General features: G+C 70.3%; 43 protein-coding genes, 4 pseudogenes and 1 riboswitch. Of the genes and pseudogenes, 24 read left to right on the forward strand and 23 right to left on the reverse strand.

The features are described 5' to 3' along the window. Nucleotides 1–252 (reverse strand): annotated as a pseudogene (locus tag IEZ13_RS47305) (glycoside hydrolase family 26 protein); the annotation flags it as partial. Between the two features lie 350 nt (nt 253–602). Between IEZ13_RS47305 and IEZ13_RS44075 the strand changes: the two are divergent. Next, nucleotides 603–1,550, forward strand: a complete 948-nt coding sequence (locus IEZ13_RS44075; RefSeq protein WP_183227874.1) for a hypothetical protein — start codon at nt 603–605, stop codon at nt 1,548–1,550. Nucleotides 1,551–1,800: 250 nt separating this feature from the next. Here IEZ13_RS44075 and IEZ13_RS44080 read toward each other — a convergent pair. Then, a pseudogene (locus tag IEZ13_RS44080) lies at nt 1,801–2,819 on the reverse strand (non-reducing end alpha-L-arabinofuranosidase family hydrolase); the annotation flags it as partial. 506 nt (nt 2,820–3,325) lie between these two features. Here IEZ13_RS44080 and IEZ13_RS44090 point away from each other — a divergent pair. After that, nucleotides 3,326–4,594: a CE1 family esterase gene (locus IEZ13_RS44090; RefSeq protein ID WP_183227873.1), complete on the forward strand. Its 1,269-nt coding sequence runs from the start codon at nt 3,326–3,328 to the stop codon at nt 4,592–4,594. 90 nt (nt 4,595–4,684) lie between these two features. Here IEZ13_RS44090 and IEZ13_RS44095 read toward each other — a convergent pair whose 3' ends face one another. Then, entirely contained in the window at nt 4,685–5,149 is a 465-nt protein-coding gene (locus tag IEZ13_RS44095; RefSeq protein WP_183227872.1) for an anthrone oxygenase family protein, read from the reverse strand. Nucleotides 5,150–5,228: 79 nt separating this feature from the next. Here IEZ13_RS44095 and IEZ13_RS44100 point away from each other — a divergent pair, with 79 nt between their 5' ends. Then, the gene (locus IEZ13_RS44100; protein ID WP_183227871.1) at nt 5,229–6,179 is read left to right on the forward strand and encodes an AraC family transcriptional regulator; all 951 of its coding nucleotides are present in this window, start codon (nt 5,229–5,231) and stop codon (nt 6,177–6,179) included. Nucleotides 6,180–6,244: 65 nt separating this feature from the next. Here IEZ13_RS44100 and IEZ13_RS44105 read toward each other — a convergent pair whose 3' ends face one another. Together IEZ13_RS44105 and IEZ13_RS44110 are read right to left on the reverse strand one after the other, a co-directional pair. Further along, nucleotides 6,245–6,967, reverse strand: coding sequence for a PAS domain-containing protein (locus tag IEZ13_RS44105; RefSeq protein ID WP_183227870.1), 723 nt, complete (start codon nt 6,965–6,967; stop codon nt 6,245–6,247). Nucleotides 6,968–7,190: 223 nt separating this feature from the next. Further along, complete coding sequence (locus IEZ13_RS44110) at nt 7,191–8,078, reverse strand: LysR family transcriptional regulator (RefSeq protein WP_183227869.1); 888 nt, start codon at nt 8,076–8,078, stop codon at nt 7,191–7,193. Nucleotides 8,079–8,147: 69 nt separating this feature from the next. On the opposite strand from IEZ13_RS44110, the gene IEZ13_RS44115 reads away from it, so the two are divergent. After that, complete coding sequence (locus IEZ13_RS44115; protein ID WP_183227868.1) at nt 8,148–9,035, forward strand: NAD(P)H-binding protein; 888 nt, start codon at nt 8,148–8,150, stop codon at nt 9,033–9,035. Between the two features lie 24 nt (nt 9,036–9,059). Here the strand turns inward: IEZ13_RS44115 and IEZ13_RS44120 are convergent, their stop codons facing one another. Continuing rightward, on the reverse strand, nt 9,060–10,106 hold the full coding sequence (locus IEZ13_RS44120; RefSeq protein ID WP_183227867.1) for a Gfo/Idh/MocA family protein: 1,047 nt from the start codon (nt 10,104–10,106) through the stop codon (nt 9,060–9,062). A gap of 221 nt (nt 10,107–10,327) precedes the next feature. On the opposite strand from IEZ13_RS44120, the gene IEZ13_RS44125 reads away from it, so the two are divergent. From IEZ13_RS44125 to IEZ13_RS44140, 4 genes are all read left to right on the forward strand, one after another. After that, complete coding sequence (locus tag IEZ13_RS44125; RefSeq protein WP_183227866.1) at nt 10,328–10,543, forward strand: hypothetical protein; 216 nt, start codon at nt 10,328–10,330, stop codon at nt 10,541–10,543. 71 nt (nt 10,544–10,614) lie between these two features. Then, nucleotides 10,615–12,927: an ATP-binding protein gene (locus IEZ13_RS44130; protein WP_183227865.1), complete on the forward strand. Its 2,313-nt coding sequence runs from the start codon at nt 10,615–10,617 to the stop codon at nt 12,925–12,927. A gap of 96 nt (nt 12,928–13,023) precedes the next feature. Continuing rightward, on the forward strand, nt 13,024–13,500 hold the full coding sequence (locus IEZ13_RS44135) for a hypothetical protein (protein ID WP_183227864.1): 477 nt from the start codon (nt 13,024–13,026) through the stop codon (nt 13,498–13,500). Nucleotides 13,501–13,536: 36 nt separating this feature from the next. Further along, nucleotides 13,537–14,754, forward strand: a complete 1,218-nt coding sequence (locus IEZ13_RS44140) for a serine hydrolase domain-containing protein (protein ID WP_183227863.1) — start codon at nt 13,537–13,539, stop codon at nt 14,752–14,754. Nucleotides 14,755–14,809: 55 nt separating this feature from the next. Here the strand turns inward: IEZ13_RS44140 and IEZ13_RS44145 are convergent. Then, nucleotides 14,810–16,162 (reverse strand): annotated as a pseudogene (locus IEZ13_RS44145) (non-reducing end alpha-L-arabinofuranosidase family hydrolase); the annotation flags it as partial. A gap of 192 nt (nt 16,163–16,354) precedes the next feature. Between IEZ13_RS44145 and IEZ13_RS44150 the strand changes: the two are divergent. Next, a complete protein-coding gene (locus tag IEZ13_RS44150; RefSeq protein WP_229795766.1) occupies nt 16,355–17,368 on the forward strand; it encodes an SGNH/GDSL hydrolase family protein in 1,014 nt (337 codons plus the stop codon). On the opposite strand, the gene IEZ13_RS44155 is transcribed toward IEZ13_RS44150, so the two are convergent. Then, nucleotides 17,346–17,585, reverse strand: coding sequence for a hypothetical protein (locus IEZ13_RS44155; RefSeq protein ID WP_189285784.1), 240 nt, complete (start codon nt 17,583–17,585; stop codon nt 17,346–17,348). The genes IEZ13_RS44150 and IEZ13_RS44155 overlap by 23 nt on opposite strands. A 236-nt stretch (nt 17,586–17,821) precedes the next feature. Further along, the gene (locus tag IEZ13_RS44165; RefSeq protein ID WP_183227861.1) at nt 17,822–18,013 is read right to left on the reverse strand and encodes a hypothetical protein; all 192 of its coding nucleotides are present in this window, start codon (nt 18,011–18,013) and stop codon (nt 17,822–17,824) included. Nucleotides 18,014–18,150: 137 nt separating this feature from the next. Between IEZ13_RS44165 and IEZ13_RS47310 the strand changes: the two genes are divergently transcribed. The 3 genes from IEZ13_RS47310 to IEZ13_RS44175 all read left to right on the forward strand — a co-directional run bounded on the left by IEZ13_RS47310 (nt 18,151) and on the right by IEZ13_RS44175 (nt 19,562). After that, complete coding sequence (locus tag IEZ13_RS47310) at nt 18,151–18,519, forward strand: hypothetical protein (RefSeq protein WP_203834185.1); 369 nt, start codon at nt 18,151–18,153, stop codon at nt 18,517–18,519. Beyond that, the gene (locus IEZ13_RS47315; protein ID WP_203834186.1) at nt 18,516–18,689 is read left to right on the forward strand and encodes a hypothetical protein; all 174 of its coding nucleotides are present in this window, start codon (nt 18,516–18,518) and stop codon (nt 18,687–18,689) included. The genes IEZ13_RS47310 and IEZ13_RS47315 overlap by 4 nt, the downstream gene beginning before the upstream one ends. 126 nt (nt 18,690–18,815) lie before the next feature. Beyond that, nucleotides 18,816–19,562 carry a hypothetical protein gene (locus IEZ13_RS44175; RefSeq protein ID WP_183227860.1) on the forward strand — a complete coding sequence of 249 codons (747 nt, stop codon included), beginning with the start codon at nt 18,816–18,818 and terminating at the stop codon, nt 19,560–19,562. A gap of 254 nt (nt 19,563–19,816) precedes the next feature. On the opposite strand, the gene IEZ13_RS44180 is transcribed toward IEZ13_RS44175, so the two are convergent. After that, the gene (locus IEZ13_RS44180; protein WP_203834187.1) at nt 19,817–20,185 is read right to left on the reverse strand and encodes a hypothetical protein; all 369 of its coding nucleotides are present in this window, start codon (nt 20,183–20,185) and stop codon (nt 19,817–19,819) included. Nucleotides 20,186–20,472: 287 nt separating this feature from the next. On the opposite strand from IEZ13_RS44180, the pseudogene IEZ13_RS44185 reads away from it, so the two are divergent. Then, nucleotides 20,473–20,862 (forward strand): annotated as a pseudogene (locus tag IEZ13_RS44185) (transposase family protein); the annotation flags it as partial. 7 nt (nt 20,863–20,869) lie between these two features. Here the strand turns inward: IEZ13_RS44185 and IEZ13_RS44190 are convergent. Continuing rightward, a complete protein-coding gene (locus IEZ13_RS44190) occupies nt 20,870–21,205 on the reverse strand; it encodes a hypothetical protein (RefSeq protein WP_183227859.1) in 336 nt (111 codons plus the stop codon). A gap of 384 nt (nt 21,206–21,589) precedes the next feature. Here IEZ13_RS44190 and IEZ13_RS44195 point away from each other — a divergent pair, with 384 nt between their 5' ends. The 4 genes from IEZ13_RS44195 to IEZ13_RS44210 are packed head-to-tail and all read left to right on the forward strand — an operon-like array spanning nt 21,590 to nt 24,853. Then, nucleotides 21,590–22,351 (forward strand): ABC transporter ATP-binding protein, encoded by a 762-nt coding sequence (locus IEZ13_RS44195; RefSeq protein ID WP_183227858.1) that lies wholly within the window; start codon nt 21,590–21,592, stop codon nt 22,349–22,351. Beyond that, entirely contained in the window at nt 22,351–23,079 is a 729-nt protein-coding gene (locus IEZ13_RS44200) for an ABC transporter permease (RefSeq protein WP_183227857.1), read from the forward strand. The genes IEZ13_RS44195 and IEZ13_RS44200 overlap by 1 nt, the downstream gene beginning before the upstream one ends. 20 nt (nt 23,080–23,099) lie before the next feature. After that, nucleotides 23,100–24,251: a sensor histidine kinase gene (locus IEZ13_RS44205; protein ID WP_183227856.1), complete on the forward strand. Its 1,152-nt coding sequence runs from the start codon at nt 23,100–23,102 to the stop codon at nt 24,249–24,251. Beyond that, entirely contained in the window at nt 24,248–24,853 is a 606-nt protein-coding gene (locus IEZ13_RS44210) for a response regulator transcription factor (RefSeq protein WP_183227855.1), read from the forward strand. Before IEZ13_RS44205 ends, IEZ13_RS44210 begins: the two co-directional genes overlap by 4 nt. A 102-nt stretch (nt 24,854–24,955) precedes the next feature. Here the strand turns inward: IEZ13_RS44210 and IEZ13_RS44215 are convergent, their stop codons facing one another. The 8 genes from IEZ13_RS44215 to IEZ13_RS44250 form a co-directional block, all read right to left on the reverse strand. Beyond that, nucleotides 24,956–25,507, reverse strand: coding sequence for a phospholipase (locus tag IEZ13_RS44215; protein ID WP_183227854.1), 552 nt, complete (start codon nt 25,505–25,507; stop codon nt 24,956–24,958). Between the two features lie 316 nt (nt 25,508–25,823). Then, complete coding sequence (locus IEZ13_RS44220) at nt 25,824–26,486, reverse strand: hypothetical protein (protein ID WP_183227853.1); 663 nt, start codon at nt 26,484–26,486, stop codon at nt 25,824–25,826. Nucleotides 26,487–26,609: 123 nt separating this feature from the next. Beyond that, on the reverse strand, nt 26,610–28,031 hold the full coding sequence (locus IEZ13_RS44225; protein ID WP_268240211.1) for an MATE family efflux transporter: 1,422 nt from the start codon (nt 28,029–28,031) through the stop codon (nt 26,610–26,612). Beyond that, a complete protein-coding gene (locus IEZ13_RS44230) occupies nt 27,974–28,969 on the reverse strand; it encodes a phosphotransferase family protein (RefSeq protein ID WP_183227852.1) in 996 nt (331 codons plus the stop codon). Before IEZ13_RS44230 ends, IEZ13_RS44225 begins: the two co-directional genes overlap by 58 nt. An 86-nt stretch (nt 28,970–29,055) precedes the next feature. Beyond that, nucleotides 29,056–29,709 carry a class I SAM-dependent methyltransferase gene (locus tag IEZ13_RS44235; RefSeq protein ID WP_183227851.1) on the reverse strand — a complete coding sequence of 218 codons (654 nt, stop codon included), beginning with the start codon at nt 29,707–29,709 and terminating at the stop codon, nt 29,056–29,058. Then, entirely contained in the window at nt 29,706–30,194 is a 489-nt protein-coding gene (locus tag IEZ13_RS44240) for a peptide deformylase (RefSeq protein ID WP_183227850.1), read from the reverse strand. The genes IEZ13_RS44235 and IEZ13_RS44240 overlap by 4 nt, the downstream gene beginning before the upstream one ends. 21 nt (nt 30,195–30,215) lie before the next feature. Beyond that, the gene (locus IEZ13_RS44245; protein WP_183227849.1) at nt 30,216–30,740 is read right to left on the reverse strand and encodes a SigE family RNA polymerase sigma factor; all 525 of its coding nucleotides are present in this window, start codon (nt 30,738–30,740) and stop codon (nt 30,216–30,218) included. Nucleotides 30,741–30,917: 177 nt separating this feature from the next. Then, entirely contained in the window at nt 30,918–31,838 is a 921-nt protein-coding gene (locus IEZ13_RS44250; protein WP_372441962.1) for a chorismate-binding protein, read from the reverse strand. Nucleotides 31,839–32,236: 398 nt separating this feature from the next. Here IEZ13_RS44250 and IEZ13_RS44255 point away from each other — a divergent pair, with 398 nt between their 5' ends. Further along, on the forward strand, nt 32,237–32,437 hold the full coding sequence (locus IEZ13_RS44255) for a DUF5999 family protein (protein ID WP_183227848.1): 201 nt from the start codon (nt 32,237–32,239) through the stop codon (nt 32,435–32,437). A 95-nt stretch (nt 32,438–32,532) separates the two neighbouring features. Here IEZ13_RS44255 and gcvP read toward each other — a convergent pair whose 3' ends face one another. Further along, nucleotides 32,533–35,373, reverse strand: coding sequence for an aminomethyl-transferring glycine dehydrogenase (gene gcvP, locus IEZ13_RS44260; RefSeq protein WP_183227847.1), 2,841 nt, complete (start codon nt 35,371–35,373; stop codon nt 32,533–32,535). A 77-nt stretch (nt 35,374–35,450) separates the two neighbouring features. Next, a riboswitch (glycine riboswitch) is annotated at nt 35,451–35,534 on the reverse strand. 16 nt (nt 35,535–35,550) lie between these two features. On the opposite strand from gcvP, the gene mgrA reads away from it, so the two are divergent. From mgrA to IEZ13_RS44290, 6 genes are all read left to right on the forward strand, one after another. Next, complete coding sequence (gene mgrA / locus IEZ13_RS44265) at nt 35,551–36,579, forward strand: L-glyceraldehyde 3-phosphate reductase (RefSeq protein WP_183227846.1); 1,029 nt, start codon at nt 35,551–35,553, stop codon at nt 36,577–36,579. A gap of 17 nt (nt 36,580–36,596) precedes the next feature. Continuing rightward, complete coding sequence (locus IEZ13_RS44270) at nt 36,597–37,268, forward strand: nucleotidyltransferase domain-containing protein (protein ID WP_183227845.1); 672 nt, start codon at nt 36,597–36,599, stop codon at nt 37,266–37,268. A gap of 3 nt (nt 37,269–37,271) precedes the next feature. After that, a complete protein-coding gene (locus IEZ13_RS44275; protein WP_183227844.1) occupies nt 37,272–38,060 on the forward strand; it encodes a nucleotidyltransferase domain-containing protein in 789 nt (262 codons plus the stop codon). An 80-nt stretch (nt 38,061–38,140) separates the two neighbouring features. Then, nucleotides 38,141–39,148 (forward strand): aldo/keto reductase, encoded by a 1,008-nt coding sequence (locus tag IEZ13_RS44280; protein WP_183227843.1) that lies wholly within the window; start codon nt 38,141–38,143, stop codon nt 39,146–39,148. Further along, nucleotides 39,145–39,723, forward strand: a complete 579-nt coding sequence (locus IEZ13_RS44285) for a pentapeptide repeat-containing protein (protein ID WP_183227842.1) — start codon at nt 39,145–39,147, stop codon at nt 39,721–39,723. Before IEZ13_RS44280 ends, IEZ13_RS44285 begins: the two co-directional genes overlap by 4 nt. A 59-nt stretch (nt 39,724–39,782) precedes the next feature. Next, on the forward strand, nt 39,783–41,462 hold the full coding sequence (locus tag IEZ13_RS44290) for a polysaccharide deacetylase family protein (protein ID WP_183227841.1): 1,680 nt from the start codon (nt 39,783–39,785) through the stop codon (nt 41,460–41,462). On the opposite strand, the gene IEZ13_RS44295 is transcribed toward IEZ13_RS44290, so the two are convergent. From IEZ13_RS44295 to IEZ13_RS44305, 3 genes are all read right to left on the reverse strand, one after another. Continuing rightward, nucleotides 41,452–41,934 carry a DUF6193 family natural product biosynthesis protein gene (locus IEZ13_RS44295; RefSeq protein WP_189285786.1) on the reverse strand — a complete coding sequence of 161 codons (483 nt, stop codon included), beginning with the start codon at nt 41,932–41,934 and terminating at the stop codon, nt 41,452–41,454. The genes IEZ13_RS44290 and IEZ13_RS44295 overlap by 11 nt on opposite strands. A gap of 225 nt (nt 41,935–42,159) precedes the next feature. Beyond that, entirely contained in the window at nt 42,160–42,825 is a 666-nt protein-coding gene (locus IEZ13_RS44300; protein WP_183227839.1) for a hypothetical protein, read from the reverse strand. Nucleotides 42,826–43,053: 228 nt separating this feature from the next. Then, nucleotides 43,054–43,863, reverse strand: coding sequence for a metal-dependent hydrolase (locus tag IEZ13_RS44305; protein ID WP_183227838.1), 810 nt, complete (start codon nt 43,861–43,863; stop codon nt 43,054–43,056). Between the last annotated feature and the right edge of the window lie 148 nt (nt 43,864–44,011).

The raw sequence follows: 44,011 nt of genomic DNA on the forward strand, positions 1-44,011 counted from the left end.
GGTGTGGAAGATCGTCGCGGTCCGACCCGACAGCTTCTCCCAGTTCCGGTGCTCCAGATCACGGGGCTTGCTGGTGAACCCACCAGCAGCACCACCCCACAACACACCACACGACGGAACAAGGTCGGCATCGGTCACACACTGCTTCTTGGCCGGCGCCGCGCTCGCGGCGGTCGGTGCCACGACAGCGGTGCTACCCGCGAATACGGCGGTCAAGGCTGTCACAATCATCGGCAGCTTGGCGCGTCGCAAAACAATCTCCCCCGTCAGTCCGGCCTCGTTGTCGGCCGGGCATGTGAAAGAGATTCCAGGGCGGCAGGTGCACCCCAAGGACCCGAACCGGTGCCACCCGGTTGCGGCGTCCCAGGCCCCGGGGCGAGCGACTCGCCACGGAGGATCGGCCACGAGAACACCGGGTTTACGAAACCCCGAATACGCGCCTCCGGACCGCCACGACGTCGAGGCTGTCGCCACGACCGCGGACAGCCCTCCGCGCACCACGGATCGTTGCGTGCGGCTGCCCGAAAACGCCCATGACAGCCTCATCTGCGCTTGCGGACCGGTGGAACGCTGGGCGGAAACCGGCTCGCAAGGGGGATGCGATGTCCATCGGAACCGTTGCACTGCTCGCCGCGACCGCAGTGCTGGCCGCACCGGCCACCACGGTCGAGTGGAAGGTCGTCGATCTCGGCGCCGGCCCCGACAGCTATCCGGCCGCGGTCAACGATCGAGGTCAGGTGGCGGTCAACCGGTCGGCGACGGCGTACCTGTGGCACAACGGCACACTCACCGATCTCGGTGACCTGGGCGGCGGCTACGCGATCGTCAACGACGTCAACAACCGCGGCGAGGCGGTCGGCTGGAGCTACACCGCCGACAACGCCCAGCACGCCTTCCTGTGGCGCAACGGCGTCATGACCGATCTCGGCACCCTGCCCGGCGGGTTCTTCTCCTCCGCCGAGGCGATCAACGACCGGGGCGAGATCGTCGGCGAGAGCACCACCGCCGACAACAGCAGGCACGCCTTCCACTGGAAGAACGGCGTGCTGACCGACCTGGGTGGTGAGGAGTCGGCCGCCCACGACATCAACGACGCCGGGCAGGTCGCCGGTCTGCGGGGAAACCGGTTCAATGTCGCTTTCCCGGTGCGGTGGTGGCACGGTCAGCGCCGGGACCTGAGCACCGAGCAGGGCACCGCCGACGCCGTCAACGACCGGGGTCACATCCTGATCAACTTCAAGGGCGACGGATCGTACGATCGAAGCGCCCTGTGGCGCAACGGGCGCCTCACCGCGCTGGAGCCTCCGGCGGACGCCACGAACTTCCACGTCGGGGCCGTCAACGACCGGGACCAGGCGGTCGGGTTCACCGCCGACACGCCGTCGGATCTCGACGCCGTGCTGTGGCAGAACGGCCGCGCCGTCCGGCTGCCGAACGTCGGCCGGGTCGCCTCGGCGTGGGCCCTCGACAACCGCGGCCGGATCGTCGGGACGAGTTCGGTCGAGGAGGGCAGCACGGAGACCCGCGCCGTGATGTGGGTTCGCGGCTGACCACGGCTCGGACAAAACTTCCGGCAAAGGTTCGGAAGTATCGGCGGAGCCGCTTCGGCGAGCGTCACCGATACGGCGCTTCCGTACGTTCGGCCTGGTGCGCGCTCCACAGCATTTATATGGTCAGCCTATTCCTGGGTAGCCCGGAGTCGCATTCTGGTGAATGCACGCCGGTCCGGCGTGCTCGGTTATCAATCGAGCACGCCGGGCTGACATCCCCACCGATATTGGTCGTGTTTCCGGTCGCCGCCTAGCGCTGCAGGGTGAGCAGGCCCGGCCGCCACGGCAGTTGGTCGTAGGCGCCGCCGGCGCTCGGGTTCTTGCCCTGGTAGAGCAACTGGAGGTTGCAGGGGTCGACGGTCATGGTCTGGTCCGGGTTGCCGCGCACCAGGTCGCCGTGACTGATGTCGTTGGTCCAGGTGGCGCCGCTGTTGACCCGGCCCGCGAAGGGGTTGTTCTCGCTGGCCGCCTGCGGTGTCCACGAACCGCCCAGGCTGGTGGCGGTGAACGAGCGGAAGTAGCGGTACCCCTGTGCGCCGATCGCCTCGACGAGCATTACTGGTTATGGCCCTGCACCTTGTAGACCTGCACCGCTTCGAACAGGTTGTTCGTCGAGTCGCTCATGATCGTCGTGTATGAGGAGCCGAAGTTGCCCGGGAAGTTGCCGATCGGCATGCTGGCCCGGTAGATCTTGCCGTTGTCGCCGGCGAAGAACAGGTACATGTTCTGCCCGTCGCCGATCAGGGTCTGGTCGATCGGGCCGGTGCCGGAGCCGGAGATGCTGCCGGTGAAGAGCGGCTGCGGCGCGGACCACCCGTTGGGGTTGGTCGGGTCGCTGGACGTCCGGTAGATGAACGGCCACGCGCCCCACTGATAGGCCAGCACCCAGATGTTCTTCGGGGCGAAGTAGAACAGGGTGGGCGCCACGGCGGCCTGGCTCATCCCGTTCTGGCTGGCCGAGGCCATGTCGGACCAGTTGGTGAACCGGCTGAAGTTCATCGAGCCGTAGGTCGATCCGGAGACGTTCGACGCGTAGACCAGGTGCTGGCCGTTATGGACGACGTTGGTGAAGTCCTTCAGCGACACCCACCCGGACCGGGGTTCGGCCAGCACGCCCGTGGACGTCCAGCGGTAGCTCGATGGGAGGGTGCACGAGCCGCCCGGCGCCGAGGGCGAGGGCGACGACGAAGGCGGCGACGAGGGCGTGGTCGTTCCGGTGCAGGCCACACCTTTGACGGCGAAGTCGGCCGGTACGGCGCCCGAGGGCGTCGGTGAACGGCCCGGTCGGGCTGCCGGCCACGCCGACACCGATGGCCATCCGGCCGGTCGACCGGTTCTTGACCGGATGGACGCGGCCGTTGTGCACCAGCGGCGCCGGGTCGACGGTGTAGACGGTCTGCACGATCGCGTTGTCGGCGTGCGCGGTGGAGGGGACGGCGACGCCGGCGCACACCAGGGCGACAACCCACAAAATCCTTCTCAGCATCGGAAAACGACTCCGTCCGCGTTGGACGAATCGGTTTTGAGAGCGCTAACAGCTTGAGTCGGAAGGTTGCCAGGATGTTTCCAGACATTCAGGGGTTGCTTAGCCGATCCGCCGTGCACATCACATGGCGAAATTCGCAGCACGAACTCTTTCGAGAAAACTGTTATACCGATGCACGATCTGAGGTCGCCACCGATCATCGTTGAAATTTACGAATACCATCCGTAACATCCGGAACACCACAGCATTGACATGAGTGGATACCTGAGTCCGACATCCGGAGGCTTCCATGGCACAGGGAAGGGCAAGGAACCGCGGCGTGCTCGGCACGGCTGCCGCCGCGGCGGCGTTGTTGATCGCCGCGGGGACGGCGGTCCTCGCCGGCGGAACCGCCTCGGCCGGGCCGAACACCGCCCTGGCCGCCACCGCGGGATGCGGAAAGGCGCCGACGCTCCGGGACGGCACCTACACGATCCAGAGCGGCGGCCAGGCCCGGACGTACATCCTGCGACTGCCGGCCAACTACACCAGCACCCAGTCCTACCGCCTCGTCGTCGGGCTGCACTGGCTCAACGGCAGCGCCAACGATGTGATCGCCAACGGGTTCTACGGCCTGCAGCAACGGTCCGGCAACAGCGCGGTCTTCGTGGCGCCCCAGGGCCTGGACGCCGGTTGGGCCAACACCGGCGGACGTGACGTGACCCTGGTCGACGACATCCTGCGGGTGGTCGAGAACGACCTGTGCATCGACACCTCGCAGCGATTCGCGCTGGGCTTCAGTTACGGCGGCGCGATGAGCTACGCCCTCGCCTGTGCCCGGCCGGCCGTGTTCCGGGCGGTCGCGCCGATCGCCGGCGCCAACCTCAGCGGATGTTCCTCGGCCTCCCAGCCGGTCGCCTACTTCGGCATCCACGGCATCCGGGACAGTGTCCTGAACATCTCGTCGGGCCGCACGATCCGGGACTCCTTCGTCCGCGCGAACGGCTGCGCGGCGCAGAACCCGCCGGAACCGGCGCAGGGCAGCGGAACACACCTCACCACCGCCTACTCGGGTTGCCGGTCCGGATATCCGGTCCAGTGGGCCGCGTTCGACGGCGACCACGTGCCTCTTCCGGTCGACCGCAACGCCGGCACCTCCTGGGTCTCCGGCGAGGTGTGGCAGTTCTTCAGCCAGTTCGGGGGCACCACCACGCCGTCGAGTTCACCGTCGAGCCCCTCCCCCTCCTCGCCGGGCGGCACGGCGTGCCGTGCCACGGCCACCGTCAACGCCTGGAACAACGGGCTCACCGCGAACATCACCGTCACCAACACCGGCGTCTCCAGCATCAACGGCTGGGCCGTCACCTTCGGCCTCCCGGCGGGCCAGAGCATCACCGGCGGCTGGAACGCCACCTACGCGCCCACGTCCGGGCGGGTCACCGCAGGCAACGTCGGGTACAACGCGGTCCTGGCGCCCGGCGCGTCCGTCAGCTTCGGGTTCCAGGCCACGCACACCGGCGACAGCGGGACACCGACCGGGTACACGCTCAACGGCTCCGCCTGCGTCAGCGGCGGCTGACCGGGTCGGCTCGGGAAAGCAAAGGCGGTCACAGGATGCCCGGCGCGCGATCATCGATGCGCCGGGCAGCACCGTACGCCCGTAGCGCACTCAGTGCCGGCGGATCACGCCGATCAGCAGCACGGCACACCCGGCCAGGCAGAGGACGGTCCGGGCGTGGTTGGCCGGGTTCCAGCCGGCCAGGAACTCCGACCAGGCGACCGTGCCGGCATTCAGGCGGTTGTTCAGCGGCACGTTGATCGCGGCCGTGACACCGAGAGCTCCGACGAGCGTCAGCATCGCACCGGCCAGCAACCACGCACTGCCGGGCCGCGGCCACGTGGCGATCGCCCGGACGATCATCGCGACGCACAGGGCCGAGACACCTAGCAGGGCGATCATGAGAGGTGGACGCTGCGCGGTCACGTTGAGCGAGCGCATCGCGGCCGCGCCGTCCGGATCAGGCAACCGGCGCAGACCACTCATGACGAACGCGGAGAACGCGAAGAACACACCGGCGAGCAACCCGCTCCCGATGACGGTCGCGGCGGTGAGAACATCCCAGGCACGAGTCATGACTTATGTCACCGCAGCTCGATGAGCTGATCCATGCGGCGGGCACCTGATTCCATACGCGAGCGTCTACGCTTGGCCGATGGATCCCGTCGCCGGCCTTCTGGATCCGCGGGCGCGGGGAGCATTCATTCTGCGCTCGCTGCTGTCCGGGCCGTGGTCGATACGGATCGAGGACGAGGCTCCACTGACCCTGGTGGCGGTCGTCCGGGGAACGGCGTACGTCGACGTGGGTACGGCGACGACCGAGATCATGCCGGGGGATGTGGCCGTCGTGCGGGGTCCCCGCCCGTACACGGTGGCCGGTTCCGCCGGCACCGCACCGCAGGTCGCCATCGGACCGGACCAGGTCTGCCGGCCGATAGCCGGCGTGGTCGGCGCCCGGCCGATGGGACCACTCGGACTGCGGTCCTGGGGAAATGATCCGGACGGCGCCACGATGCTGCTCACCGGGACGTACCACTCGCCGGCCGAGATCAGCCGGTCGCTGCTCGCGGCGCTGCCGGATCTGCTCGTGCTGCGGCCCGGTGAGTGGGACTCCTGGCTGATCGACCACCTCATCCACGAGGTCGATCGAGACGCTTCCGGCCAGGACGTCGTCCTGGACCGGCTGCTCGACCTGGTCCTGATCACCGCCGTGCGGACCTGGCTCGCACGGCCGGATGCGCATCCGCCGCGCTGGTACACCGCCCAGGACGATCCGATCGTCGGCGCCGCCCTGACCTGTATCCACGCGCGTCCCGGCCAAGCCTGGACGGTTGCCTCCCTGGCCGCCCAGGCACGCTGCTCACGCGCGGCGCTGGCACGCCGGTTCACCGAACTCGTGGGCGTCCCGCCGATGACCTACCTGACCGAGTGGCGTCTGTCCTGTGCCGCCGACATGCTCACCCGCAGTGACGCGACCTTGGAGGCGATCGCCCGCGACGTCGGGTACGCCAGCCCGTTCGCGCTCAGCGCCGCGTTCAAGCGGGTCCGTGGAGTGTCCCCACGCACACTGCGCAGCGGCGCTGCCAGCCGAGCCGGTCGACTCTGAGGCACTACGCGCCGGCGATCGCTTCGCTCTCCTGGCCGACGATGGGCCCGCGACGGATCTCGTCGTCACCCAGGGTACGCCGCGACTCGACCTCCAGATCGATGCGAGCGTGTGCCGGGTCCTGCATGGATTCGCCGAAGACCGCGAACTGTCCCGCCGACCCATGTGGTGCCGAGCTGGGTGACGTCGGGTGCGTCGCCCCCGCCCGCCGCGGTGCTGATCATGGTCAGGGCGGCCGCCCAGTCCAGCATCCGCAGCTCGACCGTGATGTTCGGGTGCAGACGATGGAACTCGTCCGCTTCGACCTGCATCGACCTCAGCGCGTCGGTCCCGTTCGGCATGAACCAGAATTTGATCGTCACGGGATCCGCCGACGCTGGTGTGTGTGGCGCACTTCGATCTCGGCGCGCCGTGTCGCGGGACGTGGCTGCCAATGCCGGCGTACCGGCGGGCGCGGTCTCCGTGCCCGTCGCTATCCAATGGTGGCCGGGCCGGTCCGGGTCGAAGACCGGGACGAAGCTGACTTTGTGCTGGCGAAAGGACGCGCCGGTGCGGCTGATGCGGCAGTCGATCTCGTACGGCTCCGGGGCCAGCCCGGCGATCGCCGATCGCTGTTGCACCGCCGCGACGTCGTCGGGATGCACGATCGAGATCCACGGCGATCCGGCCGCCTGAGCGCCGGCTCCCGTGTAGCGCACCGCGTGCGGGTTCGCGTACATGATCGTCCCGGGTCCCGATATCACCCAGACGCTGTGCGGAATCGCCTCAGCCAACGAGCGCACGTCCACGCCGGGTGGCGGCGGACCGCTTCCGGCAGGCGTCTCGTCGCGGCATGGGAGCATGCCGAGCGTCCGATGTCCGAGCATGATTCACCTTCCCGCGTGACCGGGGCACCCGCTGCCCCTCCGGTGGGTCAATCGGTGACTTCGACCACGGGGTGAGTTCGGCACGGGTACGGGACGGTGGCATCGGGCCGAAAACGCCACCGATGATGCCCCGGTGCGGCCGGGCTCAAGGGGCGACCAGATCCTCCGCGGTGTGGGTGGCGGCGACCTCGGTGGCGGCCCGGACGAAGGCGGCCACGGCCGGTGAGCGCGAGGCCTGCGGCCAGGCGACGGCGAGGGTCGACGGTCGCAGGCCGCGGACCGGCCGGTACGCGATCCCGGGCCGCCGGTGCCGCCGGATCAGCGAAAGCGGCGGGAACCAGACCACGGTGCCGAGCTCGATCATGTTGAAGATCTGCGCCAGGTCCCGGCAGGGCGGCAGCACGCTTCCCGGAGGTGGCGCCCCGGTCTCGTCGTCGGCGGGCGCGCCGTCGGGAAGCAGCCGCCCGGCCAGGTCGGCCGGCTCCAGCCCGTCACGCGCGGCCAACGGGTCGTCCACCGCGAGCGCCACCAGCCGCGGTTCGGTGAGCAGCGGCTCGAAGTCCAGGCCACGGTCGTCGAAGGGCGTCGGCAGCATCGCCACGTCCGCGCGGCCGTCCCACAGCGCCGGCACCTGTTCGCCGCGCGCGCCCATCAGCAGCTCGACCGGCACCGCGGCCGGGTCGCGCTGGTACTCGGCGAGCATCCGGGGCAGCAGGCCGGCATCGTAGTCCGGTTTGAAGGCCAGCCGCAGCGCCGGCGCCGGACGCCCGGCGTTGCGGACCCGCCGGTCGGCCGCGGTGACCGCGTCGAGCGCGATCCGGGCGTCGCGCAGCAGCACCCGCCCGGCCTCGGTGAGCGCGACCTGGCGGGTGGTTCGCTCCAGTAGCTGCACGCCGAGCTGCCGTTCCAGCTCGCGGATCGCCCGGGACAGTGGAGGCTGCGCCATGCCGAGCCGTTCGGCCGCACGCCCGAAATGCAGTTCTTCCGCGACGGCGACGAAATACCGCAGCTGCCGGACCTCGAGGCCACTCATATCGCCACGGTATCAATGGGGATCGAATCGGTCCTTCACTGTCCGTCGCGCCGGGCGTTGACTGGCCGCATGTTCGTCGTGACAGCACCCACCGGAAACATCGGCCGACAGGTCGTCCAGAATCTCCTCGGCCAGGACGCGCCCGTACGGGTCGTCGTCCGCGACCCGTCCCGGCTGCCCGCTGACATCCGCGACCGGGTCGACGTCGTCACCGGCTCCCACAGCGACCCCGAGGTGATCGCCGGAGCCTGTGCGGGCGCCCGCGCCGTCCTCTGGCTGGTGCCCCCGCAACCCCGGGTCGCCGATGTGGAACGGTTCTACCTCGACTTCACCCGCCCGGCCGCCGGGGCGTTCGTCAAGCACGGCGTCGAACGGGTGATCGGCGTGTCCGCGCTCGGCCGCGGCACACCCTGGGAACACGACGCCGGGCACGTGACCGCTGTACTGGCCATGGACGACCTGATCGCCGCCGGCGGCGTCCCCTACCGGGCGCTGGCCAATCCGTCCTTCATCGACAACACGCTCACCCAGATCCCGTCGATCACCGGGCACGGCGTCATCTCGTCACCGGTCGCCGCCGACCGCCGCATGCCCACCTGCACGACCGGCGACATCGCCGCGGTCGCCACCCGCCTGCTGCTCGACGACGGCTGGACCGGGCACGGCGAGGTGCCGGTGCTCGGTCCGGAGGATCTGTCCGGCGACGACCAGGCCCGCATCATCTCCGAGGTGCTGGGCCGGCCGGTCCGCTACCGGCAGGTGCCCGCCGGCGAGTTCGAGGCGACGATGCTGGCGTACGGCATGTCCGAGGGGGTGGCCCGCAGCATGACGCGGATGATGCTCGCCAAGGACGCCGGCTTGGACAACGGTGTGACACGCACACCGGAGAACAGCACTCCCACCACCTTCCGTGAGTGGTGCGAGCGGGTGCTCAAGCCGATGGTGCACGCCGCCTGAGGCTACGTGGGAGCCGGTGCCGGCTCAGGTCCAGTCCTCCACGCCGGTGGTGACCGTGCGATCGGTGTCGGCGGCCTCCTCGATGGCCAGCGCGACGAGGTGGTCCTGAGCCCCGTCCGCCAGCGGGTACGGCGCCGGGCCGGTGCCGCGCACCCAGGCCGCCGTGGCATCCAGCAGCGTCGCGATGGCGATCTCCTCGTCGCTCCACCGGCGCCCCGGGTACGGGTTGCGGTAGAGCACGTCGCCGTCGAGGGTGATGGTGTCCGTGTCGAAGCCGTCGAGGTCCAGGTCATAACCGGTCTGGCGGCGCACCAGCGCGGACCGGAGCAGGGTGCGCGGCAGGCCGAGCCGGATCAGCTCGTCGTCGCGCAGCTCGCCGTGGCTGCCGCGCACCAGCAGCCGCCGGAAGCGCAGCTGGTTGTGCCACTGGTTGTCGGTGAAGTCGTACACCCCGGAGCGGCCGTCGCCGAAGTCGAGGGTCGCGATCGTGGTGGTGGCGGGCTTCGGGTCGGGGTCGTCGGTCCACCCGTTGCGGGTCAGCGGGTCGACCAGCGGCGCCGTGCTGCGGGTGGCCCGCACCCGGACCGGCCCGCGCCCGGCGCCGAGCAGGCCGCGGATCAGCGAGACCGCGTGGTATTGATGGGTCGAGGAGACCTGCACCTGGGTGGGGGTGCCGATCAGCCCGGCACGCACCGCGGCGGCCCGGGCCGCGTGCGAGGGCATCAACAGGTACTGCTCGGCGACCTGGACCAGGCCGGAGTCGCCGACGGCGGTCCACAGCGCGCGAAGCCCGGCGGCGTCCGGCGCGGGCGGTGTCTCGGCCAGCACCGGCAGGCCGCGCTCGACGGCCTCGACGATCACGGACGGGGTGGCCGGCCACGGCACGGCGGTCACCACGAAGTCCGGCGCCGCCTCGGCCACGCACGCCGACAGCGACGTGTAGGTCGGCACGGGCAGTTCCCGCGGGCTGCGCACGACCGCGCCGGCGCACCGCAGGCCGGACAGTCCGTCCGCGATCCGCCAGAACATCTCGGCCCGCCATCCGGCGCCCACCACCGCGAACGAGGTCATCGGCGTACCCTATCCCGCCAGGCATCGCGCCGGTGACGTCCCGGACCACCGGTTCGCCGGCGACGCTGGATCGTCCGGCCTTTTCACCAGCCCCTCGGAACGCGTGAAACGGTCAAACCTCTCCCCCGCCGGCCCGGCGCCGCCGCCCCGAGCCGATCACCGAACCACGACGGCGTGCTCACCGTGCAGGAAGCGATCGACGTGGGGACCGGACAGGTTCGGTGCGCGGCTACATCCTGATCACGAAGGACAAGACGACGCGCCTCTGCACCGGTCTCGCCGGCTCATTTCCTCCGCAGTGCGGCGCCCCCGCCCTGGTCGTCCAGGGACTGGCCGCCGAACTGATTCCGCACCGCGAGTCGGCCGAGGGCATCGTGTGGGGCGGCGAGATCACCCTTCAGGGCACCCTCGTGGGGGAGGTGCTGAGCGTGACCTGAGTGGTCGCGCAGCCCCGAGGCCACCGTCTGATTAGGATCAGGCGCCGAACCCGGGAGAGAGGCTGTCGAGCGTGCGCGACGAGTTGGCCGGCCGGCTCCGGCAGCTGCGGGACCTGACCGGGCGCAGCCTGCGCGAACTCGCCCGCGACAGCCACCTGAGCAGTTCCTCGCTGTCGCGCTACCTCTCCGGCCAGGCCGTGCCGCCGTGGCCGGCGGTGGTGGCGCTGTGCAGGGCCGCCGGCCGCGACCCGCGCCCACTGCGCGAGCTGTGGGAACGCGCCAGGGACAACCCGCGGCCGGCCGGCGCGGCCGTCCCCGCCGTGCGGAACGACCTGCCGCACGACGTCACCGCGTTCACCGGCCGCCGCACGGAGCTGGCGGCGCTGCTCGGCGCGGCGCGTGACGGCACACTGGTGACGATCGACGGGATGGGCGGCGTCGGCAAGTCCGCCCTCGCCGTGCACGCCGCGCACCTGCTCACCGCGGACTTCCCGGACGGCCAGCTCTACCTGGACCTGCACGGGTTCACCCCGGGCCGGGAACGGGTCGAGCCGGCCGAGGCGCTGCGGGTGCTGCTGGCCGCGCTCGGCGTGCCGCCCGGCCGGATCCCCGACGGGATCGCCGAGCGGGCCGCGCTGTGGCGCTCGGAGCTGGCGCCACGCCGCGCGCTGGTGCTGCTGGACAACGCGGCCGACGCGGAACATGTACGGGAGCTGCTGCCCGGCGCCGGCGCGAGCTTCGTCGTGATCACGAGCCGACGGCGGATGGTGGAGCTGAACGGCGTACAGCCGATCGCACTGGACGTGTTGCCGGCCGACGAGGCGGCCCAGCTGTTCGCCGAGGCGGCGGGCGGCACCCGGCCCGGGGACGTCAGCGAGGTGCTGCGCCGCTGCGGGAACCTTCCGCTGGCGATCCGGGTGGCCGCCGCCCGGCTGCGGCACCGGCCCGCGTGGACGTTCGACACGCTGGTGGAACGACTGCGCGAGGGGGACCTGGCGGTCACCGACGTCTTCGCGATGTCGCTGCGGCAGCTCGACCCGGCGCAGCGGCGCATGTTCGGCCTGCTCGGGCTGGTGCCGGGTGAGGACATCGACGCGTACGGCGCCGCCGCGATCGCCGGGATCCCGCTGGGCAACGCCCGTTCGCTGCTGGAGGACCTGGTCGACGTCCACCTGGTGCAGGAGCCCGCGCCGGGCCGGTACCGGATGCACGACCTGTTGCGGCAGGCCGCCCGTGCCGATCACGGCACAGCCGGGCAGGCCCCGGCGATCGCCCGGCTCGCCGACTACTACCTGAGCGGCATGCTCGCCGTGAAACCGCTGGTCGAGATCCTCATCCCGCTGCCGGTGATCGTGACCCAGCCACCACCGGCGCTACCCGCCCTCGACGGTCTCGACGCCGCGGTCGACTGGATGGACACCGAGTGGCTCAACCTCACCGCGACGTTCGCGCTCGCCGTCGACCTGCGCATCGACGCGCCGGCGGTCGGGCTCGGACAGCTCGCCACGATCTCGCAGGCGCGGCGTGGCGGCACCGCCCACCTGCGCCGCTGGCTGGAGGACAGCCTGGCCGCCGCGAAACGGCTCGGCGACCGGCGTCTGCTCGCCTCGCACCGGTACCTGCTCGGCGCGGTGCTGATGCGTGCCGGCCTGCTGACGCGGGCGACGCCGGAACTCGAAGCCGCCCGCGCGCTGATGGCCGCCGACGGCGAGACCCTCGGCGAGGCCCTCACGCTGATGCAGCTCGCCGAGATCCGGGTCTATCTCGACGACGCCGAGAGCGCCGTGGCGCTTCTGCGCGACGCCGCCGGGCTGCGGCCACTCGGCGATGCCATCCGGGTACGGGTCAGCGCCGGCCTCGGTCAGGCTCTCGTCCATCTCGGGCGCTGGCAGGACGCCACCGAGACGATCGCCGAGGTGATCGAGACAGCGCGCGGGCTGGACCGGCAGACCCAGCGGATGTGCGTGGACGTGCTCGGCTGGGCGGCACTGGGCCGGGGCGACGCAACGACCGCTCTGGACTTCGCCGAGCAGGCCCGGCAACTGAACCGGGCGACCCGCAACCCGATCTTCGAGGCGGCCAGCCTCACCGACGTCGCGGTCGCCCTGCGGCACCTGGGGCGCGTCGAGGAGGCGACCGCCCGGCACGACGAGGCGGTGCGGATCCTGCACCGGGCCGGCGAGCCGCATCGGCTGGTGCGCATCCTGATTCCGTACGCCCGAGCGTGTCTGGCCACCGGTGACCCGGCCGCGGCCGAGCCGCATTTCCGGGCGGCGCTGGAGATCGCCACCGCGCACGGCCTCGACCACGTGCTGCCCGTCGCCCGTGCCGGACTGTCCCGTCCCGTCCCGGGACACCTTCGCAACAGCGCCGCGGCGCCGTGACAGCGCAGCCAGAACCCCGTACCGTCGATTGATCCGCGTCCCGGCGGGCGCGGCACACGTTGTTCCACGGTGGTCGTCGCGCCGATGCTCTGATCCATGCAGAACACGCCTTCGCTGATCGCCGAGTTGGACGCGCTGCCCGCCCGGTGGGAGGTGCGGGGCGCCCTCCCCGCGCCCGCCGCCGCGGTCGCCGGCCTCCTGCTCGCCGTCCGCGAGGGACGGGTCGGCGACGACAACCTGCTGGTGCTGGCCCGGGCCGCGGCGGCACGCCGTGGAGCGATGACCGTCGTCGGCGGATCCGGTTCCTACCGGGCCGAGTTCGCCGGCCCGGTCGAGCCGGTGGAGATCCAGGTGGACCGGGAGCGGGCGCGGCTGGCGGTACGCAGCTGGTACGCCGGCGTGCACACCGTCACCGCCTGTCCCGAGGGCGCCCGGGTCACTCACCGGGTCCACCAGGTGGTCCCGGACCATCCCGGGTTCACCGCCGGGATCGCCGAGTTCGGCCTGCACACCCGCATGTCCCGCGATCTGCGGCAGATCCTCGGCGTGATCGCCGACCGGCTCGGCTGCTGACCCACCGACCGCATCCGATCGAAGGAGCACATCACCATGTCCGAGAACTTCTCCAAGTCCGGGCTGCCCCGGGTACGCGAGGTCCTGGAACGCCACGTCGAGTCCGGAAAGATCCCCGGTCTGGTCGCGCTGATCAGCCGCGGCGACGAGACGTACGTGGAGGCGATCGGGACGATGCGGCACGACGGCGGCCCGCCGATGCGCCGGGACACGATCTTCCGGATGGCGTCGACGTCGAAGCCGGTGACGATGGCCGCCGCGATGATCCTGCTCGACGAATGCCGGCTGCGCCTGGACGACGTGGTCGAGCAGTGGCTGCCGGAACTCGCCGGCCGGCGGGTGCTGACCCGGATCGACGCCCCGCTGGACGACACCGTGCCGGCGCGCCGGCCGATCACCGTACGGGACGTGCTGACCTCGACGTTCGGGCTCGGCATGGACATGACGGTAATCGGCACCCCGATCATGAACGAGGTCTTCGCCCAGGGACTGACGCCGAATCTGCCGGAGCCGATGCCGGAGCCGGACGAGTGGATGCGCCGGCTCGGCACGCTGCCGTTGATGCACCAGCCGGGCGAACGCTGGCAGTACCAGATCGCCAGCGACCTGCTCGGGGTGCTCGTCGCCCGGGTCACCGGCCGGCCCTTCGACGAGTTCCTGCACGAGCGGGTCTTCGCGCCGCTGGGCATGACCGACACCGGTTTCCACGTGCCCGCCGACAGGATCGACCGCATGCCCGTCCTGTACATCCCGGACCCGGCCGACGGCGGGTTCCAGGTCTGGGACGAGGGCCCCGGCGGGCGGTGGAGCGAGCCGCCGGCGTTCCCGGGCGGCGGCGGAGGCCTGGCCTCGACCGTCGACGACTACCACGCGTACTTCCGGATGCTCCTCAACCACGGCGTCCACCAGGGCGAACGGATCCTGTCCCGGCCCGCCGTCGAACTGATGACCACCAACCGGCTGCCCCCCGCGCAGCAGGCCGCCCGGACCACCCTCGCGCTGGACAATGTGCACGTCTCGTTCGGCCAGGGCCAGCACGGCGGATGGGGCCTGGGCATGGCGGTGCGCACCTATCGCGGCGACTACGCGCCGATCGGCCAGTTCGGCTGGGACGGCGGAAGCGGCACCTCCACCTACGCCGACCCGGACAACGATCTGATCGGCATCCTGTGCACCCAGGTCGGCGCGACCACCCCGGACGCCACCCGCGCCTTCCTCGACTTCTGGACCACCCTCTACCAGGTGATCGACTAGATGATGGAGCGGGTCCCGGCCGATGAGGCGACGATCGGCCGGGACCCGGCTACCGTCAACGCTGCCGGGTGAGCAGGCCCGGCCGGTACGGCAACAGGCCGTAGTCGCCGCCGGAGCTGGGCGAACGGCCCTGGTAGAGCAGTTGCAGGTTGCACGGGTCGACCGTCATGGTCTGGTCGGCGCCGGTCCGGAGCAGCTCACCGTGGCTGATGTCGTTGGTCCAGGTGGCGCCGCTGTTGGCCTTGCCCGCGAACGGGTTGCTCTCGGTGGCGGCCTGCGGCGTCCACGTGCCGCCCAGGCTGGTGGCCGTGAACGAGCGGAAGTAGCGGCCGTTGGCGCCGATCGCCTCGACGATCATGAGATACTGGTTCTGCCCCTGGACCTTGTAGACCTGGGGCGCCTCGAACAGGTTGTTGGTGGTGTCGCTCATGACGATCGTGGAGGTGCTGCCGAAGCTGCCGGGGAAGTTCCCGATCGGCATGCTCGCCCGGTAGATCTTGCCGTTGTCACCGGCGAAGAACAGGTACATGTTCGTGCCGTCACCGATGAGCGTCTGGTCGATCGGCCCGGTGCCCGAGCCGGAGATGCTGCCGGAGAACAGCGTCTGCGCCGACGACCAGCCGTTCGGGTTGGTGGGGTCGCTGGAGGTCCGGTAGGAGAAGGCCGGCCCGCCCCACTGATAGGCGAGCACCCAGATGTTCTTCGGCGCGAAGTAGAACAGCGACGGCGCCACGGCCGAGAAGTTCATCGTGTTCTGGCTGGCCGATCCCATGCTGGACCAGTTGCTGAACAGGCCGAAGTTCATCGAGCCCCAGGACGTTCCGGTGTCGTGCGTTGTGACGTACACGAGCTGCTGGCCGTTGTAGGGCGCGTGGGTGAAGTCCTTCAGCGACACCCATCCGGACTTCGGTGTCGCGAGCACGCCGCTCGAACTCCACCGGTAGCTCGACGGCAGTGTGCAGGTGCCGCCGGTCGGCGGGGTCGTCGGGGTGCTGCCGCCCAGTTTCACGAGCTGCCACTGCTGGTTGGCGCCGTTCCAGTCGGAGTACTGCACGATGTTGGCCCCATCGGCCGTCGACGCGCCCTGCACCTCGACGGCCTTGCCACTGTTGCGGTTGATCAACTGGATGTAGCCGTCGACATCCTCGATCCTGAACTGTTGATTCGTGGCGTTGTTGTCGGTCCACTGCACAATCGACCCACCGTCGACAGTCGACCAGTTGTAGACGTCGAGCACCTTGCCCGAGTGCTTCGACCTGAGCCGGTAGTAACCGCCGCCCGAGTCCACGAACTGCCACTGCTGCTGCGCCTGATCGTTACGCGCCCACTGGGTGATCCGGCCGCCGTCCGCGGTCGACAGGTTGTACACGTCCAGCGCCTTGCCACTGGTCCGGTTGACCAGCACATATTTTCGTGCCAGCGTGCGCGGACAGCCCCTCTTCCGCCGGCCAGCAGGTGAGTCCGGCAGCGCATCCCGACGGGTGACGGAACGCCGGGGGCGCCGAAGCCGCGATCCGTCGGGTCCAGATTGACGTCAATCAATCGATAGAGGACGATGGCGGCCACCCGGGAGCGCTCCCGAATCGGAGGAGGCCGAGTGATGCGACGTTTCCTGTTCGCTGCGGCACTGATCGTGGCCGTCCTGGCCCCAGCGGCACCGGCCCACGCCGCGGACGCCAACATCACCTTCGTCGGGCGCTGGAACACCACGAACGCCTCGGCCTTCGTGCCCTACTGGGCCGGCGCCCACCTCCGGGTCGGCTTCACCGGCACGACGGTGAAGCTGCGCCAGCGCAATACCGTCACCCTGTGGGCCAGCATCGACGGCCGCCCGTTCACCGCCTTCACCGGCGCCGGCACGATCAACCTCACCCCGACCGCCCTGGCCGCGGGCAACCACACGCTGACCGTCAGCTACCGGCAGGTGGCGGGTTCCTACACCGGCGACGCCGTCTTCCAGGGGCTCGCCCTCGACGCCGGCGCCACCACGTTCAAGGCGCCCGCCCGGCCGCGGCTCGTCGAGTTCATCGGCGACTCGATCACCGCGGGCACGACCAGCAGCCAGCTCGCGGTCACCGGCTACGGCTTCAAGACCGGGGAGCAGCTCGGCTACCACCACACGCAGATCGCGATCGGCGGCATGTGCCTGTCCGAGACGGCCGACGGCTGCTGGGCGCACGAGACCCGCTACTGGATGTCCAGCGGCGGGCAGGCCGGCACCGACCTGTGGGACTTCACCCGCTACACGGCCGACGGCGTGGTCATCAACCTGGGCACGAACGACAAGAGCCACGGCGTGACCGGCGCGAACTTCCAAGCCGAGTACATCGCCTTCCTCACGAAGGTCAGGGCGAGGTTTCCCAACGCCAAGATCTTCGCCATGCGTACGCTCATCGGCCGCTATGCGACGGAGACGCAGGCGGCCGTGCAGGCCCGCAACGCCGCCGGCGACGCCCAGGTCTTCTACGTCGACACCACGGGCTGGCTGCCAGCAGATGGCCTGAGCGACTCGGTGCACCCCAACGACAAGGGCCATCAGGCCATCGCCGACCGTCTCGTTCCCGTCATCAGCGCGAGGATCCCCCGCCTGATCAGCCCACCTGCACGGCGCTGACCTCCCCGGCATCGAACATCCGCTGGTCACCGGCCATCGGCTCGGCATCGCCACCGACCTGCTCACGATGAACGCCCGCGCCGACGGCCATGCCGCACTCCTGCCGGCCGACCCCTCCCCCGCGCCGGCGCGGCCCCACGCGGACGCCGTGGAAGGCTGGTGGGCCGCCTGCGGAATAGCTGATGATCTTGTTCAGCTGGTCGCCAGCCCGGCCCACCGCATCCCCTTGCCGTGCGAGGCGAACGGTTCGCCGGCGAATTCCCGGCTCCACCCAGCCCGTGACGGTCAGGCGGGTTCGCGGACGTACTTCGCGTTCTCCCGCGGTGTGAAGTCCCGGATGGCGCGCTGGCCGGCCGGCGCGAGCACCTCGCCGATCGGCCCGCACACCTCGCACAGCGTGACACGGATCGCCCGTGCTGACCTGCTCGCCTTCACCGGCCCCGTATTGGAATGCTATTCCGGCGCAGGAACTCCTTCGACCTCGTCAATTCGGCAATTGAGGGCGACCCAAACGTCTTGCATGGTGTCGAAGCGCCCTCCCGCCCACTCCTTCTCGAACCATTCCAGCTCCTCACGAAGGATTTGGGCCCGCTGCACCGAGGTGACAGCCGAGATGTCGGCCGTGGGATGTGACTGTTCAGACATGCCTGGCATCCCAGCACGGGGGTACGACATCTTCGGCCCTCCCCACCTGGGGTGAGAGGGCTCCGATTCGTTGCTCCAGGGAACTTGGGCTGACCAGCCGATACGCCGGCTCGTTCAGGGGCTCAGCCTGGCCGATCATGGAGTTCAGATGGCGAGCCGGGCTGGCGCTGGTCATGATGGCAGGGCTGGCTATGACCGGTGCCACGGCTGGCTGCGGGCTGCCGCTACCGGCCATCGAGTCGGGTCGGTCCGATAATTTCTCCTTTCCCTATCCGACCGAAGGGCGGCCGGAGCGCATCGCCATCGACCACAACACTTTCGAGGCCGAGAATGTCGGGCACACCGCCGATGGCGGACAGTTCTTCCTGACCACGCCCTTCGAGCCGGGCGGCCGAAGTTTCGTCGCGCTGTATCTCTTCGACCGCGACGGAGGTTCGTCAAGGCGGAAATCGATCCTTTCGACAAGGAGCTCTACCAGCGCCGGCTCAAGAACCTCGGCAAGGTGACTTTCGACCGAATCGTGGTCGAGCCCTTCGAGGTTGAGCGGTTCAGCCAGACCTTCGGGCTCATCATCGACGAGCCGACTACCCATGGCGAGCTCTGGTGGGTCACCGCCGAGCCCGGCAACTACATGGCCATCGCTCCACCTTGGAACCTCGGCGAATACGAAACCTGAGGTCACCTCACCACCGATTCGCGCGCACTTCTGCCGCCGGTCGCGGGATGTCGATGAGGGCACCCTCGAAGACCGGACCTGGCTCGAGGCAGGTGTCACGGGCCTAGGATGTGCCTGATGTTGCGCTTGAAACGGCACTGGTCGGCGGCGTGGGAGTACGATTTCGCGGCCCACGGGGTCTGCGACGATGAGACGTACAGCCGTTTGCCGCGGCTTCCGGAGCATCTGTTCACCGGTGACTTCGGCTGGCTGACCGCCGACGCTGCCGGAGCGGATGCCGCCTGCTATATGCAGCCCGGTGCAGTGCCACGGCTCGCGATGCGGGAAGTGGAACACCGGCTGGCTCGTGAGGGCCTGTACCTCCCACCCTCGTTCGTCACCTTCATGACCGATACGGCACTGCAGCAGAGAGTTCCGTCCCGCACAGATGACGTCTGGCGAATGTCGGATCCGGCGCCGAGCCCGTTCGAAGAAGACGGCCGTCTGCTGGAATTCATGCACGACTCCCAGGGAAACTGGTACACGTATCTCTACCTTGCCGCTGACGGCTCCTGCCCGGTTCTCGGCAGTTACGGCATGGCCACCCCGGAGCGGGGCGAGGAACCGGAGGAACTGCCCCGCGAGTCGCCGGTGGAGTATCTGGGAATCACGTTCTGGATGGCGCCAGACTTCGAGCAGTTCCTCTACCGCTACTGGGTCGACAGCGTCATCTGGCTCCACCTCGTCCACCAGAAGCGCCCCACCTCCGAACTGCCTCCCCGAGCGCTGGAGTACCTCACGCTGCTCCAGGACCCGGATCGCCCTCCGCTCGACACCTGGCCGGCGCCAATGACGTGGGCGAGAAACAACCCGAACCAGCTCAGACTGTGGTAAATCACCCCGCACACTGCGCCGGAATCTCATGAATCGGTTACAGCTGAATGACCGCAGCAACGCGCTGATCTGCCGCAAGTCGCACAGCTGATACAGCGATGGAATCAGCGTCGAACTCCAAGAGGAATCCGAATGGAACATCGTCCCGGATGCCGAAGTTACTCAGCGTATTCGGTTCATGGTCTCGAGACTGTAGGGAGCATCACTGTCTAGCCGCATTCCGTGTATGGCGGTTGGCTACGATGCCGACCGTGCTACCGAGGGTCGGCGGTGTCCCAGGCGTACTGGAACTGATGCGGGTTGAGCTGCCACTCATGCAGCACGGTCAACAGCTCGGACTCGTTGGCTGCGGCCGCGCTTCGCAGCAGGATCGATCCGATGTCGTAGTCGAATCCGTCGAGCAGTTCGGCGTTGTACTCTCGGTGCTCGATGCGGAAAGACCGGGCAGTGCTCTTATGGGTCCAGCCCTGACGGCGAGCCTCTGCATCCCGTTCGACCGCCCTCGGCGTGATGTCGACGAAGGCACGCCGTCCCGGAGCCGTGGCAGGCAACTCAACCGCCAGACGTCGACCGAGCCGTAGGGCAGACAGTTTCTCGGTAGGCCAGGCCAACTCGTCTGTCATGGCAATCCTCGATGCTCCGCGAACACGACATTACCGTAGATCTCCGCCTCCGGACCGATTGCCTACATCACGCTCAGCTACAGCCGGGCCGCCGAGGTGTCGCTCTACGCGGCAGGACTGGCAGCGCGGTTCGGACTCATCTGCTTCGACCCACAAACGGGACGGTTGCGGCCCGGCGACGGCGAAGAATCCGCCCGGCCATAGTCGTCGCAACGCCAGGCTCGTCGAGGCGACGAACACTGATCTGCCGCTGCCGGCGCTCGACCGGCGCGCCGCCGTCACGGTCGGTGGTCGTCGGCGCCGGAGGCCCGGCCACGATTCCGTTGTCCGGTCGCAGCCTGAACCACCTCGCACACCTGATCCGAGCCCACCGTGACCAGCGGCGATCCCGGTGGCGGCGCCTCGGCTCGGGCCGGCAAACCCTGCTCGCCCTGCCCACCTGCGTAACGGCGACACCTTGACCCGACTCGCCGCCAGGTTCGAGATCGGCGTCACGACGGCATGGCGATACGTCAGAGGCTCATCTGGGTGCCGCCCTGCCCGGCGCGGTCCATGACCTGACCGCCGCCCTCGCCCACCGCATCATCAACCTCCTGACCAGGGAAAAGGTGATGACGCTCGCCGACAAGGCCTACCAAGACGCCCTCGGCAGCATCCGGACCCCTATGCCATTTCACTATGGTTTCAGAGCGGGGAGGCGGTCAGCTGGACCACCAGGCCGGTGAGAACCAGGCCGGCCAGGACCCAATAGGTCACCGCGGTCCGGCGCAGCCCGTTCGCCCGCGCGACGCTGGCGATGCCCAGTGGCGCGAGAACGAAGAAGATCAGACCCACGACACCCAGAAGGATGGGGAGCTTCTCGACCACCTCGTAGATGCCGCCAGTGCGCTGCGAGTAGAAGTTGGCCCAGGACACCCAGGCGAAGTAGAAGCTCAGCACGGCCAGGCCGGCCGAGGCGAACAGCCATCCCACGGTGAGAGCGGCGATCGTAACGGGCGCCGCGGCCCCGGACTTCGACATAGATCAATTCTGCCGGATCGGTGCAAGGGATTCTGACCCGCGGCGATGTAGGCGCGCCGGAGGCCGAGGCCGGACGCGGCGGCCATGGATGCGGCCGTGGAGCCGTGCCGGCTCGTTCAGCAGTTCAGCCATCCGCCGGCATTCCCCGCACAGCGGCATCGCGGCGACATCGCTCCACGTGTCCTTGAGGATCTCGACACCGACCTCCCGATGCGGCCGTGGCCTGCACCGTCACGATGAAGATTTGGCGACATCACGCCCGCTGAGCCGCGGTAGGACAGAGTCCCGAGTACGACTACAAGCCCTGCGCCGGGACATTTGTCACCGCGGACCGGGTATCCATGGTTCTGCTCGCATCGCCCCGGCGTTCCTAGCGTGGACGGTATGAATGCCGTTGCGGTACACCTGTCCAGAGTCACCCGGTGCTTCGGTGCTGTCCGCGCTGTCGACGATCTCGACCTCACGATCGAGGCCGGCACTGTGGTGGCCCTGCTCGGCCCCAATGGCGCCGGCAAGACCACCACCATCTCGATCATGCTGGGTCTCGCCGCGCCCGACGCGGGCACCGTGACCCTGTTCGACAGGCCGGCCGCCGACGCCGTCCGCGCCGGCAGGGCCGGCGCGATGCTGCAGGATGCCGGGTTCGTGCCCGGCGCCACTGTTCGTGACGTGGTCGACCTGGCCCGCGCTCTGTACCCGCATCCGCTCGACACCGAGTCGATCCTCGCCACAGCCGGCCTCGAAGGCCTGGCGAGCCGGCGGGTGGACCGGCTCTCCGCCGGGGAGACGCAACGCGCCCGGTTCGCCTTCGCTCTCGCCGGTGACCCGGACCTGCTCGTGCTCGACGAGCCCACCACGGGCATGGACGTCGCCGCCCGCCAGCGGTTCTGGACCGCCATCCGTGCCTACGCCGCCGACGACCACACGGTGCTGTTCAGCACCCACCAGCTGCACGAGGCGGACGACGTCGCCGACCGCGTCGTGGTGCTCACTGCCGGCCGCATCGTCGCCGACGGCCCGCCCGCAGAGATCCGGGCCCTGGCCGGTGTCGGCACCTCAGCCAGTCTGGACGCGGCATTCCTCGCCCTGACCACCGGCCCGGTGGCCGGTGGGCCGGCGACCAGGACCGCCGAGACGGAGCACTGATGCGCGCCTACCTACGATTCGAACTGCGCCGGCTGGCCCGCGACCCCCGGCTCATGTTCTTCTCCGTCATCGGACCGGTCGCCACCTACCTGATCTTCTCGGGCTGGTCCGCGGGCGACCGCCTCGAAGGCCTGGCCGCGCCGGTCGCCGTCATGATCGGCCTGGCCGGGTACGGCGCCGTAGCCGGCGTGCTCATGGTCGGATCGGCGGTCTCCCAGGAGCGCGCCGCCGGCTGGCTGCACCAGCTGCGCGTGACCCCGCTGCCACCCGGGCAGGTCGTCGCGGTGAAGGCCCTGATCGGCTCGATCACCGCCATTCCACCGGTGATCACGGTCGGCATCGCCGCGTCGGTTCAGCACCACGTCGAGCTCAGCGCCGGCCGATGGTGCGCGCTGCTCCTGCTGATGTGGGCCGGCACCGTGCCGTTCGCGTTGCTCGGGCTGGCCATCGGCTACGGCTTGTCCCCGCAGATCGCCGTCCCGGTCAACTTCCTGGCCTTCCTGGCCCTGTCGGTGCTCGGCGGCCTGCTCGCGCCCGCCACCTACTTCCCGGGCGCCCTGCGGCACCTGGCCCACGCGTTGCCGACCTACCGGTACGCCGAACTCGGCTGGCGCTCCGCCGCCGGACACCCACCCGCCCCCGCCGGGCTGGCCGTCCTCGCTGCCTGGACCCTGCTGTTCGCCGCGGCCGCAACCTGGGCCTACCGGCGCTCCACTGTGCGCCGCTGACAGCCGATACGGTGGCGATCATGTCCGGTTCCCCTACCGAGCCCGTCGACCGCAGCGGGCGGCGTCGCGGCCTGGTGCTCGTGGCCGTCCACACCGCATGGCTGTGGCTCCTGCTGCCGGCCGCCGCCGCGGTCACGGACGGCCGGGTGCACCCGGTGCCGCCCGCCGCCGCCGGACTGGTCGTCTTCGTGCTGCTCTACCTGGCTCTCGTGGCCGTGCCCGTCGCGGCGCTGCCGGTGCGACCGGCGGCGCACCACGCCGGGCTGGCCCTGCTCGCCCTGCTCGGCATCGGCCTGGCCACCGCCTACGCCGCCGACTCCGACGGCTGGCTGGCCCCGCTGTTGTACGTGTGCTCGGCCGGCGCGATCGGCCTCACCCGGCCGGCCTGGGCGTTCGCCTGGGCCGGTGGCAGCGTCGGCGCCGTCCTGCTGATCGGCGCCGTCCACCGGCTGCCCGCCGGCGACATCACTCCCACCGCGCTGATCACCGCCCTGGCCGGCACCTCGGCCATCGCGTTCGTGCACTTCGTCAGGCTGGTCGGGGAACTTCGCCGTACCCAGCGCGAACTGGCCAGGACGATCGTGGAACGCGAGCGGCTCCGCTTCGCCCAGGACCTGCACGACCTGCTGGGCCACACCTTGTCGTTGATCGTGGTGAAAGCCGAGGTGGTCCGCCGCCTCACGGTGACCGACCCGCAGCGCGCCGCCGCCGAAGCCGCCGAGATCGAGGGCATCGGCCGCACCGCCCTCACCGAGGTCCGCGAAGCCGTCACCGGATACCGCGGTCACGACTTCAGCCGCGAGCTGACCAACGCCCGCACGGTCCTGGCCGACATCGGCATCGACGTCACCGTGACCGAGGACGGAAACCCCCTCGGCGCCGCAGCCGACGACACCTTCCGCTGGGTGCTCCGCGAAGCGGTGACCAACCTCCTGCGCCACAGCCGGGCCACCCGCTGCGACATCACGGTCAGCACGGACGCGCGCGGATCGGCACTGACCATCAGCGACAACGGTGTCGGCGGCCGGCCCGAACCGGGCACCGGCCTGCGCGGCCTCACCGAACGACTCGAACAGACCGGCGGCACCCTGCACCTCGGCGCCACACCCGGCGGCGGCCTACGACTCACCGCCCGCATCCCCGCCACCCTGCCGGCAGCGGTGACCGGATGATCCGGCTGCTGCTGGCCGAGGACCAGGGCATGATGCGCAGCGCCCTGGCCCTGCTGCTCGACCTCGAACCCGACATCGAGGTGGTTGCCCAAGCCGGCACGACCGCCGAGGCCCTCGACGCCGCCCTGCGCGTCCGCCCCGACGTGGCACTGCTCGACATCGAGATGCCCGACGGCAGCGGCCTCGACACCGCGGCGACATTGCGCGACAAGCTGCCCGGCTGCCGGGTGCTGATCCTCACCACCTTCGGCCGGCCCGGCTATCTGCGCCGGGCCATGGAAGCCAGCGCGACCGGTTTCCTGGTCAAGGACGGCCCGGTCGAGGAGTTGGCCGCAGCGGTCCGCCGAGTTCTCGCCGGTGAACGAGTCATCGACGCGGCGCTGGCCGCAGCTGCCCTGTCAGCCGGGCCCAACCCCCTCAGCGACCGCGAGCGCGACGTCCTGCACGCGGCAGTGGACGGCGCCACGGTCGCGGACATCGCCGGCCGCCTGCACCTGTCCGAGAGCACGGTGCGCAATTATCTGTCTGCCGCGATCGGCAAGACCAGCACCCGCAACCGTATCGAGGCGGCACACCGGGCCAGATCGAACGGCTGGATCTGAAGGCATCCGAGCTGCACGGCAACCGGGGACTCGTGACATGGCCGACACGCCATGAAGATCGCCTGGACGGGGCAGCGCTCCCCCGTCCAGGCGGATCACCACTCAGCCGGCGGTCGCCGCGGCCTTCAGTTCGGCGGCCGCCGCCAGGTCCTCCTCGGACACCGCGGCGAGGGAGCCGAAGATGGAGACTGCTTCGTAGTAGGTCCAGGCCAGGCTGTAGCAGGCCGGCCGGACGACCGCCGTATAGGTGGCGCACTTGCGCTTGAGGTCCTCGTAGAACGAGGAGTCGATGCGGCTCTTGTTCGCGCTGAAGGCGCCCACCGCCTTGTAGTTGCGGTAGCCGAAGTCGTGCCGCCAGCAGGAGAGCTTGAAGTCGAAGCCGAGCGGGTTGTCCGGGCTGGCGGAGCAGTAGTCGGTGCTCCAGTCGAAGGCGTACGCCGACCAGGCGCCCTGGTTCTGCCGGGCGGCACTCCAACTGTTGTAGCTGGAGGCGCTGGTTTGGGTGAACGACGAGAGGGCGGCCAGCTTTTCGGCAGGGGTCACGGCGAACGCCGGACCGGAGCCGAGGAGAACGGTCAGGGCGGCGAAGGCCGCGACGAGCAGTGAGCGGACGGTGGCGCGCCGGGTGGGCGCGAGGCCGGTGTGTGTGGACATCCGGTGCTCCTTCGAACGGCCCGTCTCGGTGGAGAGAGGCTGCCGGTGGGCGCTCGGGTGACGGTGAGGTTACTCACGAGTCACCCGAACGATCACTAAGTTTGAGCGCCCGACCTGACCGAAAGGCCATGGCAATATTTCAGTTCATCAATCCCTGGGAAAACAGGCGATCCCGGCACAGCCCTGTCCACACGTGCACCCGCCGACCACGGCTGACGGCTAGCCGGCTGGCGGCGCCGGCCAGGGGGTTCCGGTCGCGGCGTCCCAGCGGAGTACCACGGTTCCGTCGACGCTGAACAGGGTGGCCGTTCGCCGATCACGGCGGCGGTGACGGCGACGACAGGACGGCGGTGGCCGTTGAGCGGCGGGGCTCCGGGCCGAGCAGCCGTTTCCGCCCGGTGACGACGCCCAGGCCGAACGCGTCACAGAACGGCAGCATCATGTCGTGCCGCTGCTCCCGCAGGGCATGGTCGGCCCGCTGCCGTCGCGAGAAGACGGCCAGAAGGCGGCCGTTGTCCGGCTGGTGGAACCGGAGAGCGCAGTCGCCGGCGAGGGCCACGACGGGCCCGTCCGGGCCGGCGAGCACACCGATCTCCGATGCGCGGGCCCGCACGAACGGCCAGGCGATCCCGCGCCATCGCGGTTCGTGGGCGCCGGCTCCGGCCTCCGCGAGCAGCCGGGCCGCGAAGGGCCCGGCCGCCGGCACCAGCCGGGCCGCTTCCTCGAGGGCGTCGCGATGGCCGAGCAGCGCGACGCGTACCGCGTCGATCTGTTCGTCGAGTTCGGCGCCGGTGGCGTCGTGCCGGTCGATCGGCGCGTAGACCAGATCCGCGACCGTCTCGACGGCCCGTCTCGTGACGGCGTCGGACGGCCGGGAGGCGGCGAGCCGGGCGAGGAAGCTGATCACCGGCGCCGCGGCGAGTAGGCCGTCCCACGGCGCCTGCTCGATGCCGTCCCGCCGCGGGCCCCATCCACCCACATGATCATCATGGCGGTCCGCGGAGAAGAGAGGGCGGCCCGGCCGCCGGGCCGCCGTCGATGAGCGGGCCGATGCCCGTGATGCACCGCGATCCCGGCCCGGCCAGGAACGCGACCTTCAAGATCAAAAGCTGCTCCGGTACGGGTGAGGCCGCGGAATCGACCGATCGAGGCGCAGCAGGAGCAGCGCCACCACCGCGCAGGTGATGTCCCCCGCGGCGAGGCTCGTCCAGATGCCGGCAAGGCCGGTCCGGCTGACCACGATCACCAGCGGCGCCTTGATGAGTAGCAGGCTGCCGACCGAGAGCAGGTAGGACGGGGCGGTCCGGCCCAGCGACTGGAAATAGGCGGACACCAGCGGGGTGACGCCGGCGGCCGCGATGCCGACGGCGAGGATCCTCAGGGCGTGTTCGGCGGCCGGGGCGATCGCCGGGTCGTCGACGAAGACCGCGACCAGCGGCCCGGCGAAGGCGATCAGCACCGCGGCGGCGGTCACGCCGTAGCCGATCGTGGCGCGCAGGGCCACGGTACGGGCGCGGGCGACCCGGCCGGGCAGGCCGCGGCCGGCGTTGAAGCCGACGATCGGTTGCAGGCCCTGGCTGATGCCCAGCTGCGGCATCATGACGAACGTCTGGATCCGGGAGCAGACGGCGTAGGCGGCCAGCGCGACGGTCCCGGCCGCGCCGGCAAGGATGTTGTTGACCAGCACGGCGAGCAGGGTGGCGCCGAAACCGGCCAGGAACGACGGGGCGCCGACACCCAGCAGGGCCGCGATCGTCGGCCGGTGCGGGCGCAGGTCCCGGGCGGTGATCCGGTAGGGGCGGTGGCGCCGGCCGAAGAAGAACCACAGGCCCATCAGCGCCGACACCGCCTGCCCGCCGACGGTGCCCAGCGCGGCGCCGCGTACGCCCAGGTCGAAGACGAAGATGAGCAGCGGGTCGAGGGTGATCTGCACGAGAACCGGGATGAGCCACAGCATCGTGGCGTACCGCATCCGGCCTTCGGCCCGGACCAGGCTGGAGAAGCCGGTCGAGACCAGAGCGCCGCACAGCAGGATCGCGGTGTAGGCGCGGGTGTCGTCGCGGGCGCCGGCTTCGGCGCCGAGAGCGGTGATCAGCGGGTCGAGGGTGGCGAGTCCGGCGATGGTGATCGTGGCGGCGGTCAGCCAGAACAGGGTGAAGGCGTTGCCGGCGGCCCGTGCCGCCACGGCGGTGTCGCCGGCGCCGAGACTCCGCGACACCAGCGACGCGCCGCCCGCGCCGACGGTGGCCGACACCGCGCCGAGGACCAGCAGGACCGGTGCGGCCAGGTTGACCGCGGCCATCGCGTCCGGGCCGACGCCACGGGCGACGAACCAGGCGTTGGTGAGCGCGTAGATGCCGTAGACGCCGACCGACAGGGTGGTCTGCGAGCAGGTGTGCCACAGCAGCCGCCCGATCGAGCGGCTGCCGAGCGCCGCGGTGCTGTCGGCCGCCGTGGCGACCGGTCTCAGTGCCCGGCCTGACGGAACAGGCGCATGACCTCGCCCAGCCGCTCGCGCGCCCAGTCGTACTGGTGGGTGTCGGTGTGCCCGCGATAGTTCGTCTCGATGATCATGATGAGGACCAGGTAGAGGGTGTAGAGCCGGCGGCGCCGCCGTTCGGTGGTGGTGAGCTCGCGATGGCCGTAGCCGCGCATGAACGCGGTGGAGTCGCCGAACGCGGGCAGGTCGATGGCGGTGAACCCGGCTTCCATCAGCGGGTCGCCGTAGAAGGCGCGCTCGTGGTCGATGATCGCGATGATCTTCCCGTCGCGGATCATGACGTTGCTGTCCCACAGGTCCCATTCGACGAACCGGGGTTCGGTCACCTCGTCCAGACAGTCCTGGCTGTCCGCGATCACCTGCCGGATCAGGTCGTAGTCGTAGCCGATGTCGACGTTGCGGCGTTCGCCGTCGGCGAGCACGTCGCCGATCATGCGGGTGAAGCAGTGCCGCCAGGTCGGGTCGCCGGGTCCGGCGAGCGGGCCGAACGCCGTACCCCGAATGCTGTTGAGCTCGCGATTGGCGGCGCCGAGCGCCTCGTTGTAGGTGTCGCGTTCGGCCGGGGTGAGGGTGTCCCTGACGATGCCGAAGTTGTCGGCGTCGATGTAGGGCATGAGGAACCAGTCGGCGTCGCAGAGTTCGTGGCTGCGGTCGGCGTAGTCGACGTGCGGCACCGGCACGGTGGTCTGCTCGGCGATGAGCCGCAGCGAGGCCAGTTCGATGCCCATCGCGCCGTGTTCGTAGGTCATGACCTCGATGTGCGGCGGCGGTGCGATCTTCAGGACGACCTGGGCGCCGCCGCGCAGCCGGATCCGGTAGGCGACGTTGAACCAGCCGTGGCCGAGTTCGCTGCACCACTCGGCGCTGTCCGCGGGCATCGGCACCTCGTCCGGGCCGTAGGCGCGGGCGATCATCGCGCGCAGAGTGTCCGGGCTCTGCCGGTTCTTGGTGATGCTCTCCATGGCGGGACCCTCATCGACGAGACGGTGAACGGTTCGCACGGTAGCCGAGAGAGCGCTCTCTATCCAGCGGAGCCGCTGCCCAGCGGTCATCGGGTGAAGAGGGCCTGCCAGCGGGTCGGCAGGGTGGTTCCCACCGCCTCCACCTGGGTGATCGAAATCGGCCGCAGCCCGTCGGCCGCGAAGCCGTCGATCTCGGCCCGGCTGAGCGGCCACGGCGGCCCCGACCCGTCGCTGTCCACCCGGCCGGTGGCCGCCGCGAGCACGACCAGCAGCCCACCGGGCGCCACGAACGTGCCGGCCACGGCGATCGCCCGGGCCCGGATCTCAGTCGGCAGGGCCTGTACGTTGTTGCTCTCCAGAACCAGGTCGAACCCGTGCCGCCAGGCAGCGGGCGGATCGAGCAGGTCGGCGACGACGTAGTCGACGGGGCTCGACGGATGCCGGGCACGGGCCAGGTCGATGGCGGTGGCCGAGATGTCGAAAGCGGTCACCGCATATCCCAGTTCGCCCAGGTACTCGGCGTCCCGGCCGGGGCCGCAGCCGACCACCAGGGCACGCCGCCCGACCCCGTCGGGCAGGTCGAGCGCCCGCAGGTGGGTGCTCGGCGCGGCCACGTCCCAGGGCACTTCGGCCCGCCCGTCACGCGCTTGGGCGTACAGATGCTCGAACCAGCCGGTGGGGTCGCCGGCCGCGAGTGAGGCGGCGGCCAGGCGCCGGGCGTCGGCGGCGGAGGCCGTCATCGGGGAACCACGCGCCGCAGCTCGCGCAGGGCCTGGCGGCGCACGTCGCCGGTGAGGGTGTCGATGTAGAGGCGCCCGTCGAGGTGGTCGGTCTCGTGCTGGAGTGCCCGGGCCAGGAAGCCGGCGCCCTCGATGACGAGTGGTTCGCCGTGCTGGTCGAAGCCGTGGCAGACGACGGATTCGGAGCGGCGGGTCTCGAAGCCCATGCCGGGCAGCGACAGGCAGCCCTCCTCGTCGGTCTGCTCGCCGGCGAAGTCGCTGAGCACCGGATTGACCACGTGGCCGACCCGGCCGCCGACGTTGTACGAGAACACCCGCAGGCCGACGCCGATCTGTGGGGCGGCGACGCCGGCGCGGCCGGGTTCGCGGACGGTGTCCTCCAGGTCCTGAACGAGTTCGCGCAGTGCCGCGTCGAAGGTGGTGACGTGGTCGGCGGGTGTGCGCAGAACCGGGTCACCGAAGAGCCGAATAGGCCTGACTGTCATGCCCCAGAGGCTATCTGGTCGTTACGTGAAAAGGACGGGCCGGTCGTTGACCAGCATCTGCCGGAGTTTGATGAGCGACCGCCGGGTCTGGCTCTTGACCACGGTGACGGGCACTCCGAGTTCCTGGGCGACCTGTTCCACGCTGTGGTCGGCGAAGTAGCGCAGCATGACGATGGCCCGGTCGCGGGCGGGCAGGCGGGCGAGCGCGTCGAGCATGGTGAGCCGCAGTTCGGGGCTCATCGAGTAGGCGGGTTCGCGCAGTTCGCCGGGGACGGCCTCGGTGGAGCTGCGGCGGCGCCGGTGGTCGAGGTAGGCGCGCAGGAGCACGCGCTGGGCGTACGCGATGAGGTTGTCGCTGTCGACGGCCCGGTCCCAGCTGAGGAACAGCTTGGTGAGGGTGGTCTGGGTGAGGTCCTGGGCCAGGTGCCAGTCCCGGCACAGCTGGAAGGCGCTGCTGTGCAGCCGGGCCGTGCTGGCGTGGGCGAATCCCGCGAAGTCCACCCGGAGGTGGATGCCGGAGACCGGTGGATCAAGGGTGTCGAGCATGACCGCGATGTCGCCTCTCTGCAGCCACCACGGCACTTCCTTGTGCCATTGTGGACCGCCTCGGTGCCGCGCGTGCGTCAAATTACGCGCTCAGCCCCCTTCTGTGGGGGCGGATGCCGACAGTGGCACGCAATAGGTAGAGGCGGCTCGGAGAGAGCTGGGAGGAGACTGTGGGGGTCACACGCCGCGCAGGGCGGCCCGCAGCGGTCCCGCCTTGGCGGCGGCTTCGGCGACCTCGTCGGCCGGATCGCTGTCGATGGTGATGCCGCCGCCGGCCCAGGCGTGGACGCGGCGGCCGTCGACGGCGACGGTGCGGATGCTCAGGCCGAGATCGAGGTGGTCGTGGCCGAGCCAGCCGAGGGCGCCCATGCTGACGCCGCGGCCGACCGGTTCGAGGGCGGCGATCTGGGCGAGGGCGGCGAGTTTGGGGGCGCCGGTGACGCTGCCGCCGGGGCAGACGGCCCGCAGCAGGGCGGCCAGGTCCACATCGCCGTCGAGCGGGGCGGAGACGACGGATTCGGCCTGCCAGAGACCCACCCATCGGCGTACGGCGAACAGCTCGTCCACCCGCACCGGCCCGGTCCCGGGCAGCCGGGCGAGGTCGTTGCGTTCCAGGTCGACGATCATGACGTGCTCGGCGCGTTCCTTGGTGGAGGCGAGCAGTTCGCCGCGGCCGGCGTCGGTGGCGGGGCGGGTGCCCTTGATCGGGCGGGTGATGACCCGGCCGTCGCGGACCTCGACGAGGGTTTCCGGGGAGGCGGTGGCCATGGCCCAGCCGTCGCCGGCCAGGACGCCGCCGTAGCGGGCGCCGGGCAGTGCGGCGACGCGGCGCAGCGCGGGCCCGGGGTCCCCGGTGTACGGCGCTGACGCGTGCCCGACGACGTTGACCTGATAGACGTCGCCACGGGCGATGGCGGCCCGGACCTCCTCGACGGCGTGGGCGTGGTCGGCGCGGCTCCAGCTGTCCCGCCAGGGGCCGAGCGACCATCCCTTAGAAGGGGAAAAATCCGTCTGAGAGGTGGAATGTCGGTATACAACAGCGTAAACGTCGGGAATGCTGGGCACTGGCGAGGGGGCGCCGACCACTCCCCCGGCCATCACGCATCCGGCATCCGCCGACACGTAGAGTGCTGCCCCGCAAGTTGCACCATCGCCGATCGTCTTATTTTTGTCACCCGTTCGGCCAAGGTTCCGCACCGGTAGGCCGTTGCCGTCGAGGAACGCGGCCAGAAGCTCGGCAGGGTCACCGGGATCACCCCGATGCCATCGAAAAGCGCTCAACACGTCATGACGTGCACCGCAGTCCGCCGGAGCGCCCGGCGGCGCCCCGAACGGAGGTAGCGGAGAGTGGTCAACAACGCCGCCGCCGTGGAATATCGGAGCCGAGGACGCGGACACGGACGCCGTCACCGGGTTGAACCGCTGTCGTTCGATGTGAGGTAACGTTCGTCACCGCGTTTGTGAACCTTCACACAACCCCCAACGGAGATCCACCGATGTGCCAGCACCTGAACCCATGTCCCCCCGCCGACGCTACCGACCGTGAGGCCGCACTCATCATCGCGACTTTCCGGGAGCAGGGCTGGAGTCTGCTCTGCAACGGCGTCATCATCTTCGAGGACACCGGCGAGCTGCTGCCGGACGGCACCATGATCGAGCCGCACCGCGGCCCGGCGGTGCACGCCCTGGCGGCGTGACCCATCACCGAACACGCGACGCAGCGTAATCAATCGATGACTACGAAGGCGACGCAGGCCGCGATCAAGGGCGACCGCGACCTGCGCGACTGAGATCAGTCCTCGAACGCCTCGGGCGACGGGCACGAGCAGACCAGGTTCCGGTCTCCGAAGGCCCCGTCGATCCGGCGCACCGGCGGCCAGTACTTCGCCGTCCGGTCCACGCCCGCCGGGAAACCGGCCACGGAGCGTGAATACGGGTGAGTCCACTCGTCCGCCGTCACCGCCGACGCCGTGTGCGGCGCGTTGGCCAGCGGATTGTCGTCCTTCGGCCACACCCCGGCCGCGACCTGGTCGATCTCACCCTTGATGGCGATCATCGCGGCGATGAAGCGATCCAGCTCCGCCAGATCCTCGCTCTCGGTCGGCTCGACCATGAGCGTGCCGGCCACCGGGAACGACATGGTCGGCGCGTGGAAGCCGTAGTCGATCAGCCGCTTGGCCACGTCGTCCACCGAGACACCGGTCGCCTTGGTGATCGGGCGCACATCGAGAATGCACTCGTGCGCGACCAGGCCGTGCTCGCCCGCGTACAGCACCGGGTAGTGCTCGCGCAGCCGCGCCGCCACATAGTTGGCCGCCAGCACCGCCGACGCGGTCGCCGCCGCGAGACCGTCCGGGCCCATCATCCGGATGTACGCCCACGAGATCGGCAGGATCCCCGCCGAACCGTGCGCCGCCGCCGAGACGGCGTGGTGATCGCCCTGCTGCAACGGATCCCCGGGCAGGAACTCCGCGAGGTGCGCGCCGACCGCGACCGGGCCCACGCCGGGACCGCCGCCGCCGTGCGGGATGCAGAACGTCTTGTGCAGATTCAGGTGCGACACGTCCGCCCCGAACCTTCCCGGCCGCGCGTAGCCGACCAGCGCGTTCAGGTTGGCGCCGTCCACATACACCTGGCCGCCCGCCTCGTGCACCTTGGCGCACAGGTCGGCGATGCCGGTCTCGTAGACGCCGTGGGTGGACGGGTAGGTCACCATGATCGCCGAGAGCGCGTCACGGTGCTTCTCGATCTTGGCGTCCAGGTCGGCCAGGTCGACGTTGCCGTCCGCGTCACACGCGACCACGACCACGCGCATGCCGGCCATCACGGCGCTTGCCGCGTTGGTGCCGTGCGCGCTCGACGGGATGAGGCACACGTCCCGGTGGGCCTCGCCGCGGGAACGGTGGTAGCCGCGGATGGCGAGCAGGCCGGCCAGCTCACCCTGGGAGCCGGCGTTCGGCTGGACGCTGACCGCGTCGTAGCCGGTGATCTCGGCGAGCCATTTCTCCAGCTGGGCGACGAGATGCTCGTACCCTGCGACCTGCAGTTTCGGCGCGAACGGGTGGATGTCGGCGAACTCCGGCCAGGTGACCGCCTCCATCTCGGTGGTGGCGTTCAGCTTCATCGTGCACGAGCCCAGCGGGATCATGCCGCGGTCCAGCGCGTAGTCCCGGTCCGACAGTCTGCGCAGGTAGCGCAGCATGCTGGTCTCGGAGTGGTGGGTGTTGAACACCGGGTGGGCCAGGTAGTCGCCGGTGCGCTCCAGTTCGGCCGGAATCGAGCGGCCGGCGGAAACAGGCTCTTCACACACGTAGGCACCCGCGACGGCCACCCCGAACGCGTCCCAGACCCGCTGCACCTCGGAGGCGGTGGTGGTCTCGTCGCAGGAGACCGACACGTGGTCGGCATCGACGAGGCGCAGGTCGATGCCGTACTTGGCGGCCGCGGCCAGGACGGCCTCGGCCTTGCCGGGGACGTGGGCGAGCACGGTGTCGAAGAAGTGCTCGTGCACCACTGTCACGCCGTCGACGGTGCGCAGGCCGGCGGCCACGCGGGCGGCGTGCTGGTGAGTGCGGGCCGCGATGGCGCGCAGCCCGGCCGGGCCGTGGTAGACCGCGTACATGCTGGCCATGACGGCGAGCAGCACCTGCGCGGTACAGATGTTGCTGGTCGCCTTCTCCCGGCGGATGTGCTGCTCACGGGTCTGCAGCGCCAGCCGGTAGGCCTGATCGCCGTCGGCGTCCTTCGAGACGCCGACCAGACGCCCGGGCAGGGACCGCTCCAGGCCGTTGCGCACCGCCAGGTAACCGGCGTGCGGGCCACCGAACCCCAGCGGTACGCCGAAGCGCTGCGTGGTGCCGGCCGCGATGTCGGCGCCGATGTCCCCGGGCGAGCGCAGCAGGGTCAGCGCCAGCAGGTCGGCGGCGACCGTGACCAGGGCGCCCTTGGCGTGGGCGGCCTCGACCAGGGCCGCGTGGTCGCGGACCTTCCCGGAGGCGCCCGGGTATTGCAGGTGCAGCCCGAAACAGTCCTCCGGCAGCTCCGCGCCGCCGTCGAGGTCCACGAGGTGGATGACGATGCCGAGCGGTTCGGCACGGGTCCGCAGCACCGACAGGGTCTGCGGGAACGTGTCGGCGTCCACCGCGTACACGTTGCTCTTGGTCTTGGAGGCGCGGCGCGCGAGGGTCATCGCCTCGGCGACCGCCGTGGCCTCGTCGAGCATCGACGCGTTGGCCGTGGTCATCCCGGTCAGGTCGGTGACCATGGTCTGGAAGTTGAGCAGCGCCTCCAGGCGGCCCTGGCTGATCTCCGGCTGGTACGGCGTGTAGGCCGTGTACCACGCCGGGTTCTCCAGCACGTTCCGCTTGATCACCGCCGGGGTGACCGTGCCGTAGTAGCCGAGGCCGATCATCGGGGTCGCCACCACGTTGCGCCCCGCGATGCCGCGCAGCTCGGCGATCGCCTGCTCCTCGGAGATCCCGGCCGGCAGGTCGAGGGATCCGTCGAACCGGATGGACGAGGGGATCGCGGCGTCCATCAGCTCCTCGACCGAGCCGTACCCGACCGCCTTGAGCATGTGGGACTGCTCGTCCGGGCCGGGGCCGATGTGCCGGGAAACGAACGGGGACGTCATGGGCGACTCCAGAGCGTGAGAAGGTCGAGGATCAACCTCCCCCTCTGTCATACCCACACCGCGGCATTTCAGAGTCGCCTGCCCACGCGGTCCTTGTGCCTGAAAGTTTCCGGGGAGGAGTTGCCTCTTCGGCGCCCTAAGGTCTCTCCCGCGTGCACCCCCAACCTACCAGCGCACATGGGTGGGAGCGGGAGCCCTAGGGTGTTCGATGTGACGTACTTCCCTGCCGCCGACCGCTACCGCGAGATGATCTACCGCCGTGCTGGTCGCAGTGGCCTCAAGCTTCCCGCCATCAGCCTCGGCCTCTGGCACAACTTCGGTGACTCCCGCCCCATCGACCGTCAGCGCGCCATCGTCCGCCGCGCCTTCGACCTCGGGGTCACCCACTTCGACCTGGCCAACAACTACGGGCCGCCGCCGGGCAGCGCGGAGACGAACTTCGGCGCCATCCTCAACACGGATCTCAAGCACCACCGCGACGAGCTGGTCATCTCGTCGAAGGCCGGCTACACCATGTGGGACGGCCCGTACGGCGACTGGGGCTCCCGCAAGTACCTGGTCTCGTCGCTGGACCAGTCGCTGAAGCGGATGGGCCTCGACTACGTCGACGTCTTCTACCACCACCGGCCCGACCCGGAGACCCCGCTCGAGGAGACGATGACCGCCCTGGACGCCATCGTGCGCTCCGGCAAGGCGCTCTACGTCGGCATCAGCAACTACCGGTCCGAGCAGGCCGCGCAGGCCGCCGACCTGCTGCGCGAGCTGGGCACGCCGCTGCTGATCCACCAGCCGTCCTACTCGATCCTGAACCGGTGGATCGAGCACGACCGGCTGCTCGACACCCTCGATGCGGCCGGGGCCGGGTGCATCGCGTTCAGCCCGCTCCAGCAGGGTCTGCTCACCGACCGATACCTGACCGGCATCCCGAACGACTCGCGGATCCGCACCAGCGTGTTCCTCGACGAGAGCGCCCTGGACAACCAGACGCTGGCGCGGCTGCACACGCTCGACGACATCGCGAAGCGGCGCGGGCAGTCGCTGGCCCAGATGGCGCTGGCGTGGGCGCTGCGCGACGAGCGGATGACCAGCCTGATCATCGGCGCGTCCAGCGTCGAGCAGCTGGAGAACAACGTCGCCGCCCTCGGCAGGATCGGCTTCGACCAGAGTGAGCTGGACGAAATCGACGCGACGGTGCTCGACCTGTAGACGTACGCTCCGGGCTCATGATCGAGCTCGTGCAACGGCACACGGCCCTCGCGGTCGTGGTCGGCTCCCGTGCCTATGGACTTCACCGGCCGGATTCCGACCACGACCGGCGGGGTGTGTTCGTGGCGCCGACCCGCGCCTTCTGGTCCCTCGACAAGCCGCCCACCCATCTGGACGGGCCGGCCGAGGAGCAGTTCTCGTGGGAGATCGAGCGGTTCTGCACGCTGGCGATGCAGGGCAACCCGACGGTGCTCGAGGTGCTGTGGTCGCCCCTCATAACGGACAGAACCGTCGACGGTGACGCCCTCCTCGCGGTAAGGACAGCCTTCCTCTCCACCAGGGTGGCCGACACCTACGGCAGCTATGCGCGGGACCAGCTCGCCAAGGTGGCGTCCCGGCACGCCCGAACGGGGGAGATCAACTTCAAGCAGGCGATGCATATGATCCGCCTGCTTCTCGCCGGGGCGCACGTGCTGCGTACCGGGGAGATCCTGGTCGACGTCACCCACCTGCGCGGCGAACTGCTCGCCGTGCGTAACGGCGACGTGCCGTGGCCGGACGTGGCCGCCTGGGCCGAGCGCTTGCAGGCCGACCTCAGCGTTGCGGCGGCCGGCACCGCGCTGCCGGAGAAGCCGGACCGCGACCGCATCGATCGGGTGCTCGTGGGCGTACGCGAAAGGAATCTGTAGACCGTGACCGTCGATGTCCCGTCGTGGGCCGGCGAGGCCGCCGCCACGCTGCCCTATCCCCTGCTCTTCGCCACCGTGAGCGGGGCGCACCTCTACGGTTTCGCGTCGGTCGACTCGGATCTGGACCTGCGGGCCGCGCACGTGCTGCCGCCCGAGGAGGTGGTCGGCCTGCGAACAGGACCGGACACGCTCCAGAACAGCGGCGTCCGCGACGGCGTGGAGCTCGACGTGGTCAGCCACGATCTGCTGAAGTTCGCGCGGCTGCTCAACAGCCGCAACGGATACGTGCTGGAGCAACTGCTGTCGCCGCTCGTGGTACTGACCTCGGACGTGCACGCCGAGCTGATCTCCCTGGCCACGGGCATGATCACCAGCAATCACGCGCACCACTACCTGGGCTTCGCGGCCACCCAGGAGCGGCTCTACCACAAGACCGGGCATCTCAAGCCGGCGCTCTACACGCTGCGGGTGCTGCTCACCGGCATCCATCTGATGCGCACCGGCGAGCTGGAGACCGATCTGGGCATTCTCGGTCAGCGGCTGGCCTACGTGCCGGAACTGATCGCCGTCAAGCGCGAGGCCGAGCACGGACCCATGCCGGCGCGGGCGGCGGCCCATCTGGCCGCGGACGTCCCGGCGCTGCGCGCCGAGCTCGAAGAAGCCCGGGACCAGAGCAAACTTCCGGGGTACGCGGAAGCGAGCGCCGTGGCGGCCCTGCACGATCTCGTGGTGCGCACCCGGCTCGCTCAGTCCCCGGCGTCGATGGTGAGCAGCTCCCCCGGCTCGTCGTAGCCGTCCCGGTACCCATCGACCGCAGCACGATGATCACTCTACGGTTGCCGTGCGCAGGCCGTACTGGAAGGATTTCGGGGATGGAGTACCGGAATGTCGGGGGCAGCGGGCTTCGGGTCAGCGAGCTGTGCCTCGGGACGATGACCTTCGGCAACGAGTCGGACGAGCAGGCCTCGCACGCCATCCTGGACCGTTACGTGGAGGCGGGCGGCAACTTCGTCGACACCGCCGACGTGTACGCGGGCGGCGCCTCCGAGGAGATCATCGGCCGCTGGCTGGCCACCCGGCAGCGGGATTCCCTGGTGGTGGCGACCAAGGCGTTCTGGTTCACCGGTGACGGCCCCAACGACAACGGCGCGGGCCGCAAGCACCTGATCGCGGCGGTGCACGCCAGCCTGCGCAGGCTGCGGACCGACTACATCGACCTCTACCAGCTGCACTGTTTCGACGAGACGACCCCGATCGAGGAGACGCTGTCGACGCTGGACCAGCTGGTGCGCTCCGGGCTGGTGCGGCATCTCGGCGTCAGCAACTACGCGGCCTGGCAGTTGCAGAAGTCGGTGGACGTGGCCCGGTTCCGTGGGTGGGAGCCGTTCGTGGCCGCGCAGCCGCTCTACAACCTCATCGACCGGGAGATCGAGACCGAGCTGGTGCCGGTCTGCCGCAACGAGGGCGTCGGGATCATCCCGTGGTCGCCGATGCGGGGCGGCTGGCTGACCGGCAAGTACCGGCGTGGCATGACGGCGGCGCCGGCCGGCACCCGGTGGGAGGGCGACAAGCAGCCCTGGCTCGGCAACTGGCAGGACAGCGTCGACGAGCGCACCTGGCGGGTCACCGACGCCCTGATCGCGGTGGCCGAGGAGTCCGGGCGCACGCCCGCTCAGGTGGCGCTGCGGTGGCTGCTGCAACGGCCCGGGGTGACCGCGCCGATCGTCGGCGCCCGCACCGCGGAGCAGCTCGGCGACAACCTGGGCGCGACCGGGTGGGCGCTGGACGACAAGCAGCTGGAGCGGCTGACCGCCGCCGGTGATCAGCCGCTGCCGTACCCGCACGCCTACCTGGCCGGGTCCCCGCGGCGGCGCTCGTGAAGGTGATCACCACCCGGGACTGGGACGCCGGCGCCGGTAGGGAGCGACGGCACGAGGGCGTCCAGTTCTCCGCGCTGGACCTGTGCGAGACCGACGTGGAGGGCGTCGAGTTCTCCGGGTGCGTCTTCCGCGACGCCCGGTTCAACTGCTCCCGGCACACCGACGTCGCGTTCCTGAACTGCCGGTTCGTGAACTGCAACTTCTTCGACGCCACGTTCACCAACTGCAAGGCGGTGGGCAGCTCCTTCGAGGGGTGCGCGTTCGACCTGACCACGGTCGACGGCGGTGACTGGTCGTTCATCACGCTGCCCCGGGCCGACCTGGGCAGCGCCACCTTCACCGGCGTCCGGATGCGGGAGGCCGACCTGACCGGGATCCGTTGCCGCAACGGGACGATGCGGGGGCTGGACCTGTCCGCCGCGACCCTGACCGGCGGCGACTTCACCGGCTGCGACCTGCGCGGGACGGACCTGCACGCGTTCGACCCGCGGGCGCTCCAGCTACGGGACGCGGTGATCACCGCGGACCAGGCGGTGGTCATCGCGATGGGCCTGGGCCTGCAGATCCGCGAGTAGGCTACGCTCCAAAATCGACCAACGCCGATCTCTGTGCCCAATTTGGGAGCGCTCCCGGAATGAGATTACTCGCCGCAGCCATGCTGATCACCGCCACCGTCGCCGTACCCGCCCCGGCCGTCGCCACCCCGGCCTGCCCCGGCTACGTCGGCCTGACCTTCGACGACGGCCCCACCCCCGGCAACACCGCCGCCCTGCTCCACGCCCTGAAACGCGCCGGATTACGGGCCACCATGTTCAACACCGGACAGAACGTCGAGGCCAACCCCGAACTGGCCCGCGCCCAGGTCGCCGCCGGCATGTGGCTCGGCAACCACAGCTGGGACCACCCGTTCATGACCCAGCTCCCCGAGGCCGAACAGGCGTCCCAGATCTCCCGCACCCAGGACACCATCCGCAAGGTCACCGGCGTGACGCCCACCCTGTTCCGGCCGCCCTACCTGGACACGAACGACGCGCTGCGGGCCGTCGAACGTCGCTTCGGCCTCACCGAGATCAACACCGACGTCGACTCCCGCGACTGGGACAACGCCTCGGTCGAGCAGATCCTCGCCAGCGTCGACAAGCTCTCCGACGGCGACGTCATCCTGATGCACGACTGGCCGCCGAACACGGTCGCCGCCATCCCCGCCATCGCCGCCGCCCTGCGCGCCCGCGGCCTCTGCTCCGGCAAGATCTCCCCGGTCACCGGCCGGGCCGTCGCGCCGGGCGCCCGGGCGCTCACCCACGTGCACACCCCCGGCCGGATCGAGGACCGCGGCACCGACACCCGCTACACCTGGCCCGGCGTCTACTTCGAAGGCCGCTTCCGCGGCGACGCGATCGGCGTCGTCCTCGACGACGCGGTCAACGACTACGAGCTGCAAGTCGACGATCAGGCTCCGGTCACCCTGGTCACTCCGGGAAGAACAACCCATTGGGTACGCGGACTCGCGCGCGGCACACACACCGTGCGGATCGCCAAACGTACCGAGAGCCCGTGGACGCCCGGCCAGTTCGGCGGCTTCGTGACCGGCCCCGGCGGCGCACTGCTCACCGAACCCGCCGCCCGCGGCCGCCAGATCGAGTTCATCGGCGACTCCTGGACCGCCGGCTACGGCAACTCCTCGGCCGGGCGCGACTGCTCCACCACCGGCGGCGTCGACCGCAACTCCAACGCCGACCAGGCCTTCGGCGCGCTGACCGCCCGTACCCTGCGCGCCGACTACCAGCTCAACGCCTGGTCCGGGATGGGCATGGTCCGCAACTACGACGGCTCCAACCCGGCCGTCGACTACCGCACCTACTACGACCGGGCCCTCCAGGCCGCCGACACCGCCGCATGGCAGCGGCCGCGCACGTGGAAGCCGCAGGTCGTGGTGATCGGGCTCGGCATCAACGACTTCTCCACCGCCCTGCACCCGGGCGAGCGCTGGGCCGACGAGGCCGCCCTGGCCGCCGACTACCAGGCCGCCTACTCCGGCTTCCTCGACGAACTCCGGGACCGGTACGGCCCGCACACCCAGCTCGTGCTGACCTACCCGTCGATGTGGAACACCACCGCCCTGGCCACCTCGGTCGAGACGATCGTCGCCCAGCGTACGGCCGGTGGCGACCGCCGGGTCAGCGCGCTGCACTACGACAACGACGCGCTCGGGCTCGACCTGCTCGGCTGCGACTGGCACCCGTCCGCCCACGACCACCGCCAGCTGGCCGGCGCACTCACCGCCCACCTGAGGAGCCTGCCGATCAGGTGGTGAGATCCGGCAGGCTGGCGAGCACGATCCGCAGCGCGCCCGCCGCGTCGGTCTCGTCATGCGTCCGGCCGTCCCGGGTGTGAACCCGGAAACGGCCGGACGTCCCCACCGGCTCCACCACCGGCCCATTTCGGCCGACATGGAGAGAGAAGTGGCTGGTCGAGGGCTCCAGCGCACGTAGCTCCGGCACATCGAAGGCCAGTTCGACGAACGGGGCCAACCGGTCCGCCACCGAGTCCGCACAGTGGTTCTCGTAGAGCCACAGCCACCGCGTCTCTCCACGGTCGCCGCGCTCACGCGCCTCCGCGAGCGCCACCGACCCGAGAAACGGCCAGGCCGCGGCGACCGGGCCGGGCCGTTCCCCGGACAGCCACCGGTCCGCCGCCGCGGCCGCGACCGCCAGATCCGGCGCGAAGCCCTGCAACCGGGTTGCCGACCCGTCCCTGAGCGCCAGGTAGAGCGGGCGTCGCCTCATGGAAGCCCTCAACAGATCCGCGCTCCGGTCGCCGACGGCCACGGTGGCGTGCCAATGCGGATCGGCGACGTCCCGCTCACGAACCAGCCGCGGGATCCCGGCCCGATCGAATTCGGCCTGCCAAGCTTCTCTCGCCGTCGTCACCGGTCCAGAGTGCCACCGACTCGATCGTGAACGCCGCCACCGATCCACGGCGTCAGCTGAGGCTCCCGCCGGCGCCGGATGTCAGTCGAGAGCAGGCAGGGTGGACGGTCCGTTGTCGACGAGGGCATAGGTGGTGGCCAGTGGCGCGTCGCCCAGTTCCTCGGCGATCACCCCGTACCGGTCGGAGAGCTGGAGGAACGCGTCCCCGTTGCGGATCGAGTAGATAGGCCGGCCCTCGCCGTCCTTCTTGCCCACCGGCTCGACCGTGAACAGCTGACCGGCCCGGCTCGTGTCACAGGCGGCAACCACCACGGTCAGCGGGTTGCTCCCGTTACCCTTGATCCCCAGGCAGGACGGCTCACCGCCGGCGCCCGCCTTCGCCGTCTTGATCAGGTACTTCCCGTTGTGCGGGGTGAACACGAACAGGCTGTGCTCCGCCTCGCCGTCCGTGGTGGTCAGCTTGCCCTTCTCCAGCACGACGATCGATTCGGAAGTCTCGATCGGCTTGATCACGACCTGCCGTTTACCCGCCAGGATCGGGTCCCCGCCCGCGGTGCCGCCGGCCGCGGTGGCGGACGGCTCGGCGTCGACGGTCGCCGACGCGGAGGCCGGCACCGGAGTGGCCGATGCCGGGGCGGCCGCCTGCGTGGCGGGCTCCTCGACCGGCTCTGAACCGTTTGAACAGGCCTGCTGGGTCAGAGCCAGCATGGCGACGACGGCGACCGTGGAGATGTTCCGGCGCAGCAAGGCGTTCCCTTCGTTGATCGGACGTGTTCGATCCTGGTGTACCCGCGTTTCCGGCAAATCCCTGTTTCGTGCCGTCCACGGAACGATCAGGACACGTCCCGGAGCCCCGGTTCGGCGAGCCCTCCCGGACGGCCTGGCAGGTATTGGAGCGCCGGTTCGGCGGGCCCTGCCGGCGGCCTGACGGGAATCGGTCGCCCGGCGGCGACTGCCCACGCTCCTTCGAGGAGATCAGGACACCGCACCGAGAAGGAGCACCGAGCCGACGCCGAGCGCCACCATCGCCCACACGACGCCGGTCTCGGTGGCTGAGCCGGTGCGGAAGCGCGCCCAGTGCGGCGCTCCGACCGGCGTCCACCGGCAGCCCCGGATGCGCAGCGGCCACCACAGCGGCACCGCCGAGAACGTCAGCGCGTCACCGAGCGCGTGGGCCAGCCAGCCCCAGGCGACGGCGAGACCTACCCACCAGACGGCCGCCCCGGCCGGGATCACCGCCGCCGCCAGGCCCGCGCCCACGCCCCCGACCAGCACCGCGCCGACCGCCGCCGTGAACCGGGGCGCGAACCGCCGGAACCGACCCGGCAGAATCATGTCCCCCACCCTGGCCCGGGTCCGCGGCGACAGGGCGGAGTGCGCGGCCAGCCACACCGACACCCCGATGATCCACAGCGCGGCGGTCCGGCCCGCCCACAGGCTCACCCCGGCGGCGATCAGGCCGGCGACGACCGCGCCGAACGCCGTGTGGGTCACGGCCCGGTGCCCACCGCGCGGCCGGCCGGTCGAACAGTGCCCACACGACGCCGTACGCAGCGCGGCCGCCGCCCGGGAGACCCCGCCGGCCAGCAGCCGGGTCAGATGCCCCACCGAATACGCGATCGTGGACCTCGGATGGTCCACATCCGGAGCCAGCGCCATCCCGGTGGCCACGGCGGCGCCGAACACCACGGCCACCGGCGCGGGCGCCGCACCGGCGGCGGTCAGTGCCGCGCACCCGGCCAGCCAGCCCACTCCCCCGGACAGCGCATGCGACCGGCCCATCATGTTCCCAGCATCGCCGGGCGGCGCAAGGCGGATTGCCATCCGCCCGTAGTGGGCATGTCCAGGAGGAGCACCTGAACCAACCGCATGGGAAGGCAGCCATGACCACCTACGACAGCACTGTCGGTGTCCGGGACGACATCGCCGCCCC

The sequence above is a fragment of the Actinoplanes campanulatus genome (genome assembly GCF_014647795.1).
GTDB classification, from domain to species: domain Bacteria; phylum Actinomycetota; class Actinomycetes; order Mycobacteriales; family Micromonosporaceae; genus Actinoplanes; species Actinoplanes campanulatus.

Excerpts from the sequence above, each read along its gene's own strand:
- IEZ13_RS44280 (WP_183227843.1), top strand. The coding sequence starts at position 38,141 with ATGGAGTACCGGAATGTCGGGGGCAGCGGGCTTCGGGTCAGCGAGCTG.
- IEZ13_RS44120 (WP_183227867.1), bottom strand. The coding sequence starts at position 10,106 with ATGACCTCGTTCGCGGTGGTGGGCGCCGGATGGCGGGCCGAGATGTTC.
- IEZ13_RS44075 (WP_183227874.1), top strand. The coding sequence starts at position 603 with ATGTCCATCGGAACCGTTGCACTGCTCGCCGCGACCGCAGTGCTGGCC.
- IEZ13_RS44100 (WP_183227871.1), top strand. The coding sequence starts at position 5,229 with ATGGATCCCGTCGCCGGCCTTCTGGATCCGCGGGCGCGGGGAGCATTC.
- IEZ13_RS44295 (WP_189285786.1), bottom strand. The coding sequence starts at position 41,934 with ATGAGGCGACGCCCGCTCTACCTGGCGCTCAGGGACGGGTCGGCAACC.
- IEZ13_RS44090 (WP_183227873.1), top strand. The coding sequence starts at position 3,326 with ATGGCACAGGGAAGGGCAAGGAACCGCGGCGTGCTCGGCACGGCTGCC.
- IEZ13_RS44250 (WP_372441962.1), bottom strand. The coding sequence starts at position 31,838 with ATGGCCGGGGGAGTGGTCGGCGCCCCCTCGCCAGTGCCCAGCATTCCC.
- IEZ13_RS44245 (WP_183227849.1), bottom strand. The coding sequence starts at position 30,740 with ATGCTCGACACCCTTGATCCACCGGTCTCCGGCATCCACCTCCGGGTG.
- IEZ13_RS44210 (WP_183227855.1), top strand. The coding sequence starts at position 24,248 with ATGATCCGGCTGCTGCTGGCCGAGGACCAGGGCATGATGCGCAGCGCC.
- IEZ13_RS44140 (WP_183227863.1), top strand. The coding sequence starts at position 13,537 with ATGTCCGAGAACTTCTCCAAGTCCGGGCTGCCCCGGGTACGCGAGGTC.
- IEZ13_RS44240 (WP_183227850.1), bottom strand. The coding sequence starts at position 30,194 with ATGACAGTCAGGCCTATTCGGCTCTTCGGTGACCCGGTTCTGCGCACA.
- IEZ13_RS44115 (WP_183227868.1), top strand. The coding sequence starts at position 8,148 with ATGTTCGTCGTGACAGCACCCACCGGAAACATCGGCCGACAGGTCGTC.
- IEZ13_RS47310 (WP_203834185.1), top strand. The coding sequence starts at position 18,151 with ATGGAGTTCAGATGGCGAGCCGGGCTGGCGCTGGTCATGATGGCAGGG.
- IEZ13_RS44255 (WP_183227848.1), top strand. The coding sequence starts at position 32,237 with ATGTGCCAGCACCTGAACCCATGTCCCCCCGCCGACGCTACCGACCGT.
- IEZ13_RS44270 (WP_183227845.1), top strand. The coding sequence starts at position 36,597 with ATGATCGAGCTCGTGCAACGGCACACGGCCCTCGCGGTCGTGGTCGGC.
- IEZ13_RS44290 (WP_183227841.1), top strand. The coding sequence starts at position 39,783 with ATGAGATTACTCGCCGCAGCCATGCTGATCACCGCCACCGTCGCCGTA.
- IEZ13_RS44165 (WP_183227861.1), bottom strand. The coding sequence starts at position 18,013 with ATGTCTGAACAGTCACATCCCACGGCCGACATCTCGGCTGTCACCTCG.
- gcvP (WP_183227847.1), bottom strand. The coding sequence starts at position 35,373 with ATGACGTCCCCGTTCGTTTCCCGGCACATCGGCCCCGGCCCGGACGAG.
- IEZ13_RS44230 (WP_183227852.1), bottom strand. The coding sequence starts at position 28,969 with ATGGAGAGCATCACCAAGAACCGGCAGAGCCCGGACACTCTGCGCGCG.
- IEZ13_RS44215 (WP_183227854.1), bottom strand. The coding sequence starts at position 25,507 with ATGTCCACACACACCGGCCTCGCGCCCACCCGGCGCGCCACCGTCCGC.
- IEZ13_RS44235 (WP_183227851.1), bottom strand. The coding sequence starts at position 29,709 with ATGACGGCCTCCGCCGCCGACGCCCGGCGCCTGGCCGCCGCCTCACTC.
- IEZ13_RS44135 (WP_183227864.1), top strand. The coding sequence starts at position 13,024 with ATGCAGAACACGCCTTCGCTGATCGCCGAGTTGGACGCGCTGCCCGCC.
- IEZ13_RS44200 (WP_183227857.1), top strand. The coding sequence starts at position 22,351 with ATGCGCGCCTACCTACGATTCGAACTGCGCCGGCTGGCCCGCGACCCC.
- IEZ13_RS44190 (WP_183227859.1), bottom strand. The coding sequence starts at position 21,205 with ATGTCGAAGTCCGGGGCCGCGGCGCCCGTTACGATCGCCGCTCTCACC.
- IEZ13_RS44180 (WP_203834187.1), bottom strand. The coding sequence starts at position 20,185 with ATGACAGACGAGTTGGCCTGGCCTACCGAGAAACTGTCTGCCCTACGG.
- IEZ13_RS44095 (WP_183227872.1), bottom strand. The coding sequence starts at position 5,149 with ATGACTCGTGCCTGGGATGTTCTCACCGCCGCGACCGTCATCGGGAGC.
- IEZ13_RS44195 (WP_183227858.1), top strand. The coding sequence starts at position 21,590 with ATGAATGCCGTTGCGGTACACCTGTCCAGAGTCACCCGGTGCTTCGGT.
- IEZ13_RS44205 (WP_183227856.1), top strand. The coding sequence starts at position 23,100 with ATGTCCGGTTCCCCTACCGAGCCCGTCGACCGCAGCGGGCGGCGTCGC.
- mgrA (WP_183227846.1), top strand. The coding sequence starts at position 35,551 with ATGGGTGGGAGCGGGAGCCCTAGGGTGTTCGATGTGACGTACTTCCCT.
- IEZ13_RS44305 (WP_183227838.1), bottom strand. The coding sequence starts at position 43,863 with ATGATGGGCCGGTCGCATGCGCTGTCCGGGGGAGTGGGCTGGCTGGCC.
- IEZ13_RS44150 (WP_229795766.1), top strand. The coding sequence starts at position 16,355 with ATGCGACGTTTCCTGTTCGCTGCGGCACTGATCGTGGCCGTCCTGGCC.
- IEZ13_RS44110 (WP_183227869.1), bottom strand. The coding sequence starts at position 8,078 with ATGAGTGGCCTCGAGGTCCGGCAGCTGCGGTATTTCGTCGCCGTCGCG.